This window comes from Nesterenkonia sp. AN1 (assembly GCF_000582475.1).
Taxonomy (GTDB): Bacteria; Actinomycetota; Actinomycetes; order Actinomycetales; family Micrococcaceae; genus Nesterenkonia; species Nesterenkonia aurantiaca.
Map to the genome: position 1 here is coordinate 1 of NZ_JEMO01000016.1, position 57,671 is coordinate 57,671.

Consider the following 57,671-nt stretch of genomic DNA (forward strand, 5'->3'; position numbering starts at 1 on the left):
CGCGGTGGTCACCGGCGCCGCCCGCGGGATCGGCGCCTCCATCGCCCGGACGCTGCACCGCGACGGGGCCGCGCTGATCCTGGTCGACATCCCGGCCGCAGGCGAGCAGCTGGCCGGAGTCGCCAACGAGGTCTCCGGCACCGCGCTGCAGCTGGACATCACCGCGCCCGACGCGGGGGAGCGGATCCTCGCCCACGCCAAGCAGCATCACGGACGGCTCGACATCGTGGTGCACAACGCTGGAATCACCCGGGACAAGCTGCTGGCCAATATGGACGAGTCCCGCTGGAACTCGGTCATCGCGGTCAACATCGAGTCGCAGCTGCGGATGAACCGGGCCTTCCTGGCCTCGGAGCTCTTCAACGCCGACGCCCACGGGGCCATGGGGCCGCGGATCATCTCGCTGGCCTCGACCTCCGGCATCGCCGGCAACCGCGGCCAGACCAACTACGCCGCCTCCAAGGCCGGTGTCATGGGCATGGTCTCCGCGACCGCCGCCCAGCTCGCCGCCCGGCACGGCACCATCAACGCCGTCGCCCCGGGCTTCATCGAGACCGAGATGACCGCGAAGATCCCGTTCGCCACCCGGGAGGTGGCCCGGCGGCTGAACTCGCTGAACCAGGGCGGACTGCCGGTGGACGTGGCCGAGACGATCGCGTTCCTGGCCTCGCCGCAGGCCGGAGGCACCTCGGGACTGACCCTGCGGGTCTGCGGACAGAATCTCGTGGGGGCCTGACCCATGAGGACTGAATCCATGATCACCGAGATCGAGATGCCCTCGCTGAGCAGCCTCTACGGCCGCGCCGCCCTGGGCGCCGCGCGCTCGAAGCTGCGTCCCGGGGCCGGGGCCCGCAGCCTGCCGGGGAAGACCATGCTGGCCCAGCACCCCGGGGTCAGCGCCGAGCAGGCCGAGAGCTACCGTCGACTCTTCGGCGGAGAGGCGTTCGACGGCGCCCACCGCACCGCGCTGCCCTCGGTGCTGGTCCACATCATCGGGTTCCCGGTGCAGATGGCCCTGATGAGCCAGGACGAGTTCCCGCTGCCGCTGATCGGACTGGTCCACGTGGCCAACGAGGTCGAGCACCTGCGTCCGGTACGGGTGGACCAGCCGGTGCAGATCCTGGTCGCCGCGGAGAACCTGCGCCCGCACCGGCGGGGCACCCAGGTCGACATCACAGTCACCGTGCTCGAGGCCGGGGCCGACCCGGCGGGTGCCGGACGCGCGAGTTCGGGCGAGGCCTCAGTGCTGTGGCGCTCGGTCTCGACCTATCTGAGCAAGGGCGCCCAGCTCGGAACGGAGATCTCCCAGGCTTCCGGGGCTGAGCAGGTCGGATCCTCCGCAGTGACCCGGTCCGAAGAGCGTGAGTCCTTCGTCCCGCCGGTCAAGACCGCCTCCTGGCGGCTGGGCGCGGACGCGGGTCGGGCCTACGCCGCAGTGTCGGGTGACTACAACCCGATCCACGTCTCCCAGCTGGCCGCGAAGACGCTGGGGATGCCCGCCGCGATCGTGCACGGCATGTACTCGGCCGGCAGGATGCTCGAGGGCCGGGAGCCCGAGGGTGCCGGGCACCGCTGGTGGATCCGCTTCGAGGCACCGGTGACCCTGCCCGGCACCGTGGCCTTCGCCGCGGAGCCGCAGGGACGCAAGGTCGTGCGCTTCACGGGATGGAACCCACGCAAGGCGAAGCGCCACTTCAGCGCCGAGCTGCAGCTGCCCTGAGCTGACCTGCCCGCCGATCGGAGTCTGCGCGGCAGGTTCGCCGGGGGATCCGGGCCGCTAGAATGAGCCCCATGGCTTCTCAGCGGACCGGGTCCTCGCGGACCGGCACACAGCGCAGCGGCGGCGCGGGCCGCGGCGCGAAGGCGGCCGAGGGGCTCGACTTTCGCAGCGTCGCCCCCGCCCCGCTGATCCTGCTCAAGGGCACCGAGGACTACCTCGCCAGCCGCGCGCTGGACAGGATCAAGCAGGCGCTGCGGGCGCAGCACCCGGACCTGGAGTTCACCCGGCTCGACGTCTCGGCCGCCGCTCCCGGGGAGCTGTTCACCGTCACCTCACCCTCGCTCTTCGGCGAGGCGCGCCTGGTCCTGGCCGAGGACCTCGCCGCGATGAACGACACCTTCCTCACCGATGCCCTGGCCTACCTCGAGGAGAAACCCGAGGACGTGACCCTGGTGCTGCGGCACAGCGGCGGCAACCGAGGCAAGAAGCTGCTCGACGCGCTGACCAAGCGCGCCGTCGTCGTGGACTGTGCCGGGGCCCGCAACGACAACGAGAAGCTCGACTTCGTGCGGCGCGAGTTCCGCGCCGCCGGACGCGAGATCCATGCCGACGCGCCCGCGCCCTGGTCGCCGCGGCCGGCTCCACACTCTCGGACCTCGGCGGAGCCTGCCAGCAGCTCATGGCCGACGTCGCCGGGGACATCACGGAAGAACACGTGGACCGCTACCACGGCGGCCGGGTCGAGGCCTCGGCGTTCAAGGTGGCCGACGCCGCCTTCGAGGGCCGCCGGGAGGCCGCCACCCGGCTCTACCGCCACGCCATCGCCACGGGCGTCTCTCCGATCGCCGTGACCGCCGCACTGGCGAGGAAGGGCCGGCACATCGCCGCTCTGGTGGATCACCGCGGCAGCCCCGCGGCGCTGGCCTCCACCCTCGGTGCGGCCCCCTGGCAGCTGCAGCAGGTGGCCGAGACCGCCCGGCGCTGGCACCCGCTGCGCGCGGCCGAGGCCATCGAGGCGATCGCCCGCGCCGACGCCGAGGCCAAGGGCGCCTCGCGGACCCCGGAATACGCCGTGGAGCGCGCCATCACGGCCATCGCCTCCTCGGTGGGCCGCTGAGCCCACGGCTGCCCCGCAGTCGAGCTCGCCGCAAGGCCCGGACACGGGCCGGCTCGGTGGCTGGAGTGCGGCTTCTCTGCTATCGTCTATAGGCAGTGTCTGGGGTTCGAAAGAGCCCCAAAACCCTGCGGCAGCAAGTCTCGCGCAGTCCTGGGCCCTCTACCTCAATGGGCTGCGCAATCGCTATGGCAACCCCACGCCACTGAAGTTTGTCTGCTGCCGGCCGACAGGGACGTATCCTCACGACCAGTGACCTCAGACAGAAAGACAACTCGTGGCAAACATCAAGTCTCAGAAGAAGCGCATTCTCACCAACGAGAAGGCGCGCCAGCGCAACCAGGGCGTCAAGTCCCAGCTGCGGACCGCCATCAAGAAGGTTCGCAACGCAGTTGCCGCCGGCGATAAGGATGCTGCGATCGCAGCGAACCGCGAGGCAGCCCGCAAGCTCGACAAGGCCGTCTCCAAGGGTGTTCTGCACAAGAACAACGCCGCCAACCGCAAGTCCGGTCTGGCCGCCACCGTCAACGCTCTGTGAGCTTGACTCTCTAGAACGTCCGCTCACCTCGCGAGCGAGCAACGGGGCCCTGCGCGCTGCGCGGGGCCCCGTTCGTGTAAGACCTGACCGCGCAGCCCCCGCATTCCTGCAGTCATGGAACAATGAAGAGCCAGATGCAGCACCATGCCCGGCGTCTCGACGAAGCAAAGGACCCCCACCACCGTGTCACCGAAGGCCCGCAGCTCGCAGGTGCCCGCCGCCACTGACCCCAGTGTCATCCGGAACTTCTGCATCATTGCGCACATCGACCACGGCAAGTCCACGCTTGCAGACCGGATGCTGCAGCTGACCGGGGTGGTGCAGGCCCGCAACATGAAGGCCCAGTACCTGGACCGGATGCCCATCGAGCGCGACCGCGGCATCACCATCAAGTCCCAGGCGGTGCGGATGCCCTGGGAGCTCGACGGGCAGACCTACGCCTTCCATATGATCGACACCCCGGGCCACGTGGACTTCTCCTATGAGGTCTCCCGCTCGCTGGCCGCCTGCGAGGGCGCCCTGCTCCTGGTCGACGCCGCCCAGGGCATCGAGGCGCAGACCCTGGCGAACCTCTACCTGGCCATGGAGCACGACCTCAAGATCATCCCGGTGCTGAACAAGATCGACCTGCCCTCGGCCCAGCCGGAGAAGTACGCCGAAGAGATCGCCTACCTGATCGGCTGCGAGCCCGAGGACGTGCTGCGCGTCTCCGGCAAGACCGGCGACGGGGTCGAGGAGCTGCTGGACAAGATCGTCGCCGAGATCCCCGCCCCAGAGGGCGACGCCGAGGCTCCGGCCCGCGCGATGATCTTCGACTCCGTCTATGACACCTATCGCGGCGTGGTGACCTTCGTGCGCGTGGTCGACGGCAAGCTCGGGCACCGCGAGAAGATCAAGATGATGTCCACCGGCGCGACCCACGAGCTGCTCGAGATCGGGGTCTCCTCACCGGAGCCCGAGGCCACCAAGGGCCTCGGCGTCGGCGAGGTCGGCTACCTGATCACCGGTGTGAAGGATGTGCGGCTCTCCAAGGTCGGAGACACCGTGACCTCACAGAACCGGCCCGCCGCGGAGATCATCGGCGGCTACGACGACCCGTCCCCGATGGTCTTCTCCGGACTCTTCCCGCTCGACGGCTCCGACTTCCCGGTGCTGCGCGAGGCGCTGGAGAAGCTGCAGCTCAACGACGCCGCACTGAACTTCGAGCCCGAGACCTCCACCGCGCTGGGCTTCGGCTTCCGCGTGGGCTTCCTGGGCCTGCTGCACCTGGAGATCACCCGGGAGCGACTGGAGACCGAGTACAACCTCGACCTGATCTCCACCGCCCCCAACGTGGTCTACGAGGTCACCGCCGAGGACGGCGAGATCCACCGCGTGACCAACCCCTCGGAGTTCCCCGAGGGCAAGGTCACCGAGATCCGTGAACCCATCGTCGACGCCACCGTGATCGTTCCGGCCGAGTTCATCGGCCCGGTGATGGAGCTCTGCCAGTCCCGGCGCGGCACCATGGAAGGCATGGACTACCTCTCCGCCGAGCGGGTGGAGATCCGCTACAAGATGCCGCTGGCCGAGATCGTCTTCGACTTCTTCGACCAGCTGAAGTCCCGGACCAAGGGCTACGCCTCGCTGAACTGGCAGGGCACCGGCCAGCAGGCCGCTGACCTCGTCAAGGTCGACATCCTGCTTCAGGGGGACCAGGTCGACGCGTTCTCCGCGATCACCCACCGGGACTCCGCCTACGCCTACGGTGTGAAGATGGCCTCCCGGCTCAAGGAGCTCATCCCGCGCCAGCAGTTCGAGGTCCCGATCCAGGCCGCCATCGGCTCCCGGATCATCGCGCGGGAGAACATCCGCGCGATCCGCAAGGACGTGCTCTCCAAGTGCTACGGCGGCGACATCAGCCGCAAGCGCAAGCTGCTGGAGAAGCAGAAGGAGGGCAAGAAGCGGATGAAGATGGTCGGCACCGTGGAGGTCCCACAGGAGGCCTTCATCGCCGCGCTGTCCTCGGACGAGGACGCCGGCAAGGAGAAGGCCGGGAAGAAGTAGGCCTTGCCTTCCACCCTTCCCCTCGGCGACCCGGTCCCGGCCGACGGCGGCTTCCCCGCAACCGTGGCGCAGGCGCTTCCCGCCCGCGCCGAGGCGCCCTTCGGCCTCTACGTACACATTCCGTTCTGCAGCGTGCGCTGCGGCTACTGCGACTTCAACACCTACACCGCCGAGGACCTCGGCCCCGGGGCGTCCCAGGTGTCCTACCCGGACACGCTGATCTCCGAACTGGTCTTCGCCCGTGAGGTGCTCGAGAAGATGGGCGCCCCGGAGCGCCCCTTCTCCACGGTGTTCTTCGGCGGCGGCACCCCGACGCTGCTCCCGCCGGAGGAGCTCGCCCGGATCCTTACCCGGGCCCGTGAGCTCTTCGGCTTCCGACCGGACGCCGAGATCACCACCGAGGCAAACCCCGACACGATCACCGACGCCACCGCGCAGGTCCTCGCCGAGGCCGGGTTCACCCGGCTGAGCCTGGGCATGCAGTCCGCCGTGCCGCATGTGCTGGGGACCCTGGACCGCACGCATGACCCGGCCAACGTGGAGCGCGCGGTCCACGCCGCTCGCGCCGCAGGCCTGCAGGTCAGCCTGGACCTGATCTCCGGGACTCCGGGGGAGAGCCTCGAGGACTGGCGCACCAGCCTGGAGCACGCGGTGGCGCTGGCGCCCGACCATATCTCGGCCTACTCGCTGATCATCGAGGAGGGCACCGCCATGGCGTCGAAGATCAAACGCGGCGTGCTGCCCGACATCGACCCCGATGACCAGGCCGATAAGTACCTGCTCACCGATGAGGTGCTCGGAGCCGCCGGGCTGACCTGGTATGAGGTCTCCAACTTCTCCACCAGCGTGGCCACCCGCTCGGAGCACAACCTGAACTACTGGCTGGACTCCGACTGGTGGGGCGCCGGCCCCGGTGCGCACTCGCATATGGCGGGGCTGCGCTGGTGGAACGTGAAGCACCCAGCCGCCTATGCCCAGCGGCTCTCCAGCGGCGCCACCCCCGGCCACGGCCGGGAGCTGCTCGCGGACGCGGACAAGACCCTGGAGCATCTGATGCTGCGGCTGCGCCTGGCCGACGGGCTCGACGTCGCCGGGTTCAATGCGCTGCCGGAGCTGCGCCGCAGCCAAGGTGAGAAGATCTCGCGCAAGAGTGTCCAGGCCTTGGTGCATGACGGGCTGATCGAGGAGGGCGCGGCCCAGCCGAGCAACGCGCATCCTCAGGGGCGGGCGGTGCTCACCCTGCGCGGACGGCTGCTGGCCGATGCGGTGACCCGAAGACTGGCGCCCTGAGCCGAGCCTGAGGGCTTGGCGGGACGCAGGAGGATGTTCGGTGGATCAGATGAAGATTCTCAGTGGATCAGCCGAAGATTCAGCGGGTACCGGTAGGGGCGCCCCTTATTGCACTGGATGCCGGCGACCAGGCCGGAGATGGTCATCGTGATCCAGATCAGCACCGCCAGCAGGCCGAAGATCCAGCCGATGGCGGGGATCAGGGCCAGGATATAGCAGCCCAGCATCACGGCGGTCAGCGGCAACGTGAAGTTCAGCGCCTCTTTGGACTCCTGGGCCGTGAAGGGGCCGCGGTCGCGGTAGACCAGGTAGATCGCGAGTGCGGGGAAGCAGCCGATGAGCGCGCCGAAGTGGGACAGCGTCGCCCAGCGTCGATCCTCCGCCGGGGTCAGCGAGGCGGCGGCGGCAGAGGAACCCTTCAGGCGTGGCGCTGCGTCCGTTCGAGCGTCCTGTTCCGACTGCTCGCCCTGGGGTTTCTGATTATGCGTCACTGCACCTCCGTGATCATGGTGCCGCCCTTGCGACACGCGGCCGTTCCCACTTTCGGATTCTATCCACTGACGCTGAACATCAACTGGCCGTCGCGGGCGTGTCGGCCTTCAAGTTCCGGGCGCTCCCGCGTGATGCAGTGTCCCTACTAGTCATTGCGTCATTGCGTCATTGCGTCATTGCGTCATTGCGTTTCGGTGCTGCGGCTCATGGCTCCACCGTGACGAAGTCGATCAGCTCCTCCACGCGTCCGAGCAGCGAGGGCTCCAGGTCGGCGTAACTCGTGACCTGGGCCAGGATCCGCTTCCAGCCGTGCGCGATGTCTCGCTGGTTCGCGTGCGGCCAGCCCAGGGCCTGCAGCGTGCCGACCTTGATGTCCTGGCTGCGCGGGACCTCGGGCCAGCGCCGCAGCCCGAGCAGGTGCGGCTTCACCGCCTGCCAGACGTCGACGTAGGGGTGACCCAGCACCGCGATGTTGCCCCGTGCGCCCGGCTGCTGCATGACCTCGCGGGCGATGCGGGACTCCTTGGAGCCCGGGACGAGGTGATCAAGCAGCACCCCGACCCGTCGCTGCGGACCGGGCCCGAACGCACGGATCGCCCCGAGCAGGTCATCGGCGCCGTGCAGCGGCTCCACCACGATGCCTTCGATCCGCAGGTCCTCGCCCCAGACCTTCTCCACCAGCTCGGCGTCGTGGGTGCCCTCGACCCAGATCCGCGAGGCCCGGGCCACGCGGGCCGGCGCATTGGCCACCGCCACCGATCCGGAGGCGGTGCGGGTGGCTTCGCCGCGACGGCCCGGGGGGTGGGGGGCGTCAGCTCCACCGGCTGGCCCTCGTGCAGGAATCCATGGCCCAGCGGGAAGGAACGGACCTTGCCGCGCCGGTCCTCGAGGCTCACCACGTGGACCCCGCCGGAGGCCTCCACCGAGATGATCGCGCCGACCCAGCCGGACTCCACCTCTTCGATCACGGCGCCGTAGTCGGCCGGCATCGTGGAGACCTTGCGGAGCTGGCTCTGGCGGAGCCGGGAGAGGTCCTGGGCACCCCAGTTCGGGGTGGAGGAGTTACGCCAGTCGGGGAGGTGCGGAGCGCTCATGATCACCCATTGTAGAATTAGCACTTGTACTCGAAGAGTGCCAGAGGTTCAGGAGGCGCCAAGCTTACATGTCCGACACCCGTCGTCTGCAGGTTCTGCGTGCCATCGTGGAGGACTATGTCCACACCCGGGAGCCGGTCGGGTCCCGGGCCCTGGTGGAGCGTCACGACCTGGAGGTCTCACCCGCCACGATCCGCAACGACATGGCCCACCTCGAGGAGGAGGGCCTGATCGCCGCGCCGCACACCTCCGCCGGGCGGATCCCGACCGATCTCGGCTACCGGCGATTCGTGGACAAGATCACCGAGGTCCGTCCGCTCACCTCCGCTGAGCGGCGCGCCATGGACACTCTGCTCGAGACCGCCGATGACCATGACGCGATGCTCGAACACACCGTGCGGCTGCTCGCGATGCTCACCAATCAGGTCGCTGTGATCCAGCATCCGCAGCGCTCCACCGCGAAGATCCGGCACATCGACATCGTCTCGATGTCCTCGCACAAGGCGCTGGTGATCGTGATCCTCTCCTCCGGGAAGGTCGATCAGCGCATGGTCACCCTGGCCGACGCGATCGGTGATGACTCGCTGCACCGGCTCGCCCAGGTGCTCTCCTCTGAGCTGCACCAGCGCTCCATCTCGGCGCTGCCGCTGCCCGCAGACACCCTGATCAGCCGGGTGGAGCCGGTGCTGCGACCGTCCATGGCGATCCTCGCCCAGGCCGTGGAGACCATCCTGGAATCGTCTCGGGTGGATCGCATCATCATGGCCGGGACTGCTAACCTCGCCAGGTCGGGCCGCGACCTCGGTCCCTCCATCGGCCCCATTCTTGAAGCGCTCGAGGAACAAGTCGTGCTGCTTCGACTGTTGACAGAGATGGAGCAGGACCGGCGCGGTCTCTCCATCCGCATCGGTCACGAGACCAGCCATGATTCGCTGATCGAGACCGCTGTGGTCGCAGCGGAGTACGGCAGCCATACGGGAGCCGAGGGTGCCAAGCTCGGCGTCGTCGGTCCGACCCGCATGGACTACGGCTCCACCATGTCCGCGGTGCGCGCAATGGCGCGCTACCTGTCCCGAATTCTTTCCGAAGGGTGAACGTCCACGAAGATGACGACTGACTACTATGAGGCGCTGGGCGTCAGCCGCTCGGCGTCCACCGAAGAGATCAAGAAGGCCTACCGCAAACAGGCCCGGAAGCTTCACCCGGACGTGAACCCCTCCGACGACGCCGCCGAGCAGTTCAAGGTGCTCGGCCGCGCCTACGAGGTGCTCGCGGACCCGCAGAAGCGGCAGAACTACGACGCCACCGGCGATGAGAACGGCCGCTCCGGATTCCCCGGCGGTGGAGCAGGCGGTGCCGGCTTCGGCGGGTTCGGCGACATCTTCGAGACCTTCTTCGGCGGGGGAGGCGGCGGCCCCGCCTCACGCACCCGCCGCGGCCAGGACTCGCTGATCCGGGTCCGGATCGACCTGCGCGACGCCGTGTTCGGCACCACCAAGGAGGTGGAGCTGGAGACCGCGGTCACCTGCACCGTCTGTGACGGCTCCTGCACCCGCAAGGGCACCTCGCCCACCACCTGCCCGGACTGCCACGGCCAGGGCCAGGTCCAGCGCCCGATGCGCTCGATCCTGGGCACCGTCATCCAGACCCAGACCTGCGCGCGCTGCGCCGGCTTCGGCAACATCATCGAGGACCCCTGCCAGGAGTGCGACGGTCAGGGCCGGGTGCGCGAGCGTAAGTCCCTGAAGGTCAAGGTCCCGGCAGGCGTGGACCGGGGCAACCGGATCCACCTGGCCGGCGAGGGCGAGGCCGGGCTGGCCGGCGGACCCTCCGGGGACCTGTTCATCGAGGTCGAGGTCAAGCAGCACGAGGTCTTCACCCGCCGCGGCAACGACCTCCACGCCACCGTCTCGATTCCGATGACCGCGGCCGCCCTGGGCACCACGGTCGGGCTGGAGACCTTCGACGGGGCCGAGGAGCTCAGCGTGAAGCCGGGCACCCAGTCCGGTGAGGTGCTCACGCTCAAGGAGCGCGGGGTGACCCACCTGCGCGGCGGCGGTCGCGGGGCGCTGAAGGTGCACCTGAAGGTGGAGACCCCCACCAAGGTCTCCGAGCGCGAGGCCCAGCTGCTGCGCGAGCTCGCCCTGGAGCGTGGCGAGGAGCGCGGGGAGTCCACCACCGAACACCGTGGCGTCTTCGCCAAGCTGCGCGAACGCTGGGACGCGCTCTAGAGATGCGCGAGGCGAGATGACGGCACCGCTGTTCCACCTCGAACCGGGCGCGCTTGACCACGTTGGCGTGGCCGAGGTGATCACGCTCGCCGGGTCGGAGGGCCACCACGCCGCCACCGTGATGCGCCTGCAGCCCGGTGAGCCGGTGCTGCTCTCCGACACCGTGGGCCGGCGCGCCGAGGGTCGGGTCCGCTCCGCCGGAAGCGGGCAGCTCGAGGTGGAGATCCTTTCGCTGCTCCAGGAGCCGCGGCTGCTGCCACGTCTGGTGCTGGTCCAGGCGCTGGCCAAGGACCGCCGGGACCTTCAGGGCGTGGAGTCCGCCACCGAGCTCGGCGTGGACGCGGTGATCCCCTGGCAGGCCGAACGCTCCGTGGCCCGCTGGAAGGCCGGACGCGAGGCCAAGAAGCACGCCGAATGGGTGGCGATGGTGCGCACCGCGGCGAAGCAGACCCGGCGCACCACAATCCCGGAGGTCCGCCCGCTGCACAGCACCTCCGGCTACCTGCAGGCGATCAAGGCGGCCGGCGCCGAGGTCGGCGTCGTGGTGCTGCATGAGACCGATGAGACCTCGCTGGCCCAGGCGATCGCCGCACTGCAGGCGCCAGGCGGGCACGCATCGCAGGCGCCCGGAGCACCCGCGCACCAGCTGACCGAGCTGCATCTGATCGTCGGACCCGAGGGCGGGATCAGCGACCGCGAGATCGAGCTGCTCACCGGGGCAGGCGCGCGGATCGCCAGGCTCGGACCCACCGTGCTGCGCTCCTCCACCGCAGGGCCCGCAGCGCTGGCCGCCGCGCAGCTGCTGCTGGGCCGCTGGGACTGGGACACCGGGGCTGGTCACCCCGAACAGAGCGCATAGACTGAGGACCAATGACTGAGACTTCGCAGAACCCGAGCACATCGACCATCTCCGGAGCGGCCCGCGGCGCCACCGCCGCCGCGCTGGGCAACATCGAGCGTCAGGTCTACTTCGCCGACGCCGACACCATGTTCCGCAGCCTCGGCGCCGGAGATCTCGCGCTGCGGATCCTGCAGGGGATCTACCCGGCTTCCTCCATTGGGTTGCGCGACCAGCTGGTCACCGTGGGCGGACCCGCCGAGGAGGTCACCGGGATCGTGGAGATCCTCAACCAGCTCAAGACCCTCGCCGCCTCCGGGACCACGGTCACCGAGGAGATCATCGAACAGGTCGCCACCATGGTCCGCGCCGACGCAGCGCAGGACTCCGCGCGGATCGTGACCACCAACATCCTCTCCCACCGCGGGCGCACCATCCGGCCCAAGACCAAGAACCAACAGACCTACGTGGACACCATCGACGAGTCCACCGTGGTCTTCGGCATCGGCCCGGCCGGCACCGGCAAGACCTACCTGGCCATGGCCAAGGCGGTCCAGGCGCTGCAGGCCCGCGAGGTCAACCGGATCATCCTGACCCGCCCGGCCGTGGAGGCCGGCGAGAAGCTCGGCTTCCTGCCCGGCAGCCTCAATGACAAGATCGACCCCTATCTGCGCCCGCTCTACGACGCGCTGCACGACATGATCGACCCCGATTCGATCCCACGTCTGATGGAGTCCGGCATCATCGAGGTGGCCCCGCTGGCCTATATGCGCGGCCGCACGCTCAACGACTCGTTCATCATTCTGGACGAGGCGCAGAACACCACCGCCGAGCAGATGAAGATGTTCCTGACCCGGCTCGGCTTCAACTCCAAGATCGTGGTCACCGGCGACATCACCCAGGTGGACCTGCCGCGCGGCACCGACTCCGGGCTGCGCACCGTGATCGAGATCCTCGACGGCGTCGAGGGCATCGAGATCTCCCGCTTCGGCTCCGAGGACGTGGTCCGCCACGAACTCGTGGGCCGCATCGTGGATGCCTACGAACGCCACCAGGACCGGGCCGCCGCCCCCAGCGCCCGGCGCGGAGGACGACGATGACCGAGGTCCAGGTCACGGTCGAGGACAGCTCGGGCTCCGCGCTGATCTCCGGGGAACACCTGGCCGAGCTGCTGGACCTCACCGGGTTCCTCTACGCCAAGCTGCACCTGGGCCCGGAGGTGACGCTCTCGATCACCCTGGTGGACGAGGAGACCATCGAAGGGCTGCACCTGGACTGGATGAACCTGCCCGGACCCACCGACGTGATGAGCTTCCCGATGGACGAGCTGACCGCCGGCACCGCCGGGGACCCGGTCACCGAGGGCGTGCTGGGCGACATCGTGATCTGCCCCGGCGTTGCCGCCGCGCAGGCGAGTGCCCACGGGCACCCGCTGAGCGCCGAGCTCGCGCTGCTGGCCACCCACGGGGTGCTGCACCTGCTTGGACACGATCACGGCGAGCCGGCGGACCGTGAAGAGATGTTCACCCTGCAGCGAGTGCTCCTGGAGGAGTTCCTCGGCCACGCCGCACCGACGCCGACGGTCTGATCCATGGTCCTCGGGATCCTCATCATCCTGGCGCTGGTCTGCGCCGTCCTGGCCTTCGCGCTCTCCGCGGCTGACTCCGCGTTCCTGCGGCTGAGCCGCCGCGAGGCCGAGGAGATCGCCGAGAAGCGCGGCTCCACTGCCGTGGAGAAGATCCTCGCCCAGCCGGTGGCGCACACGCTTGCGCTGCAGACCTGGCGCTGGCTCTTCACCACCGCCGTGGTCGTGCTGGTGATCGTGTCCTCTGCGCTGGCACTGGACGGACTCGGCGCCGGCGCCGTGGCTGGCTCCGCGATCCTGCTCATCGGCGGGGTCATCGTCGCGGCGATCTCCCCGCGGCGCATCGGTCGCGGCCACCATCTGTTCGTCGCCGCGGCGACTGCCGCGCTGGTGCGCACCCTGCGGGTCGTGCTGGGACCGTTTCCGGAGGCTCTGAGCAGCATCGGCGCGCGCACCGTCCCGGGCACCGCGCACACCGATCAGGGCTTCTTCGACGACGAGGAGTTCCGGGAATTCGTGGCCCGCGCCTCGGAGAAGGACATCATCGAAGACACCGAGGCGGAGCTGATCCAGTCGGTCTTCGACCTCGCCGCCACCCGGGTCCGGGCCGTGATGGTCCCGCGCACCGATATGGTCACCGTGGAGTCCGGGACCAGCCTCGCCGAGGTCATGACGCTGTTCTTCCGCTCCGGCTACTCCCGGATCCCGGTGGTCCGAGGCTCCGCGGACGACATCACCGGCATGATCTACCTCAAGGACGCCGCCTTCCTGCACCATCGGCTGCGCAGCGGGGAGCTGCTCAGCTCCTACGGCGATCGCGACCCGGATTCGATCATCATCGACGAGCTCCAGCGCGACGTGCGCTACGTGCCCGAGTCCAAGCCGGTCTCGGAGTTCCTCTCCGAGCTGCAGCGCGAATCCACCCATGTCGCCATCGTGGTGGATGAATACGGCGGCACCGCCGGGATGGTCACCCTGGAGGACCTGATCGAAGAGATCGTCGGGGAGATCGTGGACGAATACGACACCGAGGCCGCCGAGACCGAAGATCTCGACGACTCACGACGCCGGATCTCCGCCCGGATGTCGGTGGACGACTTCGCCGAGCTCTATGACCTCGACCTCGATGACGAGGAAGAGGTGGACACCGTCGGCGGTCTGCTCGCCAAGGCCCTGGGCCGGGTGGCGATCGCCGGATCCGAGGTCGAGATCCCACGCCGCCACGGCCCCGGAGTCGTGTTGCGCGCCGACCGGCTCCAGGGCCGCCGCAACCGAGTGAGCCACGTGCTCGCCTGGGAGGCCGAAGATCGACGCGGCGCCAGGGCCGGGCTGGGCACCGACGCCGAGCCCGACGCGCTGCACCGCACCGCGCACCGCACCCCAGCCGGGGTCGGGGCCGGAACCACGACAGAGACCACGGCACGAGAAGCAGCACCGTATGAGGATCGAGCCGCAGCCGCGGACTCGACGCAGGAGAGGATCAGGACACCACGATGAGCCCCACACAGATGCCGCCGCAGCAGGAGGCTTCGCCGCGTTCGACGAGAACTTCCGCGCCGGATTCGCCAGCCTTGTAGGACGCCCGAACGCAGGGAAGTCCACCTTGACCAACGCGCTGGTGGGGGACAAGGTCGCGATCACCTCCTCCAAGCCGCAGACCACCCGGCACACCATCCGCGGGATCGTGCACCGCAGCGACTTCCAGCTGGTCCTGGTCGACACCCCCGGGCTGCACCGTCCACGCACCCTGCTCGGCAAGCGGCTCAACGGTCTGGTCATCGACACCCTCTCCGAGGTCGACGTGGTCGGGTTCTGCATCCCCGCCGACGAGAAGGTCGGACCCGGTGACCGGTTCATCGCCGCACAGCTCACCAAGCTTCCGCACAAGCGGGTGATCGCGCTGGTCACCAAGGTGGACAAGGTCTCCCGCGAGGACCTCGCCGAGCAGCTCATGGCGGTGGACCAGCTCGGCCGCGAGCACCTCGCCCAGGAGGGCAAGCAGGCCGGCGGCTTCGCCGAGATCATCCCGGTCTCCGCGCTGGAGGGGGAGCAGACCGAGGTGGTGGTGGAACAGCTTGCCGCCATGATGCCGAAGTCCCCGCCGCTCTACCCCGAGGGTGAGCTCACCGACGAGCCTGAGGCGATCATGGTCGCCGAGCTGGTGCGCGAAGCCGCTCTGGAGGACGTCCGCGATGAGCTGCCGCACTCGATCGCCGTGGTCGTCGAGGAGATGGTGCCCCGCGAGGGTCGCCCCGCGGACAAGCCGCTGCTCGACGTCCGGGTCTCGATCCACGTGGAGCGCGACTCGCAGAAGGCGATCATCATCGGCAAACGCGGCGCCCGGCTCAAGGCCATCGGCACCGATGCGCGGGCCGGCATCGTGAAGCTGCTGGGAACCCCGGTCTACCTGGACCTCCATGTGAAGGTCACCAAGGAGTGGCAGCGCGACCCGAAGAAGCTCGGTCGGCTCGGCTTCTGAGCAACCCGGCCTGGGACCGGTGCATCGGCGTCGTCCACATGATGAGAATCAGGGTGACCCACTGCACAGGCCCGCGCTGCGTGCTATTTTGAATGGCGTGCAGACGATACGCCAGCGAGTCCTACGACTAGAGCTTCTCCGCCGCAGCGGGGAAGAGCTCGCGCGCGTCTGATCCCAGCTCACCTCTCCGGTCAAGCTCGTCGATCCAGCACAGCGCAGCACTTCCAGGTCGAATCCCCGCTGCGGAGCTCCTCCGCCTCGACCGCTCGCCCGCAGCTCGTTCACAGCAAGGAAGCTCTCATGCGCAAACTTCAGAAGACCTCCCCGATGCCCTTCAACCGGTATGTCCCCTTCGAGGATCAGATCACCGTCTCGCTGCCGGACCGGACCTGGCCGGACCAGACCATCAAGGCCGCCCCGCGCTGGTGCGCAGTGGACCTGCGTGACGGCAACCAGGCGCTGATCGACCCGATGACCCCGGATCGCAAGCACCGGATGTTCGAGCTGCTGGTGAACATGGGGTTCAAAGAGATCGAGGTCGGCTTCCCCTCGGCCTCGCAGACCGACTACGACTTCGTCCGGCAGCTCATCGAGCAGGACAAGATCCCCGAGGACGTCTACATCCAGGTGCTCACCCAGGCGCGCGAAGCCCTGATCGAGCGGACCTTCGAGGCCATCGCGGGGGCGCCACGGGCGATCGTGCACCTGTACAACTCCACCTCCGTGCTGCAGCGCGAGGTGGTGTTCAAGGCCGACCGCGACGGGATCGTGGACATCGCCACACAGGGAGCCCGGCTGTGTCGGAAATACGAGGAGGCGATGCACGCCGCCTCGGAGACCCCCACCGAGATCGTCTACCAGTACTCCCCAGAATCCTTCACCGGCACCGAGCTGGACTTCGCCGCGCACATCTCCGATGCGGTGGTCGACGTCTTCGGCGCCACCCCGGAGAAGCCGGTGATCATCAACCTGCCCGCCACGGTGGAGATGGCCACCCCGAACGTCTACGCGGACTCCATCGAATGGATGCACCGGAACCTGCGCAACCGCGAATCCATCGTGCTCTCGCTGCACCCGCATAACGACCGGGGCACCGGGGTCGCCGCCGCCGAGCTCGGCTATATGGCAGGCGCCGACCGGATCGAAGGCTGCCTGTTCGGCAACGGTGAGCGCACCGGCAACGTCGACCTGGTCACCCTGGGCATGAACCTGTTCAGCCAGGGCATCGACCCGGAGCTGGACTTCCGGGATATGAGCAGCATCCGCAGCATCGTGGAGCACTGCAACCAGATGGGTGTCCCGGAACGTTCACCCTATGGCGGCGACCTGGTCTTCACCGCCTTCTCGGGCTCGCACCAGGACGCGATCAAGAAGGGCTTCGAGCACATGGACGCCCGCGCCGCGGCGGCCGGGACCTCCCGGGACGAGATCACCTGGGCCGTGCCGTACCTGCCCATCGACCCGAAGGACATCGGCCGCAGCTACGAGGCGGTCATCCGAGTCAACTCTCAGTCCGGCAAGGGTGGCGTCTCCTATCTGCTCAAGGCCGAACGTGGCATCGATCTCCCGCGCCGCGCGCAGGTGGAGTTCTCCGGGGTCATCCAGCGTCGGGCCGACGACGGCGGCGGCGAGGTCTCCGGTGAGGAGATCTGGCAGATCTTCCAGGACGAGTACCTGCCGGTGGACACCGCGGACCACCAGTGGGGCCACTACCGGTTGGACGAGGTCAACACCTCCTCCAACGCCGAGGGCGTGTTCCACATGGAGGTCGAGCTGCAGGCCGGCGGTCACTCCACCTCCCAGGCCGCTCACGCCAACGGTCCGATCGCGGCGCTGCTGAAGATCCTTGCGGAGGACGGGGTCGATGTGCGGCTGCTGGACTACACCGAGCACGCCATGAGCCAGGGCGGAGACGCCCAGGCGGCCTCCTTCGTGGAGCTGGCGATCGGGGAGCGGGTGCTCTGGGGCGTCGGCCTGGATCACAACACCACTCTGGCCTCGCTGCAGGCCGTGATCTCGGCCGTGAACCGGGCGCTGCGCGACGTCGCCCCGGTGGCGTAGCCCGGGCTCGCGCCGCAGTATGCCCGGGCATGCGCTGCAATATCCCCGGGCCTGCGCCGCGATATCCCCGGGCATGCGCCCATGCCGCTGTAGTACTCTGCCACCATGGCCGGCTCCACCTTCGCGTCCCGTTCCTATCGTGACGCCGCGATCATCCTGCGCACCCAGAACCTGGGTGAGGCGGATCGCATCATCACCGCGCTGACCTCGGCGAACGGGCTGGTGCGTGCGGTGGCGAAGGGGGTGCGCCGCACCTCTTCGAAGTTCGGCGCCACCGTGGAGCCGTTCATGGTGGCAGACGTCCAGTTCGTGCACGGCCGGTCGCTGGACATCGTCACCCAGGCCACCTCGAAGAACACCTATGGGCCGCCGATCGTGGCCGACTACGACAAGTACATGGCAGCGAGCACCATGGCCGAGACCGCCGAGCGGCTGATGGACGTCGAGTCCGATCCGGCCTTCGGCGGTGCCCAGTTCCGACTGCTCCACGGCGGGTACTCCGCACTGGCACGCGGAGTCCATCCGGCCGACGTCGTGCTGAACTCCTACCTGCTGCGCGCGCTCTCCGCCGCCGGCTGGGCGGTCACCTGGACCGCCTGCGTGGCCTGCGGCAAGCCCGGGGCGCACACCGGCTTCCATCCCGCCGCCAGCGGTCCGGTCTGCACCGACTGCCGACCCCCGGGCACCCGAACCCTGGACCCGGCCACGGTGGAGCTGCTGCACGCGCTGCAGCACGGGCATTGGGAGCAGACCCGGTCCTTCCGCAGCGATATTCGGCATGAGGCCACCAATGTGGTGATCAGCTATGCCCAGCACCACCTGGAGCGCCGGCTGAGCTCTCTGGGACTCTGAACCCGCCGGCTCGCCACCGCGGGTACGGCGTTGGTCTGCCGACACGACATGGAAGAATGGGAGCCATGTCCCGGCCCACGCATCAGGATCCCACCCCGCACCCCGACGACGTCTGCGCACCGCGGCTGCCCCCGGAACTGGTGCCGGCCCATGTCGGGATCGTGATGGACGGCAACGGCCGCTGGGCGAACCAGCGCGGGCTCCCGCGCACCGAGGGTCATCGGGCCGGCGAGGCCGCACTGATGGACGTGATCGCCGGAGCCATGGAGATCGGCGTCCAACACATCAGCGTCTACGCCTTCTCCACCGAGAACTGGAAACGCTCACCCGATGAGGTGCGCTTCCTGATGGGCTACTCCCGCGAGGTGCTCCGCCGGCAGCGCGACGTGCTGAACTCCTGGGGCGTGCGGATCCGATGGAACGGACAGCCCGGACGGCTGTGGCGCTCGGTGATCAAGGAGCTGGAGATCTCTGAGGAGCTGACCCGGAACAACACCCGGTTCACCCTGACCATGTGCGTGAACTACGGAGGCCGCGCGGAGATCACCGACGCGGTCAAGCTGATCGCCGCCGAGGTCGCCGCCGGCCGGATGGACCCGCGCCGGATCACCGAGCAGACCGTGGCGGCACACCTGGATGAACCCGACCTGCCCGACGTCGACCTCTTCCTGCGCAGCTCCGGGGAGCAGCGCATCTCGAACTTCCTGCTCTGGCAGTCTGCCTACGCCGAGCTGGTGTTCATGGACGTGCTCTGGCCGGATGTGGACCGCACCACCCTGTGGGAGGCGGTGGAGATCTACGCCCGCCGGGACCGCCGCTACGGCGCCGCGGTGGACAGTTTCTCGGCCGGCCGCTCGGCCTCGGGGGCGTAGGCCCGCAGCCAGCGCTGAACCTCGTCCAGCGCCCGGTTGCGCACAGCAGCCTCCGAGGCGAAGACGTCATGGATCGCCCCGTGCACCCGCACCACGGTGACCTGATCGCCGAGCTTCACGGCCCGGCGAGCCAGCAGCTCCACATCGAGCACCGAATCTGACTCCTGCAGCTCCTGCGTCCAGTGTCGCCGGTAGGCGGTCGCCGTCGAGAGCAGCACCAGGATCGGCAGCTGCAGCCCCAGGCCTTCGTGGACCTTCCGGTGACCCACCAGGACCGCGCGCATCCAGCCCACCCGGATCGGAAACGACGTGCGCGGACGCCACTTCGGATGCAGCGTCCATTCGCCCTGGGCCTGATCCGAGAGCGTCTGCCAGTAGTTGTCGATGGCCGGAAGCTTCAGCGCCCGAGTGGGGGCGAACTGGCCCAATGGGGCAAGGATGCCCTCGGTGGCGGTGCGCGCGGCGACGTCGCCGGAGAGCTCCAGCCAGGGGCTGTTGAGCACCAGCGCGCTGATCCGTCCGGGATTGCGCTGTGCCCAGAGTGCGGCGACCAGGCCGCCGGTGGAGTGGGCTTCGATGATCGGGGGCGGGGCCTGCGGGTGCATGGCGCGGATCTCGACCAGCGCGGCGTCGATGTCGGCGTCGTAGGTGCCCAGGTCATCGACGTAGCCCGGGGTCTGCCAGCTGCGCAGACTCCGGCCGTACTTGCGCAGATCCAGCGCGTAGAACGGGCGACCCCAGCTCTGCCAGCGGCGAGCCATCGGGATGTTGTAGAAATAGTCGGCCCAGCCGTGGATATGCAGCACCGGAGCCAGTTCCGGCGGGTGGTCCGGCTCCGCCGGGGTGTTGCGCGCAGCGGCCACGGCTTCGGCCTCTCCCGGGCGCTCATCCTGGACCGCCTGCTGTTCCGGGTCGGGGGAGTAGCTGACCAGCGTCGCGCTGACCGGCCCCTCCTGATCCTCACCGAGCGGAAGCGTCAGCCGCTTGCAGCCCTGGAGGTGATCAGGAGACCAGACACCCACCGGGGAGTCTTCGAGCAGTTCGTTCATAATTCCCATCCTATGAGCCAACGTTGCGCGGACCGGCATCCTAGGATGGGAGCCATGTACCGCTTCGTCTTCAAGACCGTGTTCACCCGGATCGATCCCGAGCAGGCCCACCACCTGGTCATCTCCGGGCTGCGGCTCGGCACGCGCATCGGGGCCGGCAGGGTGCTGGAGCGGCTCTGCCGCCCGGCGGAGTCGCTGCAGGTCCGAGCGCTGGGCCTGGTCTGGCCCTCACCCTTCGGCCTGGCCGCAGGCTTCGACAAGGGCGCCACCTCGGTGCTCCCGCTGGCGAACCTGGGATTCGGGCATATCGAAATCGGCACCGTGACCGCCGCCGCGCAGCCGGGAAACCCGAGGCAGCGGCTGTTCCGACTGGTCAGAGACCGCGCGCTGATCAACCGCATGGGATTCAACAACGACGGCGCCGCCGCGGTCCGCCCGCGTCTGGAGGAGATCCGCTCTCAGATCGCCGAGTTGAAGCGGGCCGGACGCCACGTTCCGGTGATCGGGGTCAACATCGGCAAGACCAAGGTCACCCCGCTCGAGGAGGCCACCGAGGACTACCTGATCTCCACTCGGACCCTGGCGCCGGCGGCGGACTACCTCGTGGTCAACGTGTCCTCGCCGAACACCCCCGGCTGCGCCAGCTCCAAGACATCACCTCGCTGCGCCCGCTGCTCGCCGCGGTGGGCGCCGCCGCCGATGAGGCTGCGCAGCGCCACGTGCCGCTGCTGGTGAAGATCGCCCCCGATCTGGCCGACGCCGACGTCGACGCGGTGGCCGAGCTGGTGAGCGATCTGGGACTGGACGGGGTGATCGCGACGAACACCACGATCTCCCGGGAAGGGCTGCAGAGTGACCCGGCGCAGGTGCAGGCCGCCGGGGCCGGCGGGCTCAGCGGTCCGGTGCTCGCAGAACGGTCCAAACAGGTGCTGATCCGACTGCGCGCCGCGCTGCCGCGCACCACCACGATTATCTCCGTCGGTGGTGTGAGCACCGGGGCAGAGGTCGCCGAACGGCTCGCACTCGGAGCCGACCTGGTCCAGGGCTACACGGCCTTCGTCTACGAGGGCCCCTTATGGGTCCGGCGGATCAACCGTGACCTGCGCTCCGCGCTGCGAAGCGGCTGATGTTGCCGCTGATGTCGCCACTCATGTTGCAGTTGCGAAGCGGCTGAAGTCCCGCCGAGGCTGCAGGCTCAGGCGGGGAAGTGGCCCCGGGAGACCAGAGGCTTGGGCAGGCGGAGCCGACGGATCTGCAGTGAGCGCATTGCGGCGTAGAACGGAAGACCGCGTTCGCGGTTCTCGACACCGAACTTGGCGTCGATCTTCTTACGCACGACGCGCCCGACCCACACGGCCTCCACGAGCACGGCGAGGACGAAGAGCCACAGGATCTGGCTGACGATGATGCGCATCTCTTGGTTCATGACGAAGGATGCGAAGAGGAAGACCAGCACCAGGACGAGCATCCACTCACCGATGCCGAATCGTGCATCGACATAGTCCCGGACGTAGCGACGCTGCGGACCACGGTCACGGGCCGGAAGATACTTCTCCTCACCGGTCTCCATCGCCCGGCGCATCTTCACCCGCTGATCGGCCATCTGCTGGCGCTGCGCGGCGCGGGCGACCTTCCGGTCGTTCTGCACCAGCGGCCGTTTGCGGGCCGCCTGCTGCTGGCTGCGCTTTGGTGTCGGCACACCCTTCTTCTCAGGCTGGCGCTTGGTGGTCTGGGCCTGCTCGCGGGCAGCCGCGGCCTCGGCTTCGGCAATATTCTCGGCGGAGTTTCTCTTACGTCCTAGCACCCCGCCAGTGTAGCGGGAATAATGGGGCCGGACCCTGCAACGTGCTGGGCCGACGGGAATGAACCTCGTGGCCCCTGGCGTTGTTACCGTAGAGCACAGGCCTGCCGCTACAACGAGAGAGGTGTATTCCATGAGCACCACCACCCAGGACACCGCCGCCGGATCCGCTGCTGAGTCCGCATCAGCCGAGATCACCGGATCCGCCGTCGATGGCTTCAAGACCCACCAGGTCGAACTCAGCGGTACTGCCGCTGAGAAGGTCTCCTCGCTGCTTCAGCAGGAGGGACGTGAAGATCTCCGGCTGCGCGTGGCCGTGCAGCCCGGAGGCTGCTCCGGATTGATCTATCAGCTCTACTTCGACGAGCGCGTGCTCGATGGAGACGCACTGCGCGACTTCAGCGGTGTCGAGGTCGTCGTGGACAAGATGAGCGTGCCCTACCTCGAGGGCGCGAAGATCGACTTCGAGGATTCGATCTCCAAGCAGGGGTTCACCATCGACAACCCCAACGCCGGCGGCTCCTGCGCCTGCGGCGACTCCTTCCACTGATCGAGTTCCGCAGCACCCCGCTGGGCGCCGCGATCAGGGTCTGAGGCTGGACTCCTGCCCGGTCAGCTGGGTCACAACGTCACAAAGCAGTCATATCGGCGGCGGATTCACTGTCTGCCGGCCCGAGCGAAACTCCGCTTCTCCCGTTTTCTACACGGGGTAGAAGCGGAGTTTTCTCGTCTCCAGGGCTCGGTGGGGGACTCGAAGGAGCAGATCAGTTGCGCCGGCCGCGGGTGTCCGTCCTCCCTGTCCTCTACAGGACGTAGTAGTCTGGAGCGCGAAGCGTCCATGGTGGTTCGATCTCTGCGCACAGCGCGGTCAGCGGGTCACGGAGAACGCAACATTCGCACATCGAGATAGAGGAAGGGCCGTCTGTGAGTTCGCATAAACGAACCGGCAGCCGAGGCCGTGCATTGAAGTCAGTTGCACTGGCCAGCGCGGCGGCACTGGTGCTCAGCGCCTGCTCGGAAGAGCAGCCTGTACAACGAGGATGGCTCCCGGGCAGCCGGGACACCACCAGCAACACGGCCGAGATCACTGACCTGTGGGTCAACTCTTGGATCGCGGCGCTGATCGTCGGCCTGATCACCTGGGCATTGATGCTCTGGTGCATGGTGGCCTACCGCCGTCGCAAGGGGGAGACCGGCTACCCGCGTCAGCTCGCGTACAACGTGCCGCTGGAGATCATGTACACCATCGTCCCACTGGTCATGGTGGGCGTGCTGTTCTTCTACACCAACGAGGTCCAGCGCTCGGTCGATGAGCCCTACACCGATCCTGATCTGGTCGTCGATGTCCGAGGCAAGCAGTGGGCCTGGGACTTCAACTACAACTACGACGGCGAGGAGCGCTACTTCGCCGGCGTCCAGGCCGAGCTCACCGGTGAGGAGGGTGTGCGCGAGACGCTGCCCACCCTCTACCTCCCGGTGGACCAGCCCGTGACCTTCGAGCTGAACGCCCGCGACGTCATCCACTCCTTCTGGATCCCCGCCTTCCTGCAGAAGCGCGACATGATCCCGGGTCGCACCAATGAGATCCACCTGACCCCTCAGGAGCTCGGCAGCTTTGACGGCAAATGTGCCGAGCTCTGCGGCGAGTACCACTCGGAGATGCTCTTCAATGTGGAGGTCGTCACCGAGGAAGAGTTCCGTGACTACCTCGAGACCCTGCCCGAGGGTCAGCTCGGCGACGAGTATGACCGCAATCCAAACCTCCACGAAAATGTGGCCGGAACTGAAGGGGACGACTGACAGTGGCGACCCTCGAATACACAGCCGACGAAGCGCGTGAGGTCTCGCGCGTCGTCCCCCGCTCCAAGGGGAAGATCGTCGTCAGCTGGCTGACGACCACCGATCACAAGGTGATCGGTTACATGTACCTGATCACCTCCTTCCTGTTCTTCTGCGTCGGCGGCGTCATGGCGCTGCTGATCCGTGCGGAGCTCTTCGAGCCCGGCATGCAGCTGCTGCAGACCAAGGAGCAGTACAACCAGCTCTTCACCATGCACGGCACCGTCATGCTGCTGATGTTCGCGACGCCGCTGTTCGCCGGCTTCGCCAACGTGATCATGCCGCTGCAGATCGGCGCACCCGACGTCGCGTTCCCGCGGTTGAACGCGCTGGCCTTCTGGTTCTTCCTCTTCGGCGCCCTGGTCGCATGGCAGGCTTCCTCACCCCACAGGGTGCGGCCTCCTTCGGCTGGTTCGCCTACGCTCCGCTCTCGGACACCACGTATTCCCCGGGCGTCGGTGGAGACCTATGGGTCTTCGGTCTGGCGCTGACCGGCTTCGGCACGATCATGGGTGGTGTCAACTTCATCACCACGATCCTGTGCATGCGCGCACCGGGCATGACCATGTGGCGGATGCCGATCTTCGTGTGGAACACGCTGATCACCTCGATCCTGGTCCTGATGGCCTTCCCGCCGCTGGCGGCAGCGCTCTTCGGACTCGGCCTCGACCGGCGGTTCGGCGGTCACATCTTCGATCCCGAAGCCGGTGGTGCGGTCCTCTGGCAGCACCTGTTCTGGTTCTTCGGACACCCGGAGGTCTACATCATCGCGCTGCCGTTCTTCGGCATCGTCTCCGAGATCCTGCCGGTCTTCAGCCGCAAACCGATCTTCGGCTATAAGGGCCTGGTCTACGCCACCATCGCCATCGCCGCCCTCTCGGTGACCGTGTGGGCCCACCACATGTATGTCACCGGGGCCGTGCTGCTGCCGTTCTTCGCGCTGATGACCATGCTGATCGCGGTGCCCACAGGGGTGAAGTTCTTCAACTGGATCGGCACGCTCTGGCGAGGGTCGCTGACCTTCGAGACGCCGATGCTCTGGAGCCTCGGATTCCTGGTGACCTTCCTCTTCGGCGGACTCACCGGCATCATCCTGGCCGCCCCGCCGCTGAACTTCCACCTCTCGGACACCTACTTCGTGGTCGCGCACTTCCACTACGTGGTCTTCGGCACCGTGGTCTTCGCGATGTTCGCAGGCTTCTACTTCTGGTGGCCCAAGTGGACCGGCAAGATGCTCAACGAGCGTCTGGGCAAGATCAACTTCTGGATGCTCTTCGTCGGCTTCCACGGCACCTTCATGATCCAGCACTGGCTGGGCGTCATGGGCATGCCGCGTCGTTACGCGGACTACATGGTCGAAGACGGGTTCACCACCATGAACCAGTTCTCCACCGTGTTCTCGATGCTGCTCGGCGCCTCGCTGATCCCGTTCTTCTGGAACGTCTGGATCACCTCACGCAAGGGCAAGAAGGTGCTGGTGGACGACCCGTGGGGCTTCGGCGGCTCGCTCGAGTGGGCGACCTCCTGCCCACCGCCGCGGCACAACTTCTATTCGCTGCCGCGCATCCGCTCCGAGCGTCCTGCGCTGGATCTGCACCACCCTGAGCTCGCTGACCGGCACACGCTGCAGACGCCTGCGGGCAAGATCTTCGGCCCGGCAGATCAGTCGGACAAGGAAGGCGTCTGATGAAGGCAAATATCGGATTGTTCCTGGGCCTGGGCATCTTCGTGTTCATCGTGGCCTTCATCTACGGCTTCTGGAGCGGATGGTCAGACATGGCCGGATTCCCGCTGCTGCTGCTCACCGCGGGCATGGGCTTCATGCTCTGGTTCTACCTGCGCATGGTGGCGAAGAACCATGACGTGCTCGACGGGGACAACCCCGAGGGCGAGATCGAGCACATGGCCGGCAACTACGGGGAGTTCGCTCCGTGGAGCTGGTGGCCGCTGGGCCTCGGCTTCTCCGCAGCGTTCGCATTTTTCGGGCTGGCCATCGACTGGTGGGTGTTCTTCCTCGCCCTGATCCCGGGCCTGTTCTTCATCACCGGCTGGGTGATGGAGTTCAACCGGAAGCGCTACGCGCACTGATCCACACCGACACACGTCTCAGGAAGGCCCGCCGTGAGCATCGACTCGCGGCGGGCCTTCCTGTATCCCGGAGCAGGACGTGGCGGGCCTCGTCTCTCGGCGCACGAGGTGATGCGTAGAATTCTGGCTATGACGATCCGCCCCATCACGATCCACGGTGAACCAGTCCTGCATCGACGCGCGCAGGAGGTCGAGCGCATCGACGACTCCATCCGCGAGCTCGTGGCCGACATGATCGAGACCCAGGACGCCGCCCACGGTGTCGGGCTGGCGGCCCCGCAGGTCGGCGTCGGGCTGCGCATCTTCACCTACAGCTTCGCCGACTCCGGGGATCAGCCCTCCCGCGCAGTGATCATCAACCCGCGGCTGCGCCTGATCGGCAAGGTCTCCAAGGAGTCGGCTGACCCGGAGGAGGAGTCCGAGGGCTGCCTGTCAGCCCCGGGGTACAACTACCCGCTCAAGCGCAGCGAGCACGTGGAGATCACCGGCCTCGACCTGCGCGGGGAGCCGCTGCGGTTCGAGGCCACCGGCTGGTTCGCCCGGATCCTGCAGCACGAATACGACCACCTCGACGGCTATCTCTACGTCAACCGGCTCGACCCGAAATGGGCTCGGCGCTGGAAGAAGGCCGTGAAGAAGGAGGGCTGGAACCAGCCCGGGCTGACCTGGCTGCCCGGGGTCGACCCCGACCCGTTCGGCCATGACGAGCCCGAGGACCTTGCCGAGCCGGAGGGACTGGTCGAGCCGGAGAACCTTGCCGAGCCGGAGGGGCTGGTCGAGCACGACGGCGCAGGTCAGTCGAAGGGCACCGGCTCTGCGGAGCGGGGTTTCAGCTCATACCCTGGCTGAACGCCACCCAGCGGCGCAGCACCTGCGCGGCGGCGCCGGAGTCGAGGGCCTCCTCGGCCCGGCGCATATTGGCCCTCAGCCGCTCCACCAGCGGCCCGCCAGCCTGTTCATCGAGACTGGTGAGTCCTCCCGCGGCATTCAGGACGACGGCGTCGCGCACAGGCCCAGGCTCCCCGGAGAGCAGGCGGTGCACGATCTGCGCGTTCTCGGTGCCGGTGCCCCCGCGCAGGTCTGCCACCGCGACCCGGGGGAGTCCGACGTCCTCGGGCTCCAGGACGGTGTGCGAGACCTCTCCGGAGCGGACCTCCCAGATATCGGTGGCCGCCGAGGTGGTGATCTTGTCCCGCCCGTCGCGCCCGCGGAACACCAGGCCGCGGGTGCCGCGCATGGCGAGCACCTGGGCCATCTTCGGTGCCAGCGTGGGACTGGCGCAGCCCAGGGCCTGGGCGGTGACCCGTGCCGGGTTCGAGAGCGGCCCCAGGAAGTTGAACACCGTCCGGATGCCCAGCTGACGCCGGACAGGTCCCACATGGCGCATCGAGGGATGGAAGCTCTGCGCGAAGAGGAACGTGATGCCGACCTCCTCGGCGGCCCGGGCCACCTGCTCTGCGCTCAGGCTCAGATTCACCCCGAGCGCCTCGATCACATCGGCGGCGCCGGCCGTGCTGGAGGCCCCGCGATTGCCATGCTTGACCACTCGAGCCCCGGCGCCGACCGCGGTCAGCGAGGCCATCGTCGAGATGTTCACGGTGCCCAGCATGTCCCCACCGGTGCCCACGATGTCCAGGGTGGGTCCGGGGATGCGGAGCGGCACCGCCTTGTCCATCATGGTGCTGCTCAGCCCGACGAGCTCCTCCGCGACCTCGCCCTTGGCGCGCAGCGCGACCAGGAAGGCCGCGACCTGCCCGTCGCCCAGGGCGCCGCTCATCAGATGCTCCATCGCCCAGGCAGAGGTGGCGGCCGTGAGGTGCTCCCCGGCGAGCAGAGTCTCGAGCAGCTCTGACCAGCTGGCCGGCAACGCAGGGCTGAGGGGAAGTGGATCAGGGGAGTGTGGAGGTTTCACAGCCCCAGACTATCGGCCGATTCCGCGTGGAGTCCGTCCAATTTCGACACGCTGTAGAAATATTGTCGACTTTTTTGACCGGCTCCACCTTGGCGGATCCTGGGAATGGCGCGGAATCCGCCCCCTGACAAGGATCTGGAACCACGCCATAGTGGTCAACGGTGTCGCAAATCGCTGGGGTTTCAGGACATAATGAATGCGTGACGTCTGCAACCCAAGCCCCAATCGCTCCGGCGCGAACCTTGCCGAACCGCCCGAACATGGTGTCCGTGGGCACCATGGTCTGGCTCACCAGCGAGCTCATGTTCTTCGCCGGCCTGTTCGCCATGTTCTTCACACTGCGTTCCACGCAGTCTGAGATGTTCGCCGAGGGTGCCAGTGAACTGGACATCCCGTTGGCCACCACGATCACGGTGATCCTGGTTGCCAGCTCGGTGACTGCTCAGTTCGGTGTCTTCGCGGCCGAGCGGCACCAGCCGCGCCGCACCGGAGGCACGTTCCAGATCCAGCACTGGGGCATGGTCGAGTGGTACATCCTCTCGTTCATCATGGGTGCGATCTTCATCGGCGGCCAGGCCTACGAGTTCGCGGTGATGGTCTCCCATGGGATCACCGTCTCCTCGAACGCCTTCGGCTCCGCCTTCTACATCACCACCGGCTTCCACGGGCTGCACGTTATCGGTGGACTGATCGCCTTCCTCTACGTGATCGCGCGGGCGTACTTCAGCGTGAAGTTCACCCATAAGGAGGCTCACGCCGCCGTCGTCGTCTCGTACTACTGGCACTTCGTCGACGTCGTGTGGATCGCTCTGTTCGGCATCGTCTACCTGCTGCCGCTGTTCGCTTGATTGACCGCGCCAGCCGGCGCACACCAGCTTGTATCGCATCGAAAAGTTAGGAACCGGCACGTGAAGGCACTCTCACAGAAGCGTCGCCACCCGCTCGCGGCAGTGGCGCTGCTCCTCCTGGGCCTCTTGCTCACCGGAGGGCTCTACGCCGCGGCGACCTCCATCAACGAGGCTCAGGCAACCAATGCTGCCGATGCCTACTCCGCCTCCGACGTGGAGGAGGGCGAACGGCTCTTCGTGGCCAACTGCGCCACCTGCCACGGGATCAACGCCGAAGGCTCCGACGCCGGACCCTCGCTGATCGGCTCCGGCGCCGCCTCGGTCGACTTCCAGGTCGGCACCGGCCGCATGCCGATGCAGATGTCCGGACCGCAGGCGCAGAAGAAGCCGGCTCAGTTCAACGACGAACAGACCATGCAGCTCTCGGCCTACGTGGCCTCGCTGGGCTCCGGCCCCGCAGTGGCCGACGAGGAGTACCTCGACGTCGAGCAGGGCAACATCGCCCGCGGCGGTGAGCTCTTCCGGATCAACTGCGCCATGTGCCACAACGCTGCCGCTGCCGGTGGCGCGCTGACCGAGGGCAAGTACGCGCCCGCGCTGGACGGCGTCGAGTCCCGGCACATCTATTCGGCCATGGTGACCGGTCCGCAGAACATGCCCGAGTTCAACGACTCGAACATCCCTCCTGAGGACAAGCGCGACATCATCGCCTTCCTGAAGAACAACGAATCTCAAGGCGTGCCGGGCGGGTTCTCGCTGGGCTCGCTGGGACCGGTCTCGGAGGGTCTGCTCATCTGGACCCTCGGACTGGCCCTGCTGATCGGTTCGATGGTCTGGCTGACCTCACGGTCCTCCTGAGCATCACCGGCAGCACCTAAGCACCCCGCACACGTAAACACTGAAGCAAAGGACGAGAACCATATGGGCGAGCACGGTAACGGCGGTCCGAACTCGGGCGCCGTCATCAAAGCAGGTGAGGGAAGGTCGAGCGGCTACGCCATCGACAACCCAGGCCTGCCCCCGCACCGCCCGCGGTTGACAGACGCGGACGAGAAGGCCGCCAGGCGCGCCGAGCGCCAGGTCTCTGCGCTCTTCCTGATCTCGATCATCGGTACGGTGATGTTCTTCGTCGGCTACTTCGCCGTCGGCGTCACCGACGGTGATCTTCAGATGCTCCGGCTGCAGAACACCCTGCTCGGCGTCGGCGTGGCCTTCGCCATGCTCGGCATCGGACTCGGCGTCGTGCAGTGGGCCCGCGCCCTGATGCCGGACCATGAGGTCATCGAGGACCGCAAGCCGCTGCGCAAGGAAGCAGAACGCGCCGAGGCTGCCCAGACGGTCAACGAGATCGTCGACGAGACCCAGATCAAGCGTCGGCCGCTGCTGCGCAACACGCTCATCGGCGCCGCGCTGCTGGCCCCGCTGCCCGCCGTCGTCGTCTTCCGCGACCTCGATCGCTCCGAGGACTTCGGGCCTGAGCGGATGCGCCACTCGCTCTGGGCCGAAGGGGTGCGCCTGGTGCGCGATCCCACCGGCACCCCGATCCGCGCCTCCGACCTCACGGTCGGCTCCGCGGTGCACGCGATCCCGGAGACGCTGCGCGAGGTCTCCGGGCACGGCGATCGCCTGGCCGAGAAGGCCAAGGCCGTCGTCCTGCTGATCCGGATGAACCCGGATGACTTCGAGCCCGTGACTCCGGGTCGTGAGGATTGGAAGTACGAGGGGATCATCGCCTGTTCCAAGGTCTGCACGCATGTCGGCTGCCCGGTTGCGCTCTACGAGCGTCATACTCACCACCTGCTGTGTCCCTGCCACCAGTCGACCTTTGACGCCGCTGAGGAGTTCAAGGTCATCTTCGGTCCGGCAGGCCGTCCGTTGCCGCAGCTGCCCATCACAGTCGACGATGAGGGCTTCCTCATTGCGCGCAGCGACTTCACCGAACCCGTCGGCCCCACCTACTGGGAGCGTGGCTAGAAATCATGAGCAGTCAGTCTCTGGAATCCAAGTACACCGAGGAGCAGTATTCCGAGGTGGATCAGTACCAGCCGGCGACCCGCACCGGCAAGATCGCGAACTACGTCGATCAGCGTGTGGGCGGAACCGGTATGGTCCGCGAGTTCGGCCGCAAGGTCTTCCCGGACCACTGGACCTTCATGTTCGGGGAGGTGGCGCTGTACAGCTTCGTCATCACGGTGATCTCCGGGGCGTTCCTGACGTTCTGGTTCGATCCCTCCATGTCCAGCACCCGCTATGACGGCTCCTATGTGCCGCTGCAGGGCGTGGAGATGTCCATGGCCTACAACACCGCGCTCCAGCTTTCCTTCGATGTGCGCGGCGGTCTGTTCATGCGCCAGCTGCACCACTGGGGTGCGCTGATGTTCGTGATGGCGATGGCGATCCACATGCTGCGTGTGTTCTTCACCGGCGCGTTCCGCAAGCCCCGTGAGCTCAACTGGGTCGTGGGCTGCACCCTGCTGCTGGCAGGCCTCGGCGCCGGCTTCACCGGCTACTCGCTGCCTGATGAGGTGCTCTCCGGAAACGGTCTGCGCATCATCGACGGCATGCTCAAGGCGATCCCGGTGGTCGGCACCTACATCTCCTTCTTCCTCTTCGGCGGCGAGTTCCCCGGCGACGAGGTCATCCCGCGGCTGTACTCACTGCACATCTTCATCATCCCGGCAGTGATCCTGATCCTGATCGCGGTCCACCTGTTCATGGTGGTCACCCACAAGCACACCCAGTACCCCGGCCCGGGCCGCACCGAGCGCAACGTGGTCGGCTACCCGATCGGGCCCGTGTACGCGGCCAAGGCCGGCGGCTTCTTCTTCGTGGTCTTCGGCGTCCTGGCCCTGCTGGGAGGCACCTTCCAGATCAACGCACTGTGGAACTACGGGCCCTACGACCCCTCCCCGGTGCAGGCCGGCACGCAGCCTGACTGGTACATCGGCTGGTTCGATGGATTGCTGCGCCTGATGCCGGGCTACATCGGCGGCGTTCCGCTTGAATTCGTCATACCGACGCCATGGGGCGGCAACAGCGTGGCAACGCCTGTGCTGGTCACCTTCATCCCGATCACCGCGCTCCTGCTGGGTCTGTTCGTCTGGCCCTGGATCGAGTCCTGGATCACCGGTGACAAGAGGGAACACCACATCCTGGACCGGCCGCGCAACGTCCCCGGACGCACCGCCTTCGGCATGGCCATGATGATCTGGTACTTCGTGATGTGGGCCGCCGCGTCCTCCGACCTGATCGCGACCCACTTCTCGCTCTCGTTCAACGATGTGCTCATCTGGCTTCGAGTCTTGTTCTTCGCCGGACCGATCCTCACGTTCATCATCACCAAGCGGATCTGTCTGGCCCTGCAGCGCAAGGATCGCGAGATCGTGCTGCATGGCAACGAGGCCGGCGTCATCGAGATGCTGCCCCACGGTGAGTTCCGCGAGAAGCACACCCGGGTCAGCGACTACGAGCTCTACACGCTGGTCTCCTACGAGTCGCCCGGGGTCACTGCAGCCCGGCCGAACGCGAAGGGCAAGGTCGGACTGCTGGAGAAGTCACGGGTCAGGATGAACCGGACCTTCTTCGAGGATCGGGTCGAGCCTGTGAGCCGCGAGGAGTACATCGAGGCCCTCTCGCACGACGACCACGGCACTCCCGCAGAGCTGCCTGCCGGCTCCGTCGGAGCGATCGAGTCCCGGAAGAGCTGATCACCCTGGGGCACCGATTATTCGGTGCTCACCATGAAGAAGCGGCCGTCTCCCTCTCGGGAGGCGGCCGCTTCTTCATGTGGCGTGAAGTCACCAGCCCCTCGGGTGTGGGCTGACTGACCCGGGTTGGCGGGCTCGGGCTGACGGGCTCGGGCTGGCGGGCTCGGGCTGACTGACTCGGGCTGGCGGGCTCAGGTTGCTGGGTCAGGGGGTGCGACTCTCAGCGCCAGAGGGGGATCCCTGCGGGGTGCCGCCTCATGCCCGCTAGGTCCGGTCCGCACCCCGGATGATCATCCGCAGTTTCTCAAGCCGTTCGGCGACCGCGCGCTCGGCCCCGTTGCCGGTGGGCCTGTAGTAGTCCACACCGATCAGCTCATCAGGCACATACTGCTGGGTCGCGACGTGATGCGGCTGGTCATGGGCGTAGATGTAGCCCTTGCCGTGGCCCATCCGGTGTGCACCGGAATAGTGCGCGTCGCGCAGGTGCGGCGGGACCGAGCCGGATCTTCCGGCCCGCACGTCCGCGATGGCGGCGTCGAGCGCCTTATAGGAGGCGTTGGACTTCGGTGCGGTGGCGATATGCACCGTGGCCTGGGCCAGCAGGATCCTGGCCTCTGGCATGCCGATCAGCTGCACGGCGTCGGCGGCGGCCATCGCGGTCAGCAGCGCCGAGGGGTCGGCCATCCCGACCTCTTCACCCGCGGCGATCACCAGGCGTCGGGCGATGAAGCGCGGATCCTCTCCGGCCACCACCATCCGTGCCAGGTAGTGCAGCGCCGCGTCGGGGTCCGAGCCGCGCAGCGACTTGATGAATGCCGAGACGATGTCATAGTGCTGGTCTCCGTCCCGGTCGTAGCGCTGCACGGCGAAGTCCATCGCCTGCTCGGCATCGTGGGCGGTGATCAGCACCGGGGAGTCCTGCGCCTGATCGGCGGCGGCCTCGCCGTCCTCGGGGGAGCGCCCCATGGCGACGGCGGCGGCGGCCTCCAGGGTGGTCAGGACCCGGCGCGCATCGCCGCCGGCCATGCGCAGGATGTGGTCGCGGGCCACGTCCTCGAGCTCGAAGGCCGAGTCCAGGCCACGGGGGTCCTGCAGTGCCCGGGTGATCAGCCCGGAGAGGTCTTCCTGGGTCAGGGAGCGCAGCGTGAGCATCAGCGACCGGGACAGCAGCGGAGCGATGATCGAGAACGAGGGATTCTCCGTGGTCGCGGCGACCAGGATCACCCAGCCGTTCTCCACCCCCGGCAGCAGCGCATCCTGCTGCGCCTTGTTGAACCGGTGGATCTCATCCAGGAAGAGCACCGTGGTCGTCCCGCGCAGGTCGCGGTCCTCCAGTGCGCGGTCCATGACCTGCCGGACGTCCTTGACGCCAGCCCGAATCGCGGAGAGCTCCACGAACTTCCGTGAGGCGCCCCGGGCGAGCACATGGGCCAGCGTCGTCTTCCCGGTGCCGGGAGGACCGTAGAGGATCACCGAGGAGGCCCCGGCGGGGCCGCGGTTGCCCTCGGCCAGCACCCGCAGCGGGGACCCCTGCTCGAGCAGATGCTGCTGGCCCAGGACCTCTTCCAGCGCCCGGGGGCGCATCCGCACCGCCAGCGGCGTATGCCGTCGACGCGCGCCCGTCTCAGTCGCGGCGGCGGGCGCGTCGTCGAAGTCGTCGGAGGCGAAGAGGTCCCCGGTGATCGGATCGGCCACTGCGCCTCCTAGGGCTGGCTGCGTCCACGGATTCGAGAAGGATCCGTTTCAGATTACCCGGTGAGGCTCAGGCCTGAGCCTTCGCCGGTGCCTTGCCCGAGGGGGTGCCCTCGGGCTTGGTCTCCCCGGCAGTCTCGGGCTTCGGCTCGGGCTTGGCGTCCACACCGGCCTCCTTGCGCTGCTGAGCGGTGATCGGAGCGGGCGCCGCGGTGAGCGGATCGTAGCCGCCGCCGGACTTGGGGAACGCGATGACCTCGCGGATGGAGTCCTCCCCGGCGAGCAGGGAGACCACCCGGTCCCAGCCGAAGGCGATGCCGCCGTGGGGCGGCGCGCCGAACTTGAACGCGTCCAGCAGGAAGCCGAACTTCTCCTGGGCTTCGTCCTCGGGGATGCCCATGACCTTGAAGATCCGTTCCTGGACGTCGCGGCGGTAGACGCGCAGCGACCCGCCGGCGATCTCATTGCCGTTGCAGACCAGGTCGTAGGCGTTGGCCAGAGCCGAGCCGGGATCGGTGTCGAAGCTGTCCGCGAACTCCGGCTTCGGTGCGGTGAACGCGTGGTGCACCGCGGTCCAGGCCCCGGAGCCCACTGCCACATCGCCGGCGGCCTGGGCCTGCGCGGCGGGTTCGAACATCGGGGCATCGACCACCCAGACGAAGGACCAGGCCGTCTTGTCGATCAGTCCCACGCGCTCGGCGATCTCGTTGCGCGCGGCACCGAGGAGTCCGCGCGAGGGGGAGACCTCGCCGGCCGCGAAGAAGATGCAGTCTCCCGGGGAGGCGCCGGTGGCGGAGGCCAGTCCGGCCTTCTCGGCCTCGGAGAGGTTCTTGGCCACCGGGCCGCCGAGCTCGCCGTCCTCACCGATCAGCACATAGGCCAGGCCCTTGGCGCCGCGCTGCTTGGCCCACTCCTGCCAGGCGTCGAGGGTGCGGCGGGGCTGCGAGGCGCCGCCGGGCATCACCACGGCACCGACGTAGGGTGCCTTGAACACTCGGAACGGGGTGTCCTTGAAGTACTCGGTGAGCTCGGTGAGCTCCAGGTCGAAGCGCAGGTCGGGCTTGTCGGAGCCGTAGCGCGCCATCGCCTCGTGGTAGGTGATGTGCGGGATCTCGGCGGGCAGCTCGACGTCGATGAGCTCCCAGAGCCGGCGTACCAGCTCCTCGCCCAGGGAGAGGATGTCCTGCTGCTCCACGAAGCTGGCTTCGATGTCGAGCTGGGTGAACTCGGGCTGACGGTCCGCGCGGAAGTCCTCGTCGCGGTAGCAGCGGGCGAGCTGGTAGTACTTCTCGAAGCCACCGACCTGGAGCAGCTGCTTGAACAGCTGTGGGGACTGAGGCAGCGCATACCAGGCGCCGGGCGCCAGACGCGCCGGGACCAGGAAGTCGCGGGCACCCTCGGGGGTCGAGCGGGTCAGCGTGGGGGTCTCGATCTCGGTGAAGGACTCGTGGTGCAGCAGGTCCCGGGCGACCCGGTTGGCCTCGGAACGCAGGCGAAGCGCGCGCTGCGGGCCGGCCCGGCGCATGTCGAGGTAGCGGTGGCGCAGCCGCGCCTCCTCGCCGATCTCGACGTGTTCATCGATCTGGAAGGGCAGCGGGGCTGAGGTGTTGAGCACCGTGACGGTCTCGGCCAGGACCTCGACCTCTCCTGAGGGCAGGTTCGGGTTCTCGTTTCCGGCCGGGCGGCGCTCCACAGCACCGGTCACCTGCAGCACGAACTCGTTGCGCAGCGGATCGAAGTCCGCCTCCTCGCGCACCACGACCTGGGCCACGCCGGAGGAGTCACGCAGATCGAGGAAGGCCACCCCGCCGTGGTCTCGGCGTCGCGCCACCCATCCGGTGAGGGTGACGGTCTGGCCTATGTTCTCGGCGGTGAGGGAGCCGGAGGTGTGTGTGCGAAGCACGGTGTCCTTCCTGAGGGATCAGTTGCTCGAGTGCGGGCCTGCGGCCCGGGGAGTCAGTCGGTGGCCGATTCTACTATCCGCGGGAGCGCGTCCTGGGCCGGGGGCGTCCAGCTGGCCGGATCGGCCGGAGTCTGTGCTCCGGTGCGGATGTCCTTGACCTCATGGGTGCCCTCCTCCTCGGTGAACCAGACATAGGGGATGCCGCGGCGATCAGCGTGGCGGATCTGTTTGCCGAACTTCTCGGCCTTCAGCGCGACCTCCACGTTGATCCCGCGGGCGCGCAGCGCGTCAGCCACGTCCTGGGCGGCGCCCCAGTCGGCGTCGGAGCGCAGCGCCACGAAGACCGCGGCGGGAACCTTGCGGCTGGCCCGGATCCCGCCCTCGGCCAGGATTCGGGAGATCAGCCGGGTGACACCGATGGAGAGACCGACGCCGGGGAAGGTGCGGCTGCCCTTGGCGGCGAGGGACTCGTAGCGGCCGCCGGAGCAGATGGAGCCCAGGGACTCGTGGCCGATGAGCACGGTCTCGTACACCGTTCCGGTGTAGTAGTCGAGGCTCGGGCGATGGAGAGATCGGCGGTGACCCGACCGGGGACCCGCTTGTTGAGCTCCGCGACGACCTCTTCGAGCTCGCTCAGTCCGGCCTCGAGCAGCTCATCGGGCGCTTTCGAGCCCAGCAGTTCGCGCACGGCGGCGACGAAGGTGGTGTCCGTGGCGCGGATCTGGGCGAGTTCCAGCGCTTGCTGCGCCTGTTCCTGAGTGGCGGCTCCGGAGGAGACCAGCTCCTCGCGCACCTTCTCGGCGCCGATCTTCTCCAGCTTGTCGATGGCGCGCAGCACCGCGGTGGTGTCATGCAGCCCGATGGAGCGGTAGAAGCCCTCAGAGAGCTTGCGGTTGTTCACCCGCAGCATGAAGTCGCCGATCGGCAGCGCCTCCAGCGCCTTGGCCATCACCACGCCGATCTCGACATCGCTGCGGAACGGGAGCGCGCCGTCGCCCACCAGGTCGATGTCGGCCTGGGTGAATTCGCGGTAGCGGCCGTCCTGGGGCCGCTCCCCGCGCCAGACCTTCTGGATCTGGTAGCGCCGGAACGGGAAGTCCAGGTGACCGGCGTTCTCCACCACATAGCGGGCGAAGGGCACGGTCAGGTCGAAGTGCAGCGCCAGACGGGCCTCACGCCCGGATTCCTCCTGAAGGCGAGCGACGGCGTAGATCTCCTTGTCGATCTCGCCCTTCTGCAGCAGCGTGTCGATGGTCTCCACCGCCCGTGATTCGATCGAGGCGAAGCCGTGGCGTTCGAACACCTCACGAAGCGTGTCCAAGACATGCAGCTCCACCAGCCGCTCCTCGGGGAGCCATTCGGTGAAGCCGGAGAGAGAGCTGGTTCGAGCCATGAGTGTGCGCGCAGTCCTTGGGTCGTCGGGGGGAGCCTGGAATCGGGCCCGTTCAGCATAACGGCTCCGGTAGGCTGGTGGGATGAGTCCTGCAGTCAAGCCCGACCACCATGAGACCTCCCTCGCCGAAGCCCGCCGATTCGCTCGGGTGGATGAGGAAGGCCATGTCTACGCACTGGCCCCCGCAACCGGTCAGCCGGTGAGCGCGGCCTCCGCAGTCCCAGAGGTTTCCGCGGCAGCGCCGGAGGCTGACGGAGCAGCGCCGGAGGCCGTCGCGGAGGGCACCGAGGCTGCTGCGACCGAGCCCGGAGAGCCCGAGGCAACCGTTCAGCCACCGGCCGCCGAGACCTACGTCGGGCAGTTCTCCGGCGCCAGCGCCGATGAGGCGCTGCATTACTTCACCCGGAAGTTCGACGAGCTCTACAACCGTGCGCTGCTGCTGCGCGCCCGCGCCGCGGCCGGAGCCGACTCCGCCAAGGCGCTGCATGAGTCCCTGGGACATATCCGCAAGGAGCTCACCGCGGGCACCTGGGTCGGCGACGTGGCGGTGCTGAGCGAGCTGCTGAAGGAGATCTCCACAGAGATCGATCAGCGCGCAGCCGTGGAGGCCCAAGAGGCCGAGGTCGTCCTCGCCGAACACCTGGCGGTTCGCGAGCAGATCGTGGCCGAGGTGGAGCTGCTGGCGGATGCCGACCCGAGCACACAGCATTGGAAGAGCGCCCAGGCGCGGATGAATGAGCTGTTCGAGGCCTGGAAGGCCGAGCAGAAGAAGCCCCCGAGGCTGACGAAGTCCCAGGAAGACCCGTACTGGAAGCGATTCCGCGCCGCCCGTAACCTCTTCGAAAAGAACCGGCGTGCCTTCTTCGCCACCCGGGACAAGGAGCACGGCGACGTCAAGGCCGCCAAGGAGGCGCTGATCGCCGAGGCGGAGCAGCTCAAGGACTCCGATGACTACGGAGCGACCACCAAGGCCTACCACCGGCTGATGGATGACTGGAAGGCCCTGGGCCGCGGCGCCCGCAAGACCGACGACGCGCAGTGGGCCCGATTCCGCGCCGCGCAGGACGTGTTCTTCGGCAACCGGGACAAGGTCAACGCCGAGACCGACGCGGAGTACGCCGAGAATCTCACCGTGAAGCTGGCGCTCCTCGAGGAGTTCGAGGCGCTGATGCCGATCGAGAACCCCGAGGCCATCCGGGAGAAGCACCAGGCGCTGCTGAACCGTTGGGACGCCGCCGGGCGTGTGCCACGGGCGGACATGAAGTCCGTGGAGAGCCGGCTCAAGCGGGTCCAGGATGCGTTCCGTGACGCCGAGCAGACACACTGGCGCAAGACCGACCCCGAGACGCTCGCGCGGCAGAACTCGATGCTCACCCAGCTCGACGAGGCCATTGCTGAACTTGAGGCGGCACTCGCTGCCGCCCAGGTCAGCGGAGACGACAAGCGAATTTCCGAAGCCAAAGAAGCATTGGACGCAAGAAGAAGCTGGCGAGATATGTTGAAGTAACGAATGGATTACACTCTTCAAAGATCCGGTGACCCATGAGCCATTCCCGATGGGTCCCTGGCGTTGTGCCGTCGACATCCAGTAAGGACCCCGCGTGAGCGATCATCAGCCGCATGAGTTGGGCTCCCCGCGCAGCCGTCGCGAGATTCGCGAGGACCGGGAGCGCGAACTCGTGGTGAAGCCTGAGCGTCATAGCGGCGCGCAGAAAAGCGCTCTTGACGAGACGCTGCGATCCGTGAATGCCCGCTCCGCGGCCTCGGCCGCCGCCGCGGCGCAGCGCGACGAGGACGCCGCGGCGGACCCCGGCACGCCCCGGGTGCCGCTGCCCGCCATCGCGCCGGTCCAGGCCACGGTGGTCTTCGACCAGACGGCGATCTTTCATCCGGATGACGTCACCGAGGACAGCTGGGAACGCACGGAATCGCACCTCGCTGCTCCCTCCGCAGTGACCCCCTTCGATCAGGTGATGACCGGCTCCGACCAGGTGCTCTCCGGGGAGGAGGCGGAGGAGGAGTCCGAGTACGCCGTGGCGGAGGATTCGGATCTCCTGTACGACGAAGACCTGGAAGACGACTACTACGAAGGCACCCGCATCGATCACGACGACGACGGCACCCCGCTGCTGATCTCCTCCTCCAGCCATGGCCGCGGCTACCAGACGGTCTCCGCCGTCGAAGGGGGTGCGACCCAGGCGGTGCTGGAGAAGCGCCGGCGTCGCCGCCGTCGGCGCAACCTCACGCTGAGCGTGGCCTTCGGACTCTTCGCGGCGCTGCTCGTGGGCTTCGTGGTCGTGCTGCAGTCTCTGTTCGGCGGGGGCGGCCCCGAGGACTTCGAGACCCAGGCCGGTGATGTCGTGGACTTCACCGTGGAAGAGGGCGACGGTCCCGCGCTGGTGCGCAACCGGCTCCTGGAAGCCGGGATCATCGCCAGCGATGACGCATTCGATGAGGCCTTCGCAGAGCTCCAGGAAGCGCCCGAGCTGCAGCCCGGGGAGTTCGAGCTGCGCGAGCAGATGCCCGCCGAGGATGCGCTGGCAGTGATCTTCGAACAGGGCGAGGCGTTGCACTACATCTCGCTCCAGGACAACACCCGCATCGACGCGGCGCTGAGCTCCATCGCCGCGCAGACCGGGATCCCGGAGAGCGACATCCGGCAGGCCGCCGGGGACCCCGGGGCCTATGGGCTTCCCGAGGAGGCCGAGACGCTCGAGGGCTACCTGGCGGCCGGTGAATACCAGCCCAGCCTCGAGGCCACACCTGAAGAGATCCTGCAGACGATGGTGGACACCACCTTCGAGCGGCTCGACGAGCTGGGCATCACCGAGGAGGACGAGCAGTGGCGCACCGTGATCGTGGCCTCGCTGCTCACGGCGGAGGGCCTGCCCGGTGACTACGAAGAGATCGCCGGGATCATCGAGAACCGACTGGCCCCGAACAACTCGGAGACCGACGGACTGCTGCAGATCGACGCCACCGTGATCTACGGCCTCGGCACGCAGAGCGTGCACTTCACCGAGCAGGAACGGGCCGACGCCTCCAACGAGTACAACACCTACCAGAACCCGGGTCTGCCCCCAGGACCCGTGGCGGCGCCCAATATGGCGACCCTGGAAGCTGCCGCGAACCCAGAGGAGAACGACTTCTTCTACTGGGTCACGGTGGACCTCGAGACCGGAGACACCGAGTTCGCCTCCACCTACGAGGAGCACCTCGGCTACGTGGAGGAGTTCAACGCGTACTGCGAGGACAACCCCGAGATCTGCGAAGGCGAGCCGACCCAGGAGAACGCGGGACCGTGACCCGACAGGCCGCTGTGCTGGGCCACCCGATCGCCCACTCGCTCTCTCCGCTGCTGCACACCGCCGCCTACGATCACCTGGGGCTCGATGCCGACTACCGACGCATCGACGTTCCCGAGCAGTCCCTGCAGGACTTCCTGCGCGGTGAGGGCGCCTCGGAGGACTGGATGGGCTGGTCGGTCACCATGCCGCTGAAGGCCGCCATGGTCGCCGCAGTGGACTCTCCCTCAGCGCGGGTCACCGCGTTGGGTGTGCTCAACACCGTCGTCCACCGACCGATCGGCCATGGTGCCAGCGGCCCCGCCGACTCGGGCAGCGCCGGCGGCACCACCAACTCGGGCAGCGCCAGCAACTCCGGGGGCTCGCGCACGCTCTTCGGGGAGAACACCGATGTGGACGGCATCGTGGCCGCCCTGGGCGAGGCCGGGTTGCACCCGGGCTCATCCTCGGACCGGGGGAGATTCGGGATCATCGGTGCCGGGGCCACCGCCACCGCCGCGCTGGCCGCCGCCGCGGAACTCGGCTACACCCAGGTGCACAGCTACGCGCGCTCGGTCCAGCGCGGCCTGGAGCTGGCACCCGTGGCCGCCGCCCTGAGGCTGCGGCTCAGCGTGAGCGAACTCTCGGAGCTCCCCGAAGACCTGCGCGCCGGCCCTCAGGACCCTGACCGAGTCCGGCTCGACGCCGTGGTCTCCACGTTGCCGCCGCGCGCCGCCGACGAGCTCTCCGCCACCCTGCCCCGGCTGGACCGCCCGATCCCGCTGCTCGACGTCGCCTACGACCCCTGGCCCTCGGCACTGGCCAGCTCCTGGGAGGCCTCGGGCGGCCGCGTGGTCAGCGGTCTGGTGATGCTGCTGCACCAGGCGGTGAAGCAGGTGGAGCTCTTCAGCGCGGCCACCTCGACTCCGGCCGGTGAGCTCCCGAAAGAGTCCCACGCCCAGATGGTGGCAAAGATGAGGCGCTCCATCGGTTTATGATGGACCCCATGTTGCGCTGGCTCACTTCCGGAGAATCACACGGCAAATCCCTCGTCGGAATCCTGGAAGGGCTTCCCGCCGGCGTCTCGCTGAGCACCGCAGCGGTGCAGGAGAAGCTCGCCCGCCGCCGTCTCGGCTACGGCCGCGGAGCCCGGATGAAGTTCGAGCAGGACCAGGTCGCGCTGCTGGCCGGGGTGCGCCACGGCGTCACCATCGGCGGCCCGCTGACCATCGAGGTCGGCAACACCGAATGGCCCAAATGGGAGAAGGTGATGTCTGCGGATCCGGTGGACCCCGCAGAGCTGGCCCACCTCGCCCGCAACGCCCCGCTGACCCGGCCACGCCCCGGTCACGCCGACTACACCGGGATGCAGAAATACGGCTTCGGCGAGGCCCGCCCGGTCCTGGAACGCGCCTCGGCGCGCGAGACCGCCACCCGCGTGGCCCTCGGCGCCGCGGCCCAGTCCTTCCTGGACGAGCTGGGGATCACGACCGTCTCACACACCACGGCCATCGGCCCGGTACAGATCCCGGCCGACACCCCGCTGCCAGGCGCCGCAGACGCATCCGCCCTGGACGCAGATCCGTTGCGCTGCTTCGACGCGAAGACCTCCGAGCGGATGGTCGCCGAGGTCGACGACGCGCACCGCGCAGGCGAGACCCTCGGCGGCGTGGTCGAAGTCATCGTCGAGGGGCTCCCGCCGGGACTCGGCAGCTACGTCCACTGGGACCGCCGGCTGGACTCACGGCTGGCCGGGGCGCTCATGGGCATCCAGGCGATCAAGGGCGTGGAGGTCGGCGACGGCTTCGAGACCACTCGACGCCGCGGGTCTGCCGCCCACGACGAGATCACCCTCGACGAGCAGGGCCAGATCGCGCGCACCTCCAACCGCGCCGGCGGGATCGAAGGCGGCATGAGCATCGGCGGCCCGTTGCGGGTCCGCGCCGGGATGAAGCCCATCGCCACCGTGCCGCGCGCGCTGCGCACTGTGGACACCGCCACCGGGGAGGCGACCACCGCCCACCACCAGCGCTCCGACGTCTGCGCCGTCCCGGCCGCCGGGGTCGTGGCCGAGGCCATGGTGTCACTGGTCATCGCCGAGGCCGTGCTGGAGAAGTTCGGCGGGGACTCGGTGACCGAGGTGCGGCGCAACCTGCGCAGCTACCTCGAGCACCTCCCCGAGCTGGGCGGCGACCCCTCCGGCGCCGGAGCCGACGGCGACCCGCTGCAGGCCCCGGCCGCGATGCAAGACTGATGCGTCAACCGGCAGCCGCGGAACAGCGAGGCGACGGCCGAAACATCGTGCTGATCGGACCGATGGGCTCCGGGAAGTCCACCGTCGGTGCGGCGCTGGCCCGCCGGCTGCACCGGCCCCACGTGGACAGCGACCACTTCTTCGTCGCCCGTCACGGCCCCATCCCGGAGTACTTCTCGCTCCACGGCGAGGACGCGTTCCGGGCCGAGGAGCAGAGCATCGTCGCCGAGCTGCTGGACTCCCCGCGCCCCTCGGTGATCAGCCTCGGCGGGGGCGCGGTGCTCAGCGCCGGCACCCGCGAGCTGCTGCGCGATCAGCAGGTGGTCCTGCTCGACCTCACCGAGGACCAGGCCGCGCTGCGGCTGGGGGACGGGTCCAGCCGACCCATCCTCGGCGCCCACCCGGTGCAGGCCTGGAAGCGCATCTACGCCGAACGCGAGCAGATCTATCGAGACTGCGCTGATATCGTCATGACCCCGGACGATGCCCACATCGACGTGCGCGTCGATCACATCGTGCGAGCCCTCAACACCACCTCCAGGAGAGACCCAAGCGTATGAGTCACCAGGCCGAGACCGAGGCTTCCGCCCCCGCCGCGGAGCCCACGATCATCACCGTCGGGGAGGGCGCGGGCACCGGAGGTCAAGAGCTGGGCTACGACGTCATCATCGGCAACGGGCTGCTCTCCCGGCTGCCCGGACTCGTCGGCCCGCAGGCCGAACGGGTGCTGGTGATCCATCCTCGGGCGCTGCGCGCCACCGGCGACGTCGTCCGGGAGGACCTCGAGAAGGTCGGGTACCAGGCGCTGGTCGCCGAGATCCCGGACGCCGAGGAGGGCAAGCACATCCAGGTCGCCGCGTTCTGCTGGCAGGTCCTGGGGCAGAACGACTTCACCCGCTCCGACGCGATCGTCGCCGTGGGCGGGGGCGCAGTCACCGATGCCGCGGGCTTCGTGGCCGCGACCTGGCTGCGCGGGATCCGCGTGGTCCACATGCCCACCACGCTGCTGGGCATGGTCGACGCCGCCGTGGGCGGCAAGACCGGGATCAACACCTCCGAGGGCAAGAACCTGGTCGGCTCGTTCCACCAGCCGGCCGGGGTGCTCGCCGATCTGGACACGCTGCTGACCCTGCCGCGCAACGAGCTGGTCGCCGGACTCGCCGAGGTGGTCAAATGCGGATTCATCGCCGATGAGCGGATCCTCGACATCATCGAAGCCGCCCCGGAGCAAGCCCAGAACCCGCACTCCTGGCAGATCCGCGAGCTCATCGAGCGCGCCGTCGCGGTCAAGGCCCATGTGGTGGGGCAGGACATGCTCGAATCCGGTGTCCGGGAGTCGCTGAACTACGGCCACACGCTGGGCCACGCCATCGAACTCGCCGAGCGCTATCAGTGGCGCCACGGCGCGGCCATCTCGGTGGGCATGATCTTCGCCGCCGAGCTCGGGCGCAGCCTGGGCCGGCTTGACGACGCCACCGCTGACCGCCACCACGCCGTGCTGACCCTGCTCGGGCTGCCCACCACCTACCGCGATGACCGCTGGAGCCAGCTGCTCGAAGGCATCCGTCGGGACAAAAAGAACCGCGGCGACCAGCTGCGATTCGTGCTGCTCAACGGACAGGGACAGCCGGCCACCGTGGAGATCCCGGACGCCTCGATCCTCTTCGCGACCTACCAGGAGATCGCCCAGCCGGAGACGGGCAGCATGATCTCGCTCTGAGGTCGGCGCGCAAGCCTGTAGAATCAACGGGCGCCGCGTGGAGCAGCCATGGCGTCCAGCCTCGGCTGTGCATCCAACTCCATGCCCTCACGACCCAGGAAAGGCAGATTGTGGCCAGCTCGAACGACATCAAGAACGGCTCCGTCCTCAAGATGGAGGGGCAGCTGTGGAACACGCTCGAGTTCCAGCACGTCAAGCCGGGCAAGGGCGGCGCGTTCGTGCGCACCAAGCTGAAGAACATCCGCACCGGCAAGGCCGTGGACAAGACGTTCAACGCCGGCGCCAAGGTGGAGTTCGCCACGGTCGACCGCTCCAACTACCAGTACCTCTACCAGGACGGTGAGGACTTCGTCTTCATGGACCTGCGCGACTACGACCAGATCACCGTGCCCGCCGCCGTGGTCGGCGACGCCGCGAACTTCCTGCTGGAGTCCCATGAGGTCACCATCGCCCTGCATGACGGGACCCCGCTCTACCTCGACCTGCCGCCCTCGGTGGTCCTGGAGATCACCTACACCGAGCCGGGCCTGCAGGGTGACCGCTCCAACGCCGGCACCAAGTCCGCCACCCTCGAGACCGGACACGAGATCCAGGTCCCGCTGTTCGTGGACCAGGGCACCCGCGTGAAGGTCGATACCCGCACCTCCGCCTATCTCGGCCGAGTCACGGACTGATCCCGCCAGTGGCAAAGCGAAGCAAAGCCCGCCGTCGGGCCCTCGAGATCCTCTTCGAGGCCGAACAGCGAGACATGGACCCCTTCGAGGTCCTGAGGGTCCGCCGCGAGCGCGCGGACCTGATCGTGAACGAATACGTCCTCGAGCTCATCGACGGGGTGAAGTCCGAACAGGAGCACATCGACGAGATCCTCGCCACCTACGCGCGCGGCTGGACCCTGGAGCGGATGCCGCGGGTGGACCTGATGGCGCTGCGCATCGGGGCCTGGGAGCTGCTGTGCAACACCGAGATCCCCGACAACGTGGCGGTCTCCGAGGCCGTCGCCCTGGTCAAGGAGCTCTCCACCGACGACTCACCCAGCTTCGTGAACGGCCTGCTCGGCCGGATCCAGGTGCTCAAGCCCACGCTGGTCGAGGTCGATGACGTAGAGTGAACCCGGCGCGTGAATCACGCGCCGACGCAGGACAGCAGCTGCGCCGCGATGCGGCGGCAGCCGCCGAGAACTGAAGATCCAGACTTCCTTTAAACATCGTCCAGTGAGGCGAGGAAGGAGTCATACGGTGACCCGATCACCCGAGACCTCTCATGTGATGTCCGCCTCCGACATGGACCGGGCGCTCACCCGCATTGCCCACGAGATCGTCGAATCCCACCGCGGGGTCGAAGGTCTGCTGCTGCTGGGCATCCCGCGCCGCGGAACCATCCTGGCCCGCCGGCTGGGCGAGCGGCTCGCCCGGATCGACCCCGGCTTCGATCCCAGCCAGGCCATCGGCTCCCTGGACATCACGCTCTACCGCGATGACCTGCGCGCCCATGGCGCCCGCACCCCGGAACCCACAAGGATCCCCGGCGCCGGCATCGACGGCGCCACCGTGGTCCTGGTCGATGACGTGCTCTATTCCGGGCGCACCGTGCGCGCGGCCCTGGACGCCCTGCAGGCGCTGGGCCGTCCCGCCGTGGTCCGGCTCGCCGTGCTGGTGGACCGCGGCCACCGCGAGCTGCCGATCCGCTCCGACCACGTCGGCAAGAACCTGCCCACCTCCCGGGACGAGCGCGTCTCGGTGCTCCTCGACGAGGTCGACGGCGTGGCCCGCAGCCAGGAGGCCGTGGTCATCCAGCGCGGCGGCGGCATGAAGTCCCAGGCGGGTGAGCGCTGATGCGGCACCTGCTCTCCACCGCGGATCTCAGCCACACCCAGGCGCTGAGCATCCTCGACACCGCCGAGGAGATGGCCGCCGTCTCCACCCGCGAGGTCAAGAAGCTGCCCACACTGCGCGGGCGCACCGTGGTGAACCTCTTCTTCGAGGACTCCACCCGCACCCGGATCTCCTTCGAGGCCGCCGCCAAGCGGCTCTCGGCCGATGTGATGAACTTCTCCGCCAAGGGCTCCTCGGTCTCGAAGGGCGAGTCGCTGAAGGACACCGTGCAGACCCTGGAGGCCATCGGCGCCGACGCGATCGTGATGCGGCACTGGGCCTCCGGGGCCGCCGCGCAGCTCGCCGGCTCGGGCTGGACCGACTGCGCGGTGATCAACGCCGGCGACGGCACCCATGAACACCCCACCCAGGCGCTGCTCGACGCGCTGACCCTGCGCCGCGGCTGGTCCGCCGCGCACGGGGAAGACCCACGCGGCACCGACCTGACCGGGATGCGGGTGCTGATCGTCGGAGACATCCTGCACTCCCGGGTGGCGCGTTCCAACATCTGGCTGCTGCGCACCCTGGCGCCCAGGTCGGCCTGGTCGCCCCGGCCACGCTGCTGCCGGTGGGTGTGGAGAAATGGCCGGTGAGCGTCTACTACAGCCTCGACGAGGCGCTGGGCTCCGGCCCGGAGGCCGGCCCCGATGCGATCATGATGCTCCGGGTCCAGGCCGAGCGGATGGGCGGCGCCTACTTCCCGACCGCCGCCGAATACACCCGCCGCTGGGGCCTGACCGACGAGCGGCTGGCTCGGCTGGCGGCCCACCGCGGCGCCGCCGGGCAGCGACCGATGATCCTGCACCCGGGCCCGATGAACCGCGGAGTCGAGATCTCCGCCGCCGCCGCCGACTCCCCGATGAACCAGGTCCTGGATCAGGTCTCCCACGGAGTCTCCGTCCGCATGGCCGTGCTGCACCTGCTGCTGAGCAGCTCAGAGAGGAACACCGCATGAGTGACACCCCCACCGCCGCCACCCTGATCCTGGGCGCCCGGCCCTATGGGGAGGCGCCGCTCGACCTGCTGATCAAAGACGGACGGATCGCCGCCCTCGGAGAAGCGGCCCGAGCCCAGGCCGAGCAGCTGAAGGCGGAGCAGGTGACCACCGTTGAGGCGGAAGGACTGATCATGCTCCCGGGCATGGTGGATCTGCACACCCACCTGCGCGAACCAGGCCGGGAGGATGCCGAGACCGTGGAGACCGGCAGCCGCGCCGCCGCCAGGGGCGGATTCACCGCGGTCCACGCGATGGCGAACTCCTCCCCGGTGGCCGACTCCGCCGGCGTCGTGGAACAGGTGCACCGGCTGGGCCGGGCCTCCGGCTGGACCGAGGTCTACCCGGTCGGCGCGGTCACCGTGGGTCTCGCCGGTGAGCGACTCGCCGAGCTCGGCGCCATGGCCGAGTCCTCCGCGCAGGTTCGGATGTTCTCTGACGACGGCATGTGCGTGCACAACCCGGTGCTGATGCGCCGAGCCCTGGAGTACGTGAAGACCGTGGACGGATTCATCGCCCAGCACGCCCAGGAGCCGCTGCTCACCGAGGGCGCCCAGATGAACGAGGGCGACGTCTCCGCGGTCCTGGGACTGCCCGGCTGGCCCGCCGTGGCCGAGGAGTCGATCATCGCCCGCGACGTCCTGCTGGCCCAGCATGTGGGCTCGAGGCTGCACATCTGCCACGTCTCCACCGCCGGATCGGTGGAGATCATCCGCTGGGCCAAGGAGCGCGGCATCGACGTCACCGCCGAGGTGACCCCGCACCATCTGCTGCTCACCGACGAGCTGGTCCGCGGCTATGACCCGGTGTACAAGGTCAACCCGCCGCTGCGCACCGGCGCCGACGTCGAGGCGCTGCGGGCCGGACTGGCCGACGGCACCATCGACGTCATCGGCACCGACCACGCCCCGCACCCCACCCAGGCCAAGGAATGCGAATGGTCCGCCGCGGCCATGGGCATGACCGGGCTGGAGACCGCGCTGCCGGTGGTCATCAAGACCATGATCAACACCGGACTCATGGACTGGCGACGCTTCGCGGAGGTCACCTCGATCACCCCGGCGCGGATCTATCGCCACGCCCATCAGGGCCGGCCGCTTCAGCCGGGGGAGCCCGCCAACCTGATCCTGGTCGACGCCGAGGCCACGCAGACCGTGGACCCCGAGGGCCACGCCAGCAAGGGCCGAAACTCGCCCTTCCGCGGCATGGAGCTGCCCGGCGCGGTGCGCGCGACCTTCCTGCACGGGCACCCGGTGGTGCTCGACGGCGAGCTCAACACCCCGCTGAGCGAGGCCTCCGCGGGCGCCGCCGGATCGTCACAGGTGAGGCCATGACGCTCACGTTTGCCACGCTGGGACTTCCCGCGACCCTGGGCACCACCGCCGCGGACATGACCGGCACCTACCTGAACTACCTGTGGATGGCCCTGGGCATCATCGCGGTGCTGCTGGGCCTGCTCTGGCTCGGCTGGCGCGGACGCAAACGCCGCCAGGGCGGACTGCCGGTGCCCGATGAGGTCCCCGCCACACTCATCGAGGCACAGCCGCGCGCAGCCGCCGAGGGCATGGTCATCGGCACCGTGAAGGCCGGGGACTACCTGGACCGGATCGCCGTCCACGGACTCGGCGTGCGCACCAACGGACGCCTCGAGGTCCACAGCCAAGGCGTCGCCGTGTTCCGCTCAGGAGCCCCGAACTACCTGATCTCCGCGGCCGCGCTCGAGCATGTGCGCACCGACCGGGGAGTGGTCGGCAAGTTCGTCGAACGCGACGGCGCCATCATCATCGGCTGGCGACTCGGCGAGGAACCGGTGGAGACCGCCTTCCGCGCCCGACACGCAGAAGCCCATCAAGAGCTCCTCGACGAGCTCACATCCGTCATCCGTCCCTCCGACGAGGAGTCAGAACCTTCATGACAGCACATCCCTCCGCCACCCCGGCCCAGTCATCGGCCCCGGCCGCGGCCCCGGCCCCGGCCCAGTCACCCGTCGCCACGCAGGCTCCCCTCCAGGCCGCCGCCCCCGCGCTGCTGGTCCTCGAGGACGGCACCGTGCACCGCGGCGCCGCCTACGGCGCCCAGGGCGCCCGCCTGGGCGAGGCGGTCTTCGCCACCGGGATGACCGGCTACCAGGAGACCCTCACCGACCCGTCCTACGCCCGCCAGATCGTGGTGCAGACCGCCCCGCACATCGGCAACACCGGCATCAACGACGAAGACGCCGAGTCCCGCAGGATCTGGGTCGCCGGTTATGTGGTGCGCGACGCCGCCCGTCGGCCCTCGAACTGGCGCTCCCGGCGGACCCTGCACGAGGAGCTCAGCGCCCAGGAGATCATCGGCATCAAGGATGTCGACACCCGGGCGATCACCCGGCACCTGCGCAGCGCCGGATCGATGAAGGCCGGGATCTTCTCCGGGGACCAGGCAGCCCGGCCCATCGCCGAGCTGATCGCCGAGGTCAAGGCCCAGCCCTCCATGGCTGGGGCGCGGCTGGCCGAAGAGGTCTCCACCGACACCGCCTACACCGTCGAGCCGGGCGACCACGGCTGGGGCGCGGAGATCGTCGCCACCGTGGCCGCCATCGACCTCGGCATCAAGACCATGACCCCGGTGCGGATGGCCGAACGCGGACTGCGCGTGCATGTGCTCCCGGCCACGAGCAGCTTCGCCGAGATCGAGGCGCTGAACCCGGACGGGGTCTTCCTCTCCAACGGTCCCGGGGACCCGGCCACCGCGGCGAACCAGATCGGGCTGCTGCGCGAGGTGCTCGATGCCAGGACCCCGTTCTTCGGGATCTGCTTCGGCAACCAGATCCTGGGCCGCGCGCTGGGCTTCGGCACCTATAAGCTGCCCTTCGGTCACCGCGGGATCAACCAGCCGGTGATGGATCACGCCACCGGCAAGGTGGAGATCACCTCGCAGAACCACGGATTCGCCGTGGACGCCCCGGTGGGCGAGGTCCTCACCGCCCCGCAGGACCGCTTCGGCCGGGTCGAGGTGAGCCACTCCAGCCTCAACGACGGCGTCGTGGAGGGCCTGCGCTGCCTGGACATCCCCGCCTTCAGCGTCCAGTACCATCCCGAGGCCGCGGCCGGACCGCATGATTCGGCCTACCTCTTCGACCGATTCGTCGAGCTGATGACCGATGCGCGCACCAAGACCGGGGCCGACACCGTCAGCGCCGCCGACGGTGCGACCGGCCCCGCGAGCACCTCCGGCACCACTGAGACCACTACCGACACTGAGACCCGTGGAGGGAACCCACTCAATGCCTAAGCGTCAAGACCTCAAGTCCGTCATGGTCATCGGCTCCGGGCCGATCGTGATCGGACAGGCCGCCGAGTTCGACTACTCCGGCACCCAGGCCCTGCGAGTGCTCAAGGAGGAGGGCCTGCGGGTCATCCTGGTCAACTCCAACCCGGCCACCATCATGACCGACCCCGAGTTCGCCGACGCGACCTACGTGGAGCCGATCAGCCCCGAGGTGGTCGCGAAGATCATCGAGAAGGAGCGCCCGGACGCGCTGCTGCCCACGCTCGGCGGGCAGACCGCGCTGAACACCGCGATCGCACTGGACAAGGACGGTGTGCTGGAGAAGTTCGGCGTCGAGCTGATCGGCGCGAACATCGCCGCCATCGAGCTCGGTGAGGACCGGCAGAAGTTCAAGGGCGTGGTGGAGCGCTCCGGCGCGGAATCCGCGAAGTCGCTGATCGTGCACTCCATGGAGGAGGCGCTGGCCGCCGCCCAGGAGCTGGGCTACCCGATGGTGGTGCGCCCCTCCTTCACCATGGGCGGACTCGGCTCCGGCATGGCCTACGACGAGCGGGACCTGCACCGGATCGCCGGCGCCGGGCTGCAGTACTCACCGACCACCGAGGTGCTCCTGGAGGAGTCCATCCTCGGCTGGAAGGAGTACGAGCTGGAGATGATGCGCGACTCCAAGGACAACGTGGTGGTGGTCTGCTCCATCGAGAACTTCGACCCGGTGGGCGTGCACACCGGCGACTCGATCACCGTGGCTCCGGCCATGACGCTCACCGACCGCGAGTACCAGCGGCTGCGCGACATCTCGATCAACGTGATCCGTGAGGTCGGGGTCGCCACCGGCGGCTGCAACATCCAGTTCGCCATCGAGCCCGGGACCGGCCGCGTCGTCGTCATCGAGATGAACCCGCGGGTCTCGCGCTCCTCGGCGCTGGCCTCGAAGGCCACCGGGTTCGCGATCGCCAAGATCGCCACCAAGCTCGCCCTGGGCTACACCCTGGACGAGATCCCCAACGACATCACGCAGAAGACCCCGGCCAGCTTCGAGCCGGTGCTGGACTACGTGGTGGTGAAGGTCCCGCGCTTCGCCTTCGAGAAGTTCCCCGCCGCGGACCCCACGCTGACCACCACCATGAAATCGGTGGGCGAGGCGATGGCGTTCGGGCGCAACTTCACCGAGGCCATGCAGAAGGCCCTGCGCTCCCTGGAGCAGCGCGGCAGCGAGTTCGACTTCACCGTGGCCGAGCCGGAGGAGCTCGAGCAGCTGCTGGAGAAGATGGCGACGGCGACCACCGAGCGGCTGCACCAGGTGCAGCGGGCGCTGCTCTCCGGCGCCTCGATCGAGACCGTCTATGAGATCACCGGGATCGACCCCTGGTACCTGGATCAGCTGCAGCTGATCAACGAGACCGCGATGGCCGTGGCCTCGGCCCCCGAGCTCGACGTCGAGGCGCTGCGCCTGGCCAAGCGGCACGGCTTCTCGGATGAGCAGATCGGCGCGCTGCGGCACATGGACGCCGCGGTGGTCCGCGGGGTCCGGCACGCGCTGGGGATCCGCCCGGTCTATAAGACCGTGGACACCTGCGCCGCCGAGTTCGAGGCCTTCACCCCGTACCACTACTCCTCCTATGACCTCGAGGATGAGATCCTGCACCACGATCAGCCCTCGGTGATCATCCTGGGCTCCGGGCCCAACCGGATCGGGCAGGGCATCGAGTTCGACTACTCCTGCGTCCACGCCACCATGGCGCTGCGCGAGGCCGGTTACGAGACCGTGATGGTCAACTGCAACCCCGAGACCGTCTCCACCGACTATGACGTCTCCACCCGGCTCTACTTCGAGCCGCTGACCCTGGAGGACGTGCTGGAGGTCATCGCGGCCGAGGAGCGCACCGGGGGAGTGGCCGGGGTCTTCGTCCAGCTCGGCGGGCAGACCCCGCTGAAGCTCGCCCAGCAGCTCGCAGACGCCGGGGTCACCATCCTGGGCACCTCCCCGGAGGCCATCGACCTCGCCGAGGACCGCGGCGCGTTCGACCAGGTGCTCCAGCGCGGCGGACTCATCGCGCCGAAGAACGGCACCGCGGTGAGCTTCGAGGACGCCAAGAAGGTCGCCGACCGCATCGGCTACCCGGTCCTGGTCCGGCCCAGCTACGTGCTCGGCGGACGCGGCATGGAGATCGTCTACGACGAGCCCGGCCTGGAGCGCTACATCGCCAACGCCACCGAGGTCACCCCGGAGCACCCGGTGCTGGTGGACCGGTTCCTCGAAGACGCCATCGAGGTCGACGTCGACGCCCTCTACGACGGCGAGCAGCTCTATGTGGGCGGCATCATGGAACACATCGAGGAGGCCGGGATCCACTCCGGCGACTCCGCCTGTGTGCTGCCCCCGATCACGCTGGGCCCCGACGTGCTGGAACGGGTCCGGGTCGCCACCCGGGTCATCGCGGAGGGTGTGGGGGTGAAGGGCCTGATCAACATTCAGTTCGCCCTGGCCTCAGACATCCTCTACGTCATCGAGGCCAACCCGCGGGCCTCGCGCACCGTGCCGTTCGTCTCCAAGGCCACCGGGGTCCAGATGGCCAAGGCCGCCGCGCACATCGGCACCGGGGTCAGCATCGCGGCGCTCCGAGCTGGTTCCGGAGACCCGCTCTCCGGGCTGCTTCCGGCCACCGGGGACGGCTCCGAGCTGCCCCCGGGCGCCCCGGTCTCGGTGAAGGAGGCGGTGCTGCCCTTCGCCCGTTTCCGCACCCCCGAGGGTCGCGTGGTCGATTCGTTGCTCGGCCCGGAGATGCGCTCCACCGGCGAGGTGATGGGCATCGACAAGCACTTCGACACCGCCTTCGCCAAGGCCCAGCAGGCGGCGAACAACCCGCTGCCCACCTCGGGCAAGGTCTTCGTCTCGGTAGCCAACCGGGATAAGCGCGCGATCATCATGCCGGTCAAGCGGCTGGCCGACCTGGGCTTCTCCATCGTCTCCACCGGCGGCACCGCCGATGTGCTGCGCCGCAACGGGGTCGAGACCACCACGGTGGCGAAGATCGCCGACGCCGAGACCCCGGGCGGCACCATCCTGGAACGGGTGGAGAGCGGCGAGATCGCGCTGATCATCAACACCCCCTCGGGCGGTGACGCTCGCAGCGACGGCTACGAGATCCGCGCCGCCGCGACCTCGGTGGGCACCCCGGTGATCACCACCGTGGCCGAGTTCGGTGCGGCGGTGCAGGCCATCGAGGCGCTGGGCCAGTTCAGCTGGTCGGTCGCCTCGCTGCAGGAGCACGCCGAGCGGCTGAAGCAGGCCGAGGCGCGCCAGCAGGCGGAACAGCGCAGGCAGGCGGATCTGCGTGAGCAGGCCGACGCGTCGAAGCAGGCTGAGCCGGTGGGCCAGGCCGGGGCATGACCTCGCCTCTCCCGGGCCGGGCCGCCGGAGTCTCCTTCGGCGCACGCCTGGCCGCGGCGATGCGCACCCACGGCAGGCTCTGCGTCGGCCTGGATCCGCACCCGCAGCTGCTCACCGACTGGGGGCTCACCCAGGACGCCGCCGGGCTGGAGGTGTTCTGCGACCGGGTGCTCCAGGCCTGCATCGGCCGGGTCGGGGTGCTCAAGCCTCAGGTGGCGTTCTTCGAGCGCTACGGGGTCGCCGGCATGCAGGTGCTCAGCCAGGTCCAGCACCAGGCCCGTGCCGCCGGGCTGCTGGTGATCGCCGACGCCAAGCGCGGAGACATCGGGTCCACCATGGCCGGCTACGCCGAGGCGTGGCTGAACCCTGAGGGGGACTTCGGCGCCGACGCGCTCACCGTGAGCCCCTACCTGGGCTTTGGATCGCTGCAGCCCGCGCTCGACGCCGCCGCCCGCCACCGGGCAGGACTCTTCGTACTGGCCCTGACCTCTAACCCTGAGGGTCAGCAGGTCCAGCTCGCTCAGAACGCTCAGGGCGTCACCGTGGCCGGCCAGATCGCCGCCGAGGCGGCGGCCGCCTCCATCGCGCTGGGCCAGTCCCACACCGCAGCAGGTTCCGCAGGGGCTGAAGATCCGCGCGCGGGCGCTGCGCTGGGCAGCATCGGGCTGGTCGTCGGTGCCACGACGGCGGGGCTCGCCGCCCAACACGGAATCGACCTCGCAGCCGGCCGGATGCCGCTGCTGGCGCCGGGCTACGGGGCCCAGGGAGCCGGGGCCGAGGAGCTGCGCGCAGGCTTCGGCGAGTCCTACGCCGAGCAGGTCCTGGTGAACTCCTCGCGCGGGATCCTGAGTCAGGGACCGGACCCAGATTCGCTGACCAGGGCCATCGAGCTGGCGAAGACGGATCTGGGCTGAGGACTCGCCAGGCCGCACTCTCTTGATGTTCCACCCTCCAGCCGTTAGATTCTGCTCATCATCACCTGGTGCCGCCGGCAGAAAACCGTTCCTAGCGGGTGCACCACGGAAGTTGGGGGAGAATCGTGGCACTGCGAGAACTGACCAAGGAAGAGCGGGACACCGCCCGTCGCAAAGCACTGGCCGCCCGCGTGGAGCGGGCCCAGCTGAAGAAGGAGTTCGGCAACGGAGGCATCGGCTTCGATGAGGTGCTGCAACGCGCCTCAAGCTCCGAGGCGGTGGCCCGGCTCAAGACGCTCGAACTGCTGGAGTCTCTCCCCGGGGTCGGCCGCGTCACCGCCACCAAGGCGCTGGAGGACCTGGGCATCTCGGTGAACCGGCGTCTCGGCGGGCTCGGGGTCAAGCAGCGACGAGCCTTGAAGGAGTATCTGGCAGAATTGGGATGACCACCCCAGCCCAAGGAGCCAGTGCATTGTCAGCAGTCCCCGGCAGTCCCGCCGTCACAGTGCTCGCCGGACCGACCTCCGTCGGGAAGTCCACGCTGAGCCGATTCATCCGCACCCACTACCCGGAGGTGCACTTCTCGGTCTCGGCCACGACCCGAGCACCGCGCCCGACCGAGGAGGACGGTGTCGATTATCACTTCATCGATCCCGCTCGCTTCGACGAACTCGTCGAAGCGGGGGAGTTCCTGGAGTGGGCCACCGTGCACGGCAAGCACCGCTACGGCACGCTGCGCTCCACCGTGGATGCCGCCCTGACGGCCGGGAAGCTGGTCCTGCTGGAGATCGATCTGCAGGGAGCCCGCCAGGTCAGGGCCACGATGCCAGAGGCGCAGTTCGTGTTCCTGGCGCCTCCCTCATGGGAGGACCTGGTCTCCCGCCTGGTCGGTCGCGGCACCGAATCTGAGGAGGAACAGCGGCGCAGGCTGGAAACGGCTAAGATAGAACTCGCCGCAGAGCAGGAATTCGACGTCTCGATCATCAACGACGAGCTCGACCGTGCCGCAGCTGAACTTGTAGCCCGCATGGGCTTCACCCATGCATCACCCCAATCTGAAGGACGACTCCCCACGTGACTGAGCAGACCGAAGGCATCATCTACCCGTCGATCGACTCCCTCCTGGAGAAGAGCGCCTCGAAGTACTCGCTGGTGCTCTTCGCCTCCAAGCGCGCCCGCCAGATCAACGCGTACTACGCTCAGCTGCACGAGGGCCTCTTCGAGTACGTCGGACCGCTGGTGGACACCAAGCTCAACGAGAAGTCGATGTCCATCGCCCTGCGCGAGATCAACGAGGACCTGCTGGTCAACCACCCCGCGGTCAACCCCGCCTCCTGATCAACAGCCGCTGCGCACCCGCTCCGCCGGGTGAGCAGCAGGACCCCGCAGTCACCCCCACCTGGGACTGCGGGGTAATCTGGGCGGATGCGCATCGTTCTTGGAGTCAGTGCCGGCATCGCCGCCTATAAGGCGGTCCACCTCCTGCGACTCATGCGAGAAGCCGGTCACCAGGTCGATGTCATCCCCACTCCCGCCTCGGAGAAGTTCGTCGGACGCGCCACCTGGGAGGCGATCAGCGGCCGCCCCGTGACCACCTCGGTGTTCTCCGGAGTCGACGAGGTCCGCCACGTCCGGCTGGGCCAGGAGGCCGATCTGATCGTCGTCGCCCCCGCCACCGCCGATCTTCTGGCCCGGGCGCGGGCCGGTATGGCCGATGACCTGCTGACCACCACGCTGCTGGCCTCCGAGGCCCCCACGCTGCTGGTCCCCGCGATGCACACCGAGATGTGGAACAGCGCCGCCACCGCGGACAACGTCGAGGTGCTGCGATCCCGTGGCGTGGAGGTCATGGAACCCGCCGTCGGCCGGCTCACCGGCAAGGACACCGGCCCAGGACGGCTGCCGGAGCCCGAGCAGATCTTCGCTCGGGTCACCGAGATCCTCAGCAACCCTGAGGACTTCGGATATGCCTCCGCACCGCGCGCCGGAACCTTCCATGCGCCTGACCCCGAGGTTCAGCCGCCGCTCTCGGGCCGGACCGTGGTGGTGACCGCCGGGGGCACTCGCGAACCCCTGGACCCGGTGCGCTACCTCGGCAACCGTTCCTCCGGCAAACAGGGCATCGCGCTGGCCGAGACCGCCGCCGCCGCGGGCGCGCAGGTGCATCTGATCGCCGGGATCATGGACGTCCAGGCCCCGGAGCACATCGCGAACATCACCGTGGAACGCATCGAGACCGCCGCCCAGCTGCAGGCCGCGGTCCAGCGGGTCGCACCGCAGGCGGACCTGCTGATCATGGCCGCCGCCGTCGCCGACTTCCGGCCCACCGCCTACGCCGCGCAGAAGATCAAGAAGACCGAGGACGGCGAGAACCCGGTGATCACCCTGGAGCGCAACCCCGACATCCTCGCCGAGACGGTGCAGCACCGCCGCGCCGAAGGGACCGGGCCGCGCGTCATCGTCGGCTTCGCCGCCGAGACCGGAAGCGCCGAGGCGGACCCGCTGGAGCTGGCCCAGGCCAAGCTGCTG

The 57,671-nt window shown here is 68.3% G+C and carries 47 protein-coding genes and 7 pseudogenes (1 of these 54 running past the window's edge); 46 read left to right on the top strand and 8 right to left on the bottom strand.

What is annotated here, in order from left to right; genetic code table 11:
• The 7 genes and pseudogenes from BG28_RS08965 to hemW form a co-directional block, all read left to right on the top strand.
• On the top strand, positions 1-736 hold a 736-nt coding region (locus tag BG28_RS08965; RefSeq protein ID WP_036475963.1), incomplete at its 5' end, for an SDR family oxidoreductase.
• Between the two features lie 18 nt (positions 737-754).
• Positions 755-1,720: a MaoC/PaaZ C-terminal domain-containing protein gene (locus BG28_RS08970; protein WP_051501236.1), complete on the top strand. Its 966-nt coding sequence runs from the start codon at positions 755-757 to the stop codon at positions 1,718-1,720.
• Positions 1,721-1,791: 71 nt separating this feature from the next.
• Positions 1,792-2,268: pseudogene (locus tag BG28_RS16795) on the top strand (DNA polymerase III subunit delta); the annotation flags it as partial.
• Positions 2,269-2,342: 74 nt separating this feature from the next.
• Positions 2,343-2,837, top strand: coding sequence for a DNA polymerase III subunit delta (gene holA / locus BG28_RS16800; protein WP_369797218.1), 495 nt, complete (start codon positions 2,343-2,345; stop codon positions 2,835-2,837).
• Positions 2,838-3,111: 274 nt separating this feature from the next.
• A complete protein-coding gene (gene rpsT, locus BG28_RS08980; protein WP_036475968.1) occupies positions 3,112-3,372 on the top strand; it encodes a 30S ribosomal protein S20 in 261 nt (86 codons plus the stop codon).
• 144 nt (positions 3,373-3,516) lie between these two features.
• Complete coding sequence (gene lepA, locus BG28_RS08985; RefSeq protein WP_369797217.1) at positions 3,517-5,418, top strand: translation elongation factor 4; 1,902 nt, start codon at positions 3,517-3,519, stop codon at positions 5,416-5,418.
• A 3-nt stretch (positions 5,419-5,421) separates the two neighbouring features.
• Entirely contained in the window at positions 5,422-6,708 is a 1,287-nt protein-coding gene (gene hemW / locus BG28_RS08990; RefSeq protein ID WP_036475974.1) for a radical SAM family heme chaperone HemW, read from the top strand.
• 59 nt (positions 6,709-6,767) lie between these two features.
• On the opposite strand, the gene BG28_RS08995 is transcribed toward hemW, so the two are convergent.
• Together BG28_RS08995 and BG28_RS09000 are read right to left on the bottom strand one after the other, a co-directional pair.
• A complete protein-coding gene (locus tag BG28_RS08995) occupies positions 6,768-7,199 on the bottom strand; it encodes a DUF4870 domain-containing protein (RefSeq protein ID WP_036475976.1) in 432 nt (143 codons plus the stop codon).
• Between the two features lie 205 nt (positions 7,200-7,404).
• A pseudogene (locus BG28_RS09000) lies at positions 7,405-8,294 on the bottom strand (DUF3097 domain-containing protein).
• 68 nt (positions 8,295-8,362) lie between these two features.
• Between BG28_RS09000 and hrcA the strand changes: the two are divergent.
• The 10 genes from hrcA to BG28_RS09050 all read left to right on the top strand — a co-directional run bounded on the left by hrcA (position 8,363) and on the right by BG28_RS09050 (position 19,212).
• On the top strand, positions 8,363-9,388 hold the full coding sequence (gene hrcA / locus BG28_RS09005) for a heat-inducible transcriptional repressor HrcA (RefSeq protein ID WP_036475977.1): 1,026 nt from the start codon (positions 8,363-8,365) through the stop codon (positions 9,386-9,388).
• 12 nt (positions 9,389-9,400) lie between these two features.
• Positions 9,401-10,525, top strand: a complete 1,125-nt coding sequence (dnaJ, locus tag BG28_RS09010; RefSeq protein WP_036475979.1) for a molecular chaperone DnaJ — start codon at positions 9,401-9,403, stop codon at positions 10,523-10,525.
• A 16-nt stretch (positions 10,526-10,541) separates the two neighbouring features.
• Positions 10,542-11,384, top strand: coding sequence for a 16S rRNA (uracil(1498)-N(3))-methyltransferase (locus tag BG28_RS09015; RefSeq protein WP_051501237.1), 843 nt, complete (start codon positions 10,542-10,544; stop codon positions 11,382-11,384).
• A gap of 11 nt (positions 11,385-11,395) precedes the next feature.
• A complete protein-coding gene (locus BG28_RS09020) occupies positions 11,396-12,463 on the top strand; it encodes a PhoH family protein (RefSeq protein ID WP_051501238.1) in 1,068 nt (355 codons plus the stop codon).
• The gene (gene ybeY / locus BG28_RS09025) at positions 12,460-12,951 is read left to right on the top strand and encodes an rRNA maturation RNase YbeY (RefSeq protein WP_036475981.1); all 492 of its coding nucleotides are present in this window, start codon (positions 12,460-12,462) and stop codon (positions 12,949-12,951) included. Before BG28_RS09020 ends, ybeY begins: the two co-directional genes overlap by 4 nt.
• Before the next feature lie 3 nt (positions 12,952-12,954).
• Positions 12,955-14,445, top strand: a complete 1,491-nt coding sequence (locus BG28_RS09030; RefSeq protein WP_084479601.1) for a hemolysin family protein — start codon at positions 12,955-12,957, stop codon at positions 14,443-14,445.
• Complete coding sequence (gene era / locus BG28_RS09035; RefSeq protein WP_084479602.1) at positions 14,387-15,427, top strand: GTPase Era; 1,041 nt, start codon at positions 14,387-14,389, stop codon at positions 15,425-15,427. Before BG28_RS09030 ends, era begins: the two co-directional genes overlap by 59 nt.
• Positions 15,428-15,727: 300 nt before the next feature.
• Positions 15,728-17,488 (top strand): 2-isopropylmalate synthase, encoded by a 1,761-nt coding sequence (leuA, locus tag BG28_RS09040; RefSeq protein ID WP_036475982.1) that lies wholly within the window; start codon positions 15,728-15,730, stop codon positions 17,486-17,488.
• 105 nt (positions 17,489-17,593) lie between these two features.
• On the top strand, positions 17,594-18,340 hold the full coding sequence (gene recO / locus BG28_RS09045) for a DNA repair protein RecO (protein ID WP_036475986.1): 747 nt from the start codon (positions 17,594-17,596) through the stop codon (positions 18,338-18,340).
• A 56-nt stretch (positions 18,341-18,396) separates the two neighbouring features.
• Positions 18,397-19,212, top strand: a complete 816-nt coding sequence (locus BG28_RS09050; RefSeq protein WP_036475993.1) for an isoprenyl transferase — start codon at positions 18,397-18,399, stop codon at positions 19,210-19,212.
• Here BG28_RS09050 and BG28_RS09055 read toward each other — a convergent pair.
• A complete protein-coding gene (locus tag BG28_RS09055; RefSeq protein WP_051501240.1) occupies positions 19,158-20,261 on the bottom strand; it encodes an alpha/beta hydrolase in 1,104 nt (367 codons plus the stop codon). The genes BG28_RS09050 and BG28_RS09055 overlap by 55 nt on opposite strands.
• Positions 20,262-20,306: 45 nt before the next feature.
• On the opposite strand from BG28_RS09055, the pseudogene BG28_RS09060 reads away from it, so the two are divergent.
• Positions 20,307-21,388 (top strand): annotated as a pseudogene (locus tag BG28_RS09060) (quinone-dependent dihydroorotate dehydrogenase).
• Between the two features lie 68 nt (positions 21,389-21,456).
• On the opposite strand, the gene BG28_RS09065 reads toward BG28_RS09060, so the two are convergent.
• Entirely contained in the window at positions 21,457-22,065 is a 609-nt protein-coding gene (locus tag BG28_RS09065; RefSeq protein ID WP_036475994.1) for a DUF3043 domain-containing protein, read from the bottom strand.
• Positions 22,066-22,195: 130 nt separating this feature from the next.
• Here BG28_RS09065 and BG28_RS09070 point away from each other — a divergent pair, with 130 nt between their 5' ends.
• From BG28_RS09070 to def, 5 genes and pseudogenes are all read left to right on the top strand, one after another.
• Positions 22,196-22,612, top strand: coding sequence for an iron-sulfur cluster assembly accessory protein (locus tag BG28_RS09070; protein ID WP_036476139.1), 417 nt, complete (start codon positions 22,196-22,198; stop codon positions 22,610-22,612).
• 374 nt (positions 22,613-22,986) lie between these two features.
• Positions 22,987-23,862, top strand: coding sequence for a cytochrome c oxidase subunit II (coxB, locus tag BG28_RS09075; RefSeq protein ID WP_036475995.1), 876 nt, complete (start codon positions 22,987-22,989; stop codon positions 23,860-23,862).
• Between the two features lie 2 nt (positions 23,863-23,864).
• Positions 23,865-25,588, top strand: a pseudogene (gene ctaD / locus BG28_RS09080) (cytochrome c oxidase subunit I).
• Positions 25,588-25,989 (top strand): cytochrome c oxidase subunit 4, encoded by a 402-nt coding sequence (locus BG28_RS09085; RefSeq protein WP_036475996.1) that lies wholly within the window; start codon positions 25,588-25,590, stop codon positions 25,987-25,989. Before ctaD ends, BG28_RS09085 begins: the two are co-directional and overlap by 1 nt.
• Before the next feature lie 129 nt (positions 25,990-26,118).
• A pseudogene (def, locus tag BG28_RS09090) lies at positions 26,119-26,691 on the top strand (peptide deformylase); the annotation flags it as partial.
• Positions 26,692-26,818: 127 nt separating this feature from the next.
• Here the strand turns inward: def and trpD are convergent.
• Positions 26,819-27,901, bottom strand: coding sequence for an anthranilate phosphoribosyltransferase (trpD, locus tag BG28_RS09095; protein WP_235181058.1), 1,083 nt, complete (start codon positions 27,899-27,901; stop codon positions 26,819-26,821).
• Between the two features lie 260 nt (positions 27,902-28,161).
• Between trpD and BG28_RS09100 the strand changes: the two genes are divergently transcribed.
• The 4 genes from BG28_RS09100 (at position 28,162) to BG28_RS09115 (ending at position 32,456) form a co-directional block, all read left to right on the top strand.
• Entirely contained in the window at positions 28,162-28,749 is a 588-nt protein-coding gene (locus BG28_RS09100) for a cytochrome c oxidase subunit 3 (protein ID WP_133726551.1), read from the top strand.
• Between the two features lie 60 nt (positions 28,750-28,809).
• Positions 28,810-29,607, top strand: a complete 798-nt coding sequence (locus BG28_RS09105) for a c-type cytochrome (RefSeq protein WP_036476005.1) — start codon at positions 28,810-28,812, stop codon at positions 29,605-29,607.
• Positions 29,608-29,670: 63 nt separating this feature from the next.
• Positions 29,671-30,723 carry a ubiquinol-cytochrome c reductase iron-sulfur subunit gene (locus BG28_RS09110; protein WP_036476007.1) on the top strand — a complete coding sequence of 351 codons (1,053 nt, stop codon included), beginning with the start codon at positions 29,671-29,673 and terminating at the stop codon, positions 30,721-30,723.
• 5 nt (positions 30,724-30,728) lie between these two features.
• On the top strand, positions 30,729-32,456 hold the full coding sequence (locus BG28_RS09115) for a cytochrome bc complex cytochrome b subunit (RefSeq protein WP_051501241.1): 1,728 nt from the start codon (positions 30,729-30,731) through the stop codon (positions 32,454-32,456).
• Positions 32,457-32,720: 264 nt separating this feature from the next.
• On the opposite strand, the gene BG28_RS09120 is transcribed toward BG28_RS09115, so the two are convergent.
• From BG28_RS09120 to hisS, 3 genes and pseudogenes are all read right to left on the bottom strand, one after another.
• Positions 32,721-34,151: a replication-associated recombination protein A gene (locus BG28_RS09120; RefSeq protein ID WP_036476009.1), complete on the bottom strand. Its 1,431-nt coding sequence runs from the start codon at positions 34,149-34,151 to the stop codon at positions 32,721-32,723.
• A 67-nt stretch (positions 34,152-34,218) separates the two neighbouring features.
• Positions 34,219-36,051 carry an aspartate--tRNA ligase gene (aspS, locus tag BG28_RS09125; protein ID WP_051501242.1) on the bottom strand — a complete coding sequence of 611 codons (1,833 nt, stop codon included), beginning with the start codon at positions 36,049-36,051 and terminating at the stop codon, positions 34,219-34,221.
• Between the two features lie 53 nt (positions 36,052-36,104).
• Positions 36,105-37,444, bottom strand: a pseudogene (gene hisS, locus BG28_RS09130) (histidine--tRNA ligase).
• A gap of 82 nt (positions 37,445-37,526) precedes the next feature.
• Here hisS and BG28_RS09135 point away from each other — a divergent pair.
• From BG28_RS09135 to BG28_RS09225, 19 genes and pseudogenes are all read left to right on the top strand, one after another.
• The gene (locus BG28_RS09135; RefSeq protein ID WP_036476012.1) at positions 37,527-38,951 is read left to right on the top strand and encodes a DUF349 domain-containing protein; all 1,425 of its coding nucleotides are present in this window, start codon (positions 37,527-37,529) and stop codon (positions 38,949-38,951) included.
• 94 nt (positions 38,952-39,045) lie between these two features.
• Complete coding sequence (gene mltG, locus BG28_RS14450; RefSeq protein ID WP_051501243.1) at positions 39,046-40,749, top strand: endolytic transglycosylase MltG; 1,704 nt, start codon at positions 39,046-39,048, stop codon at positions 40,747-40,749.
• On the top strand, positions 40,746-41,726 hold the full coding sequence (locus BG28_RS09145) for a shikimate dehydrogenase (protein WP_036476013.1): 981 nt from the start codon (positions 40,746-40,748) through the stop codon (positions 41,724-41,726). Before mltG ends, BG28_RS09145 begins: the two co-directional genes overlap by 4 nt.
• A gap of 8 nt (positions 41,727-41,734) precedes the next feature.
• A complete protein-coding gene (gene aroC / locus BG28_RS09150; RefSeq protein WP_051501265.1) occupies positions 41,735-42,982 on the top strand; it encodes a chorismate synthase in 1,248 nt (415 codons plus the stop codon).
• Positions 42,982-43,542, top strand: a complete 561-nt coding sequence (locus BG28_RS09155; protein WP_051501244.1) for a shikimate kinase — start codon at positions 42,982-42,984, stop codon at positions 43,540-43,542. The genes aroC and BG28_RS09155 overlap by 1 nt, the downstream gene beginning before the upstream one ends.
• On the top strand, positions 43,539-44,702 hold the full coding sequence (aroB, locus tag BG28_RS09160) for a 3-dehydroquinate synthase (RefSeq protein WP_051501245.1): 1,164 nt from the start codon (positions 43,539-43,541) through the stop codon (positions 44,700-44,702). Before BG28_RS09155 ends, aroB begins: the two co-directional genes overlap by 4 nt.
• A gap of 110 nt (positions 44,703-44,812) precedes the next feature.
• On the top strand, positions 44,813-45,376 hold the full coding sequence (gene efp / locus BG28_RS09165; RefSeq protein WP_036476014.1) for an elongation factor P: 564 nt from the start codon (positions 44,813-44,815) through the stop codon (positions 45,374-45,376).
• Between the two features lie 8 nt (positions 45,377-45,384).
• Complete coding sequence (nusB, locus tag BG28_RS09170; protein ID WP_036476015.1) at positions 45,385-45,810, top strand: transcription antitermination factor NusB; 426 nt, start codon at positions 45,385-45,387, stop codon at positions 45,808-45,810.
• A gap of 127 nt (positions 45,811-45,937) precedes the next feature.
• Positions 45,938-46,534, top strand: a complete 597-nt coding sequence (gene pyrR / locus BG28_RS09175; RefSeq protein WP_036476016.1) for a bifunctional pyr operon transcriptional regulator/uracil phosphoribosyltransferase PyrR — start codon at positions 45,938-45,940, stop codon at positions 46,532-46,534.
• Positions 46,534-47,528 (top strand): annotated as a pseudogene (locus BG28_RS09180) (aspartate carbamoyltransferase catalytic subunit). Before pyrR ends, BG28_RS09180 begins: the two are co-directional and overlap by 1 nt.
• The gene (locus BG28_RS09185; protein ID WP_084479605.1) at positions 47,525-48,901 is read left to right on the top strand and encodes a dihydroorotase; all 1,377 of its coding nucleotides are present in this window, start codon (positions 47,525-47,527) and stop codon (positions 48,899-48,901) included. The pseudogene BG28_RS09180 and the gene BG28_RS09185 overlap by 4 nt, the downstream one beginning before the upstream one ends.
• Positions 48,898-49,482 carry a hypothetical protein gene (locus BG28_RS09190; protein WP_051501246.1) on the top strand — a complete coding sequence of 195 codons (585 nt, stop codon included), beginning with the start codon at positions 48,898-48,900 and terminating at the stop codon, positions 49,480-49,482. The genes BG28_RS09185 and BG28_RS09190 overlap by 4 nt, the downstream gene beginning before the upstream one ends.
• Entirely contained in the window at positions 49,479-50,840 is a 1,362-nt protein-coding gene (gene carA, locus BG28_RS09195) for a glutamine-hydrolyzing carbamoyl-phosphate synthase small subunit (RefSeq protein ID WP_084479606.1), read from the top strand. Before BG28_RS09190 ends, carA begins: the two co-directional genes overlap by 4 nt.
• Complete coding sequence (gene carB / locus BG28_RS09200) at positions 50,833-54,228, top strand: carbamoyl-phosphate synthase large subunit (protein ID WP_036476021.1); 3,396 nt, start codon at positions 50,833-50,835, stop codon at positions 54,226-54,228. Before carA ends, carB begins: the two co-directional genes overlap by 8 nt.
• Positions 54,225-55,142 carry an orotidine-5'-phosphate decarboxylase gene (pyrF, locus tag BG28_RS09205; protein WP_036476024.1) on the top strand — a complete coding sequence of 306 codons (918 nt, stop codon included), beginning with the start codon at positions 54,225-54,227 and terminating at the stop codon, positions 55,140-55,142. Before carB ends, pyrF begins: the two co-directional genes overlap by 4 nt.
• A gap of 125 nt (positions 55,143-55,267) precedes the next feature.
• Complete coding sequence (gene mihF, locus BG28_RS09210) at positions 55,268-55,588, top strand: integration host factor, actinobacterial type (protein WP_036476025.1); 321 nt, start codon at positions 55,268-55,270, stop codon at positions 55,586-55,588.
• Positions 55,585-56,220, top strand: coding sequence for a guanylate kinase (gene gmk / locus BG28_RS09215; RefSeq protein WP_051501247.1), 636 nt, complete (start codon positions 55,585-55,587; stop codon positions 56,218-56,220). Before mihF ends, gmk begins: the two co-directional genes overlap by 4 nt.
• On the top strand, positions 56,217-56,480 hold the full coding sequence (gene rpoZ / locus BG28_RS09220; RefSeq protein ID WP_036476028.1) for a DNA-directed RNA polymerase subunit omega: 264 nt from the start codon (positions 56,217-56,219) through the stop codon (positions 56,478-56,480). The genes gmk and rpoZ overlap by 4 nt, the downstream gene beginning before the upstream one ends.
• Positions 56,481-56,567: 87 nt before the next feature.
• A protein-coding gene (locus BG28_RS09225) for a phosphopantothenate--cysteine ligase family flavoprotein (RefSeq protein ID WP_051501248.1) crosses the window boundary here: on the top strand, positions 56,568-57,671 show its 5' portion. The gene runs 237 nt beyond the window's last position; only the first 1,104 of its 1,341 coding nucleotides appear in the window; its start codon is at positions 56,568-56,570; the stop codon falls past the right edge of the window.

What these genes read in the sequence shown, in the direction of transcription:
- BG28_RS08970 (WP_051501236.1), top strand. Translation starts at nt 755, where the DNA reads ATGATCACCGAGATCGAGATGCCCTCGCTGAGCAGCCTCTACGGCCGC.
- lepA (WP_369797217.1), top strand. Translation starts at nt 3,517, where the DNA reads ATGCCCGGCGTCTCGACGAAGCAAAGGACCCCCACCACCGTGTCACCG.
- hrcA (WP_036475977.1), top strand. Translation starts at nt 8,363, where the DNA reads ATGTCCGACACCCGTCGTCTGCAGGTTCTGCGTGCCATCGTGGAGGAC.
- dnaJ (WP_036475979.1), top strand. Translation starts at nt 9,401, where the DNA reads ATGACGACTGACTACTATGAGGCGCTGGGCGTCAGCCGCTCGGCGTCC.
- BG28_RS09015 (WP_051501237.1), top strand. Translation starts at nt 10,542, where the DNA reads ATGACGGCACCGCTGTTCCACCTCGAACCGGGCGCGCTTGACCACGTT.
- BG28_RS09020 (WP_051501238.1), top strand. Translation starts at nt 11,396, where the DNA reads ATGACTGAGACTTCGCAGAACCCGAGCACATCGACCATCTCCGGAGCG.
- ybeY (WP_036475981.1), top strand. Translation starts at nt 12,460, where the DNA reads ATGACCGAGGTCCAGGTCACGGTCGAGGACAGCTCGGGCTCCGCGCTG.
- BG28_RS09030 (WP_084479601.1), top strand. Translation starts at nt 12,955, where the DNA reads ATGGTCCTCGGGATCCTCATCATCCTGGCGCTGGTCTGCGCCGTCCTG.
- era (WP_084479602.1), top strand. Translation starts at nt 14,387, where the DNA reads ATGAGGATCGAGCCGCAGCCGCGGACTCGACGCAGGAGAGGATCAGGA.
- leuA (WP_036475982.1), top strand. Translation starts at nt 15,728, where the DNA reads ATGCGCAAACTTCAGAAGACCTCCCCGATGCCCTTCAACCGGTATGTC.
- recO (WP_036475986.1), top strand. Translation starts at nt 17,594, where the DNA reads ATGGCCGGCTCCACCTTCGCGTCCCGTTCCTATCGTGACGCCGCGATC.
- BG28_RS09050 (WP_036475993.1), top strand. Translation starts at nt 18,397, where the DNA reads ATGGGAGCCATGTCCCGGCCCACGCATCAGGATCCCACCCCGCACCCC.
- BG28_RS09055 (WP_051501240.1), bottom strand. Translation starts at nt 20,261, where the DNA reads ATGAACGAACTGCTCGAAGACTCCCCGGTGGGTGTCTGGTCTCCTGAT.
- BG28_RS09070 (WP_036476139.1), top strand. Translation starts at nt 22,196, where the DNA reads ATGAGCACCACCACCCAGGACACCGCCGCCGGATCCGCTGCTGAGTCC.
- BG28_RS09085 (WP_036475996.1), top strand. Translation starts at nt 25,588, where the DNA reads ATGAAGGCAAATATCGGATTGTTCCTGGGCCTGGGCATCTTCGTGTTC.
- BG28_RS09100 (WP_133726551.1), top strand. Translation starts at nt 28,162, where the DNA reads ATGGTGTCCGTGGGCACCATGGTCTGGCTCACCAGCGAGCTCATGTTC.
- BG28_RS09110 (WP_036476007.1), top strand. Translation starts at nt 29,671, where the DNA reads ATGGGCGAGCACGGTAACGGCGGTCCGAACTCGGGCGCCGTCATCAAA.
- BG28_RS09115 (WP_051501241.1), top strand. Translation starts at nt 30,729, where the DNA reads ATGAGCAGTCAGTCTCTGGAATCCAAGTACACCGAGGAGCAGTATTCC.
- BG28_RS09135 (WP_036476012.1), top strand. Translation starts at nt 37,527, where the DNA reads ATGAGTCCTGCAGTCAAGCCCGACCACCATGAGACCTCCCTCGCCGAA.
- aroC (WP_051501265.1), top strand. Translation starts at nt 41,735, where the DNA reads ATGTTGCGCTGGCTCACTTCCGGAGAATCACACGGCAAATCCCTCGTC.
- BG28_RS09155 (WP_051501244.1), top strand. Translation starts at nt 42,982, where the DNA reads ATGCGTCAACCGGCAGCCGCGGAACAGCGAGGCGACGGCCGAAACATC.
- aroB (WP_051501245.1), top strand. Translation starts at nt 43,539, where the DNA reads ATGAGTCACCAGGCCGAGACCGAGGCTTCCGCCCCCGCCGCGGAGCCC.
- BG28_RS09185 (WP_084479605.1), top strand. Translation starts at nt 47,525, where the DNA reads ATGAGTGACACCCCCACCGCCGCCACCCTGATCCTGGGCGCCCGGCCC.
- BG28_RS09190 (WP_051501246.1), top strand. Translation starts at nt 48,898, where the DNA reads ATGACGCTCACGTTTGCCACGCTGGGACTTCCCGCGACCCTGGGCACC.
- carA (WP_084479606.1), top strand. Translation starts at nt 49,479, where the DNA reads ATGACAGCACATCCCTCCGCCACCCCGGCCCAGTCATCGGCCCCGGCC.
- carB (WP_036476021.1), top strand. Translation starts at nt 50,833, where the DNA reads ATGCCTAAGCGTCAAGACCTCAAGTCCGTCATGGTCATCGGCTCCGGG.
- pyrF (WP_036476024.1), top strand. Translation starts at nt 54,225, where the DNA reads ATGACCTCGCCTCTCCCGGGCCGGGCCGCCGGAGTCTCCTTCGGCGCA.
- gmk (WP_051501247.1), top strand. Translation starts at nt 55,585, where the DNA reads ATGACCACCCCAGCCCAAGGAGCCAGTGCATTGTCAGCAGTCCCCGGC.